The organism is Stenotrophomonas sp. BR163, from assembly GCF_047520985.2.
GTDB lineage: Bacteria > Pseudomonadota > Gammaproteobacteria > Xanthomonadales > Xanthomonadaceae > Stenotrophomonas > Stenotrophomonas sepilia.
On sequence record NZ_JAXBRE020000020.1, the window covers coordinates 1 to 56,510 of the forward strand.

Genomic DNA, 56,510 nt, shown 5'->3' on the forward strand with positions numbered 1-56,510 from the left:
GGGGGGGGTTTTTTTTTGTTTATTTTTCTTTCCGCCATAAAATAAATTAAACGCCCATGAACAGTGAAGCACCTTCAGCACGTGCCACGTGCAAAAACGTCTCAGCCCTTCTGACTCACCGCCACGCTACCCAGAATCAACGCACCGGCAATCAGCATCTGCAGCGTCACCGGCTCATCCAGGAACAACCACGCAAACGCCGCACCGAACAACGGAATCAGGTAGGTCACCGTCGACGCACGCGACGGGCCGATACGGCCAATCAGGCGGTAAAACATCAGGAACGCCAAGCCGGTACAGGCCACGCCCAGCGCGATCGCAGCGCCCCAGGCCTTCAACGGAATCGCCGCCTGCGGCCAATGGCTGACCGCCATCGGCAGCATCCACAGCGAGGCACACGACAGCGTTGCCGCCGCGGCGGCGGCCGACGGCAGCCCGGTCATGTGCCGCTTCACCAGGTTCACGCCCAGGCCGTACAGCAGCGATGCCGCCGCACCGGCCAGCACTGCGGTGCCGATGCTCAGGCCGGAGACCTTGGCCGTGGCCAGCACCACCACGCCGGCGAAGCCGACCAGCAGCGCCCCGGCACGACGCATGCCGATCTTCTCGCCGAAGAACAGGAACGCGATCAGCGCAGCGAACAGCACCGTCATCGCATTGCAGATCGCACCGATCGCGGCCGGCGCCTGCTCGGCGGCGTAGGCAAACAGCACGAACGGCAGCGCTGAGTTGATCAGGCCGATCGGTGCCAACCACAGCCAGCGGCGCGGCGGGAACTGCGCGCGAGCGCGCCACAGGAACGGCAGCAGCACCAGCGCGCCCAGCACCAGCCGTACCTCGACCAGCGCGAATGGGCCGAACGACGGCACCGCCACCCGCATGAACAGGAACGAGCAGCCCCAGATCGCGCCCAGCAGGGTCAATTCCAGCGGCGTGCGCCAGTCGCGCTCGGCCGCCTGTGGGATCGCATTCATGTCCTGCCTCCGTCCATCGTCTGTTCCTCGCCAAGGCAGACAGGATCAGGCGCAGACGCCCGCCGCACAAGCGCGTAGTATCGCTGTCAGCCACAAATATGGTTTGAGGCTCGACATGCTGCTCCGTCCTTCCCTGCTCCCCGCACTGGCCGTGTTCGCGGTCGCCGCACGCCACCAGAATTTCGCCCAGGCCGCGCAGGAGCTGCACCTGACCGCCAGCGCGGTCAGTCACCACGTGCGCCGCCTGGAAGAAGTACTTGAAGTTCGCCTGTTCCTGCGCCACGCCCGCGGCGTGCGCCTGACCGCCGAGGGCCGGCAGCTGGCCGACGCCGCCAGCGCCGCCTTCACCGATGTCGCGGCGGTGGCCCATCACCTGCAACCGGATGCCGACAGCGTGCCGCTGCGGATCACCACGCTGCGCTCGCTCTCGTACTGCTGGCTGCTGCCGCGACTGCCACGCTTCACCCAGGCCTATCCACACATCCGCATCGAGCTGCACACCGGCAGCGGGCTGGATCGCTACGACGACAACGGACCGGAAGTCGGCATCCGCTACGGGCTGGGCCAATGGCCGGGCCTGCGTGCACAGCACCTGATGGATGACTTCCTGTTCCCGGTGGCCTCACCGGCGCTGGCCGGGGTCGAAGCACTGGTTGATCCGGCGCGCATCGCCGACCTGCCGCTGCTGACCGACCTGTCGCCGCAGGGCTGGCGTGACTGGTTCCGCCACGCCGGCGTGCGCCCACCGTCGCCCCTGCCCCCGATGCACACGTTCGCCGACAGCACCGACGCGATGCGTGCGGCGGTGTATGGCATGGGCGCGGTGCTGGCGCGCACCCACATCGCCCAGCCCTACCTGCAGCGCTACGAGGTGGTGCGCCTGCCCGGTCCGGCATTGAAGGCACGCTATGCCTACCACGTGGTGCACGCAGAAGGGCAACCGCCGAGCCCGGCCGCGCGCCTGTTCATCGACTGGTTGCTGGAACAGGCGCAGGACGAGCGCACGCCGATCCCGGCATTGCCGGACAGCCTGCTCGGGCGGCCGGCGACGCACGCCTGACTGCGCCCTCACCCGTTCTTTGCCTCACGCTGGCTAGGCTGCTGGCGAACCCACAACGTACCTATGCCATGGCCATGCTGCGACTGCGCATCACCGGAACCGAAGACGACGCCCGCGCCATCAGCGACCTGCTGCTCGGCCTGGACGGCATCGAACATGTCGAGGAAACCGACGACCTGATGCCGCACATGGACGACGACGATTCCAGTTCGGCCGGGCTGTCCGATGACATCGGCCCGGGCATCCACGAGCTGGAAGTGGAAGTCGGCAATGAAAGCACCGCGCAGAAGGTGCGCGATGCGGTGCAGGAACTGGCGCTGGAGCTGGATGTGTTCGTCGAGTACGAGACCGACGAGGGCTGATGCCGGCTGACGGTCGGCATCAGCCTTCACCTCAGCGGTTGGGCGGTAGCTTGCGGCGGCGACGCCACCATGCCCGCACACCCCAGGCCGCGATCAAGGCCAGCACCGCCACCGGCAGCAGTGCGGCAGCAGCGCGGATCAGGAACGCGATGCTGGTGCTGAGGATGCTGCCCGACTCGCTCAGCGCCTCGCCGATCTCGCTGCGGCTGCGCTGGCCAGAGGTGGTGTCGAAGTGGATCGCCACCAGCTGGGTATCGATGCGCCGACGCTGCTGCGCGGCGTCCTTGTTGGCCTGCTCGACACCCGCCTCGATCTCCGACAGGCGCGTGGTGATCGCCATCAGGTCTTCGATCTTCAGGTCCTTGCGGTCCTGGTAGGACAGCAGGCGGGCGTGCTCCTTTTCAAGCCGTGCCTTGGTCAATGCCGTGTCGGCCACCGCCTGCGCGAGATCCTCGGCGCGCGTATTGCGCGACTGCAGCTTGCCGCCTTCACCAGCCATCGCGATCAGCGGCTCGGTACCCTTCGGGGCGATGCGCACCTTCACTTCACCGCTGGGCTGCTCGCCGCCGTGCTGCTCGACCTGCAACACTGCACAGTCGCCGAACTTCGCGCTCTGGCAGGCCTGAGCGATCTGCTGGATGCGCGGTGCGATCTGCGCCGCCTCCAGCTGCACCTGCACGTCATGTTCGTAGGCCAGGAATGCGCCTTCCGGCGAAGCGATGGCAGCCTCGGCGGCCGTGGCGCCCGCATCCCCCACCATGTCGCCCTGCTTGGCGCAGGCGCCCAGCGCCAGCAGCAGTACCGGCAGCGCCGCCCTGCGCGTCCACGCTCGCACCGGCCTCACAGTGCCGCTCCGTCGTAGGAGGTCACCGAAAGGCCCGCCAGATCCACCTGCGGCACGCAGCGCACGTTCACCGCCACCATCGGTGTGCCGGTGCGAGGGTCGACCGCTTCGCTGTAGGGAGCGATACCGCATTCGCGGCAGTGGTGGTGGTCGATGTGGGCCTTGTTGAAGTGGTAGGTGGCCACGTCAGCCGGATCGGTGGCCAGCTTGAACGCCGCACGCGGAGCGAACCACAGCAGGCTGCCGCGACGCCGGCACATCGAACAGTTGCAGTCGATGACGTCGCTGATCGGCGCCTCGGCCTGCACGGTGAATGCGATCCTGCCGCAATGGCAGCTTCCCTGGTATTCCATGTCCTGCGCTCCTTTGGAGGGTCCTTGAATCCGCCCATGGTAATCCTATGGCACGGGGACAAAGCAGCAACGGGGCCCTATGCTCAGGGTTTGACCCCGTACAGGAATGCCGATGCGCCCGCATCTTCTTGCCCTCGCCCTGGTCGCCGCCCTGGCCGGTTGCCAGCCGGCCGACGCCCCGACCACCGCTTCCACCCCGGCCGCCAGCCAGCAGGCCGGTGACGCGGCGGTCGATGCCGCCTTCGCCGATCTGTCCAAGCGCGCCCTGGACACCTGGATGCAGCTGTCGCCGGTCAGCGCCACCCAGATCGGTGACCACCGCTACGACAGCGAGCTGGACGACCTGAGCGCCGCCGGCCAGCAGAAGACCGTGGCCGCCTACAAGGCGCTGCTGGGCGAGCTGGACAAGATCGAAGTGGCCAAGCTGGGCCGCGAGAACCAGGTGGACGCGGCGATCCTGCGCAACCAGCTGCAGTCGGAAATCTGGAACGCTGAAGTGCTGCAGTCCGGCAAGTGGGACCCGCAGCTGTACAACGGCATCGCCGGCAGCGCGATCTACGGCCTGATGGCGCGCGAGTTCGCACCGCTGCCGGAGCGCCTGAAGGCGGCCACCGCGCGCATGGAAAAGCTGCCGGCGATCTTCGCCCAGGCGCGCGAGAACCTGGATCCGGCCCGCGTGCCGAAGATCCATGCCGAGACCGTTGCCAAGCAGAACAAGGGCATCCTCAGCATCGTCGATACCTTCATCACCCCGCATATCGGCGAACTGCCGCAGGCCGACCAGCAGCGCCTGCAAGCGGCCATCGACGGCCTGAAGAAGGCCGTGGACGAGCAGCAGACCTGGCTGGACAAGACCCTGGTGCCGAACGCCAAGGGCGACTTCCGCATCGGTGCGGAGAAGTACGACCAGAAGCTGAAATTCGCGCTGAGCTCCTCGCTGTCGCGCCAGGAGATCGGTGAGCGTGCGCGCGCCGAACTCAAGCGCGTGCGCGAGGACATGTACGGCATCGCGCAGACGGTGCTGAAGGACAAGCCGGGTGCACCGGAGATGCCGGCCCAGCCGACCGACGAGCAGCAGCAGAAGGCGATCGAGGCCGCGCTGGAACTGGCCTACGCCGACAAGCCGGCACGCGACAAGGTGGTTGACGATGCCAAGGCCGCGCTGGAGCAGTCCACTGCGTTCGTGCGCGAGCACGATCTGATGACGCTGCCCGATGCGCCGGTGGACATCATCCTGATGCCGGAATTCCAGCGTGGCGTGGCCGTGGCCTACTGCGATTCGCCGGGCCCGCTGGACAAGAACCTGAAGACCTTCTACGCCGTGTCGCCGATTCCGGACGACTGGAACGAGAAGCAGGTCGACTCGTTCCTGCGTGAGTACAACTCGCGCATGATCCACCTGCTCAGCATCCATGAAGGCACCCCGGGCCACTACCTGGAAGGCTGGCACTCGGCCAAGTTCCCCTCGACCCTACGTGCGGTGCTGCGTTCGGGCCTGTTCGCCGAAGGCTGGGCGGTCTACACCGAGCGCATGATGCAGGAGCAGGGTTATCTCAACAACGATCCGCTGTTCCACCTGGTGCAGCTGAAGTTCTACCTGCGCACGATCTCCAACGCGATCCTCGACCAGGGCGTGCACGTGGACAACTGGGATCGCGAAAAGGCGATGCACCTGATGACCCACGACGCGTTCCAGCAGGAAAGCGAAGCGGCCGGCAAGTGGGTGCGCGCGCAGCTGACGTCGGCACAGCTGCCGACCTACTTCGTCGGTGCGCAGGAACACTTCGACACCCGCAAGGCAGTGCAGGAGAAGCTGGGCGACAAGTTCAACCTGAAGGCGTACCACGACCAGGTGCTGTCCTACGGCGCGCCGCCGGTGCGTTTCGCCCGCCAGCTGATGCTGGACCAGCCGATCGAGTGATCGGGACGGTGTGAGACGAAGCGGAGCGGCCCGGGGAAACCCGGGCCGCTTTCTTTGTTCGCCCCTGCTTGGGCTGCTGCCGGATCAGAGCAGATGGATGTACATTTTCTTTGAGCCCAGCCGCAGATCCATAAAGTACTCGGCACCACAACCACGACAGGCTGCAGGGCAATCTTCATCGCTGCCCCGCTCGTTTTCCAATGAGCCAGCCACGACCGGGTATCCGCACTCGAAACAGTTGAAAGCCACATGGTTGCCATGCGGATCAGCAGGGATCTGGTCACCCTCACCGTCCATCACCAGGAAATCCGTGATTCTCATTTCCACTCCCTCCCGCTGAATTGAGGACGAAAGACGAGCCGAACATCTAGCGTCAGTTGTGCGAAAGCAACGCGCGGATTGCACCACAGCGTGGCGCTTTACGTCCGCATCAGATCTCGATGCGTCGAAGCAATTGCCTGGGCTCCGCCTCCGTGCCCCGTTCAAAAAGCCTTGAAGCAATCACTGCTCCGCGGCCACGAAACCACCGGTCTGTCGCGCCCACAGCCGCGCGTACAGGCCACCGGCCGCAATCAGTTCGGCATGGCTGCCGGTCTCGACGATGCAGCCCTGGTCCATCACCACCAGCCGGTCCATGCGCGCGATGGTCGACAGCCGGTGCGCGATCGCGATTACCGTCTTGCCGCCCATCAGCTCATCCAGGCTGTCCTGGATCGCCGCTTCCACTTCCGAGTCCAGCGCCGAGGTCGCTTCATCCAGCACCAGGATCGGCGCATCCTTCAGCAGTACGCGGGCAATGGCGATGCGCTGGCGCTGGCCACCGGACAGCTTCACGCCGCGCTCGCCGACATGCGCGTCGTAGCCACGACGCCCCTGCCCGTCCACCAGCGTATCGATGAAGGCTTCGGCGCGTGCCTTGGCCACGGCCGCGCGCAGCTGCGCATCGGTCGCGTCGGGACGACCGTACAGCAGGTTGTCGCGGATCGAGCGATGCAGCAGCGAGGTGTCCTGGGTGACCACGCCGATCTGCTGGCGCAGGCTTTCCTGGGTTACGTACGCAATGTCCTGGCCGTCGATCAGGATGCGGCCGCTTTCCAGGTCGTACAGGCGCAGCAGCACGTTCACCAGGGTCGACTTGCCCGCACCGGAAGGACCGACCAGGCCGATCTTCTCGCCCGGCTTCACCACCAGGTCGAGGCCGGCGATCACGCCGCCCTTCTTGCCGTAATGGAAGTGGATGTCCTGGAACTGCACGCCACCACGGGTCACCTGCAGCGGCACCGCGTCCCCGCGGTCCTGCACGGTCAGCGGCTGGGCGATGGTGGTGATGCCATCCTGCACCGTGCCGATGTCCTCGAAGATGCCGTTGATGGTCCACATGATCCAGCCGGACATGTTGTGGATGCGGATCACCAGGCCGGTCGCCAGCGTGATCGCGCCCACGGTGATATGGCCGCCATTCCACAGCCACAGCGCGAGCCCACAGGTGCCGGCAATCAGGAAACCGTTGACGATGGCGATGGTCAGGTCCATGCCGGTGGTTACCCGGGTCTGCGCGCGGTGCTTGACCGCCAGTTCCTGGATCGACTCGGCCACGTAGGCCTGTTCGCGCCCGCCATGGGCGAACAGTTTCAGCGTGGGAATGTTGGTGTAGCCATCGACGATGCGGCCCATCGCCTTGGAGCGCGCTTCGGACGCAATCCAGGCCCGTTCCTTCGCGCGCGGCACGAAGTAGACCATGATCACCACGTAGACCAGCAGCCACAGGATCAGCGGCACCATCAAACGCCAGTCGGCCTGCGCGAACAGGTACAGCGCCGTGCCGGTATAGACCACGATGTACCAGAGCGAATCGACCATCTGTACCGCCGACTCGCGCAGCGAGGTACCGGTCTGCATGACCCGGTTGGCGACGCTGCCGGCGAAGTCGTTCTGGAAGAAGCTCAGGCTCTGCCGAACCACGTAGTTGTGCATCAGCCAGCGCGAGCGGTTGCTCAGGCCAGGCACGATCGCCTGGTTGACCAGCAGGTTGTGCAGGCCCACCAGGATCGGCCGCGCGATGACCGTGATGAACAGCATCCAGCCCAGTTCATTGGCATGGCGCTTGAAGAAATCGGCACCGGGCTGCTCGGCGACCATGTCGACGATGCGGCCCAGGTAGTCGAACATGGCCACTTCCACCAGCGCCAGCAGCAGGCCGGCAATCAGGGTCGCCAGCAGCACCGGCCAGACCGGGCGCAGGTAGTGCAGGTAGAACGGCAGCACCTTGCGCGGTGGCATGCGCCCATCCACGGGCGGGAAAACCGGGATCAGGGATTCAAACCAACGGAACATCGCATTCCCTCGCCATCAATAGCCGGCGGAGTATCCCACGCCGGATGTGTACGCCGGCCGACGATGCCGTGGCACCGGTAGTGCCGGCCGCTGGCCGGCAACCTCGCGACGTTTCCAGGGATCATGAGGTTGCCGGCCAGCGGCCGGCGCTACCCTCATTCTTTGACCGGGGTGAACAGCAGGTCCTGAAAATCGAAACTGAAATCGGTCAGGTCGGAAATCGGCTGCATGCGCACCTCACGCACTTTGCCATCCGGGTCCAGGCTGAAGTTCACGAACGCATCGGCGTTGAGCGAACGGTCGTCCCAGCGCACGATGAAGGTGTCGTGCTGCCAGTGCTCCAGGCGCCCGCTCAGCTGCGCGGTCTTCGCAAAGCGCAGGCGCAGGCCCTTGCCTTCGGCGCTGATCTGCATGTCGCCATACCAAAGGTCGCGGAAGCTGCCGGTGTAGCCGGCCAGCGCCAGCGATGGCCTGCTGCCCTTGTCGCGTGCGCTCTGGTGCTTGGCCCAGGCCTCGTCGGCCTTGTCCTGACCCTTGGCCACGGCCTTGGCATAGGCGTCCACCCAATCGTGCTTTTCTCCGCCCAGGTAAGCGTCAAGCACGCTCAGGGTGATCGCATTGAACGCCGCGCCCACTTCCTGGTTGGTCAGCACCACCACGCCCAGCTTCTCGCCTGGCACCAGGGTCAACCGCGAGACCATGCCCGGCCAGCCACCGGTATGCCAGACCAGCTTCTGACCACGGTAGTCGCTCAGGCTCCAGCCTTCGCCATAGCCGGCGAAGTTGGCCCGCGCCGGTGCCAGCTCCGGCACGCTCGGCGCCGGGATCGACTGCGGGGTAATCATCCGCCACATCTGCTGCTGGCTCTTCTCGCTGAACAACGGCGTGCCGTCAGCCAGCTTGCCTTCGGCCAGCTGCACCTGCATCCAGCGCGCCATGTCGTGCGCGCTGGAATAGATGCCACCGGCGCCGGCATTGTTCGACCAGGTCAGCGGTGCAACGGTGCGCAGGTCCTTGAAATCGTACTTGGCGTGGCCGACCGCCGCCTTGTCACCTGGCTTCAGGTGGTCGGCGTTGTAGCGCGTGCCGGCCATCCCCACCTTGTCGAAGATGCGCGTCTGCAGGAACTGCTGGTAGCTCATGCCGGACACGCGCTCGATCACCTGTTGGGCCACCGCGTACAGGATGTTGTCGTAGGCATAGCTTTCGCGGAAGCCGCCCTTCAGCGGCACCCTGCCCAGTCGCTCCACCACTTCGGCGTTGCTGTAGGAGGTGGCCGGCCAGAACAGCAGGTCACCGGCGCCCAGGCTCAGCCCGCTGCGATGCGACAGCAGGTCGCGGATCGTCATCTGCCCGGTCACGAACGGATCGGACATGCGGAACGACGGCAGGTGGTCGATCACCTTGTCATCCATCTTCAGCTTGCCGTCCTCGGCCAGCAGGTTCAGCGAGGTGGCGGTGAACGCCTTGGTGTTGGAAGCGATGGCAAACAGGGTGTCGGCCTGCACCGGTTCCGGCTTGCCCTGCTCGCGCACGCCCCAGCCACGTTCCAGCACCACCTGGCCATCCTTGACCACGGCCACGGCGATGCCGGGCACGTCGAACTGCGTGCGCACGCGCTCGACGGTCGCATCCAGGTCCTGCAGCTGCTGCGGGGTCGCCGCATTGGCCATGGTCGTGCACGCCAGCAGCACGGCTCCTCCGATCCAGGTTTTCATCCAGCACCATCTCCGAACAGGGGTAGCGGCCATGTGCAGGCCGTCACCGGGGTTTCGCAGGATGGTAACGGTCGCCGATGCACCCTGCCCCGTGCCATAGGAGGGGTGTCATGGGCGCGAATGGCCAACCAAGCAACGGCTCCACCATCATTCCGTGCCTGCGCTACCGCGACGCGCTGGCCGCCATCGACTGGCTGCAGCGGGCCTTCGGCTTCCATGCCCAGGCCGTGTATGCCGATGGCGATACGGTTTTCCATGCCCAGCTCACCTTCGGCAACGGCATGATCATGCTCGGCTCGGCCAACAACCAGAGCGCGTGGAGTGAACACGCGGTCCTGCCCGGAGAAGTCGGCGGCCGCCAGACCCAGAGCGCCTGCGTGATCGTCACCGATGTCGATGCGCACTATGCGCGGGCCAAGGCGGCTGGGGCACGCATCGTCATCGACATTGCCGACCAGGACTACGGCGGCCGCGGCTATGCCTGTGCCGATCCTGAAGGCTACCTGTGGTGGTTCGGCAACTACGACCCCTGGCGCGAGGACCACAGCCAGTGAACGCTGCCGCCGCCGGCCAGATGGCGATCCGCTGCGGTATTGGCGGCTGGGTGTTTCCCGAGTGGCGCGGCGGCATGTTCTATCCGGTGGGACTGCCGCAGCGCGAGGAACTGGCCCATGCCAGCCGCGCCCTGCGCTGCATCGAGATCAACGGCACCTTCTACCGCACACCGACTGCGGCCCAGTGCGCGCAGTGGGCCGCGCAGACGCCGGAAGGCTTCCGTTTCTCGATGAAGGCGCCACGCTACCTGGTGCAGCGCCGCGACCTGGCCAGCACCGTGGAAGCGGCCACGCCATTCCTGCAGGCGGCACTTGCGCTCGGTGACCGGCTCGGCCCGCTGCTGTGGCAGTTCGATCCGCACCATCCGGCCGACGCCGATGCATTGGAAGCGCTGATGGCGCAGCTGCCGAAGCAGCTCGAGGGCGCGCCGTTGCAGCACGCTCTGGAAGTGCGCAACGCCGAGGCACATGGACCGGCTCTGGTCGCCGCCGCGCGCCGCCACGGCGTGGCGCTGGTGATCGAGGACAGCGACGAGGCGCCATTGCATGGCGATGTCAGTGCGGGCTTCGTCTACGCGCGGATCAAGCGCAGCCAGGCCCGCTTGAACGAGGGCCTGCCTGCGTCCGTGCAGCAGCGCTGGGCTGAACGCGCACGACGCTGGTCACGCGGCGAGCCGGTGGACGACCTGCCCTGCCTGGCCGGGCCCGCCCCGGAAACCCCGCGCGAGGTCTACCTGCTGTGCATCGGTGCCGGCAAGGCCCGCAACCCGGCCGCAGCGATGGCCCTGCAGCGCCTCATCGACGGCGCCAGCGGTCCAGCCCCCACAGCAGGGTCCAGCCCACCACGAACACGCCCGCAACGCGCAGCACGTTGAGCAGGAAGGCCGCCAGCCCCAGGCGTTGCAGTTCGAGGAATGGATACGGCGCCTGTCCGGTCATTGCAGCGACCAGCATCGCCCAGCCAAGGTAGGCCAGCGGTACCAGCAGCACACCGCCCAGCGCGCGCCAGCGCAGCGCCCCATGCGGCAGCAGCCACCACCACCCGAGCAGGTACAGCGCCGGCACAGCGTAGTGCAGGCCGGCATCGACCCACCATTGCAGCCCGGTGGGCTGCCACAGCCCCTGCAACGCCAGCATGTAGATGCACGCGGTCACCCCGATGCACAACGCGATCACCGCGGCGACAGTCGTGTCCAGCACACCCGCACGGATCAGCCTGACGCATCCCAGGCACACCGCCAGGTTGCTGAGAATCGTGAAGTAGCCAACGAAGCGCAGTGTCGCCATGCCGACCCCGGCAGCCGCCCCGGGGCCGCGTAGCAGCAACAGGTATTGCAGCAGCAACGCGGTGGCGGCCACCAGTGCAGTCAGTGCTGCCCATGCACGCAGGGCGGAGCGGTTGGCAGCCATTGCAGGTTTCCCCTGAGGAGTTTCCGCGAGCATGCCACAGGCGTCGCCGGCGACCGTACGATTGCCTCACAATAGGCCGATGAGCACACCCGACACCCGCAAAGCGCTGTGGCAGATCCATTTCTGTGTCCTGCTGTGGGGCGTCACCGCCATCCTCGGCAAGCTGATCACCCTGCCCGCACTGCCGCTGGTGTGGTGGCGCATGCTGCTGGTGACGGCGATGCTGGCCCTGCTGCCGCGGGTCTGGCGCGGGTTGCGCACCCTGCCCCCGCGGCTGGTCGCCGGCTACGCCGGTATCGGCGCGCTGGTCGCCCTGCACTGGCTGACGTTCTACGGCGCGGTGAAGCTGGCCAATGCCTCGGTGGCTGCCACCTGCATCGCACTGGCACCGGTGTTCACCTCGATCATCGAGCCGTGGGTGGCCAAGCGGCCGTTCCAGCTGCGTGAGCTGGCGTTTGGCCTGGCGGTGCTGCCGGGTGTTGCGCTGGTGGTCGGTGGCGTGCCCGATGGCATGCGCCTGGGTGTGTTGATCGGCGCGATCTCGGCGCTGCTGGTGGCGGTGTTCGGTTCGCTCAACAAGCGCATGGTCAGCCATGCCGATCCGCTCACGGTCACCGCGCTGGAGCTGGGTGCCGGCACCCTCACACTGACCCTGCTGGCGCCGCTGATGCCCTATCTGCTGCCGGCGCTGGCCAGCCCGCTGTGGGTGGTCCCGAATCTGCACGACGGGATCCTGCTGCTGGTGCTGGCCGGATTCTGCACGCTGCTGCCGTTCGCCCTGGCCTTGGTCGCGCTGCGCCACCTGAGTGCCTACACGGTGCAGCTGGTGACCAACCTGGAGCCGGTCTATGCGGTGGTACTGGCGGTGGTGCTGCTGCGCGAGCAGCACGAAGTCACCCCGTGGTTCTACCTGGGCGTGGCGATCATCGTCGGCGCGGTGTTCCTGCATCCACTGCTGAACCGCCGCAAGCCGGTGCAGCATCCGGAAATCCTCGGCACGGCCGAAGCGCGCAACATCGCCGATTGAGTGCATCCACGCATGGCGTGGATGGCCGCATCAACGCTGCGGCCAATGCCAGGCCGGCGCATCCAGCAGGCCCTGCCCGCTCAACAGCGTGCGGCCCTGTTCCTTGTACAGATGCAGCGAATGGCACCCTGGCGCCTGTTCCAGCGCCGCGATCAGCCGGCTGGCGTGCGACACCACCCATACCTGGCTGCGCGCACTGGCTGCGATGATGAGCCGCGCCAGCGCCGGCAGCAGGTCCGGGTGCAGGCTGGTCTCCGGTTCGTTGAGCACCATCAGCGGCGGTGGGCGTGGTGTGTGCAGCGCCGCCGCCAGCAGCAGGAAGCGCAGCGTGCCGTCGGAGAGCTCGGCCATCGACAATGGCCGCAGCAACCCAGGTTGGTGGAAGCGCAGCGCCAAGCGTCCATCCAGCGCCTCGAAATCGACCGTGGCGCCCGGGAACGCGTCATCGACGCTGCGTGCCAACGCAACCGGGTCGCCGATCTCGAGGATGGTCACCCAGGCCGCCGCCAGGTCCCGGCCATCGTGATGCAGCACCGGCGTGCGCGTGGCCATCGCCGGTTGCCGCGCCGGGGCATCGCCATCGCTGCGGAAATGGTCATAGAAGCGCCAGCAACGGATGTACTCACGCAGGGTAATTGTTTCGGGCATGCGCTGCGGATCGCCGACCTGGGTGAACAGGCTGTCGAACAGCGACAACCGGTCATCCACCAGATCCCAACCGCGCGCATGGCGCTGCCGCACCATCGCCCCGCGACGATCGACCAGCTGGTTGGCGCTGCGCAGGAACGGCCCCGCCCAGATCGCCTCGGCCTTGATCTGCGGGTCCAGCGCAAACGCCGAACGGCTGGGCGGCGGGTAGCCGAGATCGATGGCGTAGCCGAATTCGTCGGTGGTGAAGCCGAGCTTCAATCCCACCGATTCCTGGCGTGGGCCGCCCTGCAAGGGGATTTCGCCGGCAGCAACCCGACGGTCTACTTTTTCCGGGCCCGCCCACAGCGCCGAACCCAGCCCACCTTCGCGGGCCAGCACCGCCGCGACGCCACCCTGCGCGGTCTCGGCCAGCAGGCGCAGCGCGCGGTACAGGCTGGACTTGCCACTGCCATTGTCACCGGTCACCACATTCAACTGCTGCAGCGGCAATACCAGCCCGTGCAGCGAGCGATAGTGGGCGATGGCCAGGGTCTGCAACATGGTCGGCGTCCGGGAAAACAGGGCGTCATGCTGCCCGCTCTTGATCGCAGGCGCTGCGACGCGATGTGAATCGGGAAGAGCATCCACGCATGGCGTGGATCTACCGGGCGGGGCGCTTCAGCCCGCCACTTCCACCCGGTTGCGGCCATTGCCCTTGGCCCGGTACAGCGCCTTGTCGGCACGTGCCAGCGTGTCGTCCACGCTTTCACCGGGCTGGTGCTGGGCGATGCCGATACTGATCGTGACCGGGAAGCCCAGTGGCAGGTCGGCCACGGCCAGGCGCAGGAACTCGCACAGAAGTTCGGCGGTGCGCAGGTCGGTTGCGGGCATCACTGCCACGAACTCCTCGCCGCCATAGCGCGCCGCCATGCCACGGCCGGCAAAGTGCGACCGCAGCAGCGCGCCCAGTTCAGCCAGCACGCGGTCGCCGGTGGCGTGGCCCTGGAAGTCGTTGATGTGCTTGAAATGATCAATGTCCAGCAGCGCGACGCAGGCCTCAGCGGGCTGCTCCCCGGTCATCGCCACGGCCTCGTCCAGCGCCGCTGCCATCGCGCGGCGGTTCGGCAGGCCGGTCAGCGCATCAGTGCGGCTCTGCTCGGCCAGGTCGGCGTTCTGCGCCAGCAGCACGTCGTGGTACTCCGACAGCAGGCGCTCATAATCATCGCGTTCCAGCATGTGGTTCTGGATGTCGAGCGCGAAACGGCGCAACTCCATCACCAGCATCACCTGCCGCGACAGTGCGGCCAGCGCCTCGGCCTTGTCGCTGGCCAGGTGTTGCGGCTGTGCGTCGAACACGCACAGCGTACCCAGCGGCAAGCCGTCGGAGCTGATCAGCGGCGCGCCGGCATAGAAGCGGATGTGCGGATCGCCGACCACCACCGGATTGTCGTGGAAGCGCACATCCTGCAGCGCATCCTCGACCACCATGATCTGCTGCGGCTGCAGGATTGCATGGCCACACATCGATTCGCTGCGCAGGTTTTCCGCCGCATCGATGCCCTGGATCGACTTGAACCATTGCCGTTCGACATCGATCAGGGTCACCGCCGCCATCGAGGTGCCGCAGACCGCCTTGGCGATAACCACCAGGTCGTCGAAGGATTTTTCACGCTCCGAATCGAGGATGCGGTAGCGGTACAGCGCCTCGAGCCGAAGGGCTTCGTTGGCGGGCTTGTCGGGCTTGATCATGCAACGTCACGTTCCGGCAGGTCACCGCGAAGTCTAGCGGATGCCGGTGAGCAATCCGCATGGCGGGCCGTGCCGGCCGTTGGCCGGCATCCCGGATACCTCGCGCGCCCATTGCAGCCGGCCAGCGGCGGGCACTACCAGTCCAGCTGCTTCGGCAGCAGGCCCTGCAGCTCCTGCTCGGTCAGGTTGCGCCACTGGCCCGGCTTCAGCGCGCCAATCTTGATGTTGTCGATGCGCACGCGGCGCAGCTGGGTCACGCGATAGCCGAACTCGGCGGCCATCAGGCGGATCTGCCGGTTCAGGCCCTGCTGCAGGGTGATGCGGAAACCGAACTTGGCGATGCGCGAAGTCTTGCATGGCAGCGTCATCTGGTCGTGGATGCGCACACCACGCGCCATGCCGCGCAGGAACTCATCGGTGACCGGCTTGTTGACCGCCACCAGATACTCCTTCTGGTGGCCATTCTCGGCACGCAGGATCTGGTTGACGATGTCGCCGTTGCTGGTCATCAGGATCAGGCCTTCGGAGTCCTTGTCGAGGCGGCCGATCGGGAAGATGCGCTGTTCATGGCCGACGAAGTCGACGATGTTGCCCTTGACCGACGTCTCGGTGGTGCAGGTGACGCCGACCGGCTTGTTCAGCGCGATGTAGACGTGGCGACGGGCGCCGGGCTTGCGGGCCACGCGCGCGCGCAGCGGCTGGCCGTCCACCAGCACCTGGTCTTCCTCGCCCACCACCGCGCCGGTGCCGGCCGGATGGCCGTTGACGGTAACCCGGCGGGCGGCGATCAGGCGATCGGCCTCGCGGCGGGAGCAGAAGCCGGTGTCGGCGATGTGTTTGTTGAGTCGGGTGGTCATCGCTCTATTATCCGGCATCGCCGCCCGCCGCGCTTCATGCCAGGCCGGGTGGATCGAGTTCTTCGCCGTCGAACACCCGGTTGCGGCCGGCACGCTTGGCCACGTACATGGCATGGTCGGCCCGGCGCAGCAGCGCGGCGAGATCGTCCTCGCCCGGCCGCCACTGCGCCAGGCCGATGCTGGCGGTGACCTCCAGGCCGGGCACCTGCAGCGCCCGGGCCGCCTCCGTGATGTGCCGGCGCAGGCGATCCAGGCGCGCCGACGCCGCCTCCCGCGGCATGCCCGGCATCAGCAGCAGGAACTCTTCGCCGCCCATCCGCACTACCTGGTCCTGGCTGCGTACCGCGGCACGCAATGCACGCGCCACCGCCACCAGCACCAGGTCACCCACGGCGTGGCCATGGCGGTCATTGATGTCCTTGAACAGATCGATATCGAGGAAGCCGATCACCAGCGGGCCACGCTCGCGGTCAACCCGCTCCAAGTGGCGGGCCAGCTGCTGCAGGCCGGCACGGCGGTTGGGCAGGCCGGTCAGGCCATCAGTCTCGGCCAGCTGGCGCAGTTCATCGCGCTGCTGGCGCAGGCGACCCAGCCGCTGGTTCAGTGCGTAGGCGGCCATCATCAGCAGCCAGGTCACCGCCAGCTGCAGGGCCTCCACGCGGTATTCCAGCAACCACGCCGCGCGGCAGGCGTCGGCCAGGATCAACACCAGCATCGGCGCCAGCGCCGCCAGCCCCGCCTGCGCCCAGCGGTCACCGCGCAGCCGTGCCCACACCCCGGCCATCAACGCCAGGCCACAGCCCAGCAGATAGGACACCTGCAGGCCCTGCGCCACCCAGGCCAGGCTGTCCCATGGCAGCCAGGGCACCAGTGCAGCCAACACCAGCAATCCCCAAAGCGCCAGCAGCTGGAACGGACGCGAACGCGGCAACAGGCGATCACCGCCATTCAGCCGCCACAGCGCCGGCAACACCAGGGCCTGCGTGGCCGCAGTCAACACCAGCAGCCACCAGGCACCGCGCTCGCCCACCGGCAACCAGGGTTCCGGATAGCCGCTGAGGCCACCGAGGATGGCCTGCCAAAGCACCAGCACGGTGGTACCGGCGATGTAGACCAGGAAACTGCGGTCGCGGGTGGTGAGGAAGGCCATCAGTGCCGACAACGCCAGTGCGATCGCCACGGCGATGCAGGCCGCGCGCACCAGCAGGCGGGCGGTATCGTTCTGCTGCACGGGACTGGGCGCGCCCAGCCGAAGGGTGGGTACCCAACGCGCCTTCAACGGCGTCTGCCACGACACCAGGAATGGATCGTGACTGCCCGCTGACGGCACCGCCACCAGCCCGATGCCTGCGCGGAAGCGTGAGTCTCGGGTACGGGCATCGTGCATGTTGCCGCAGATCTCGCGATCGCCATACTGCACGCGGACTTCGCCAGCGAACACATTGAACACGTCCAGGGCCTGCGGTTGCCCCGACCAGCCGCCCGGCGGCGCAGGCACCTGCACCTGCTGCCGGTGACCGGCCAGCATGCCCGGCGTGCATGCGCGATGTGGAGTGGGTTCATCGGTGGCTGCGCCGACCAGCAGGTAATCGCGGCCGGCTTCGGCGGCTGCGGCCCACAGTGGCCACGACGTCGCCAACCACACCAGCAGCACGACCAAAACCGCCCCTGTTCCGTACTGCCACTGCCTGCCGCCCACGCCACGTCCTGTTCCTGCTTACGCCCGCGCCCACTGCGCGTCGCCCCTGGCGGGCATTATCGCAGCCGCAGCTGCAACGCATGTGTAGACCAAAGTCGCCGCAGAGCATTCAGCCTGCGGCGGGAGGACCTTTCACGGCCACCAGGCGTACCGGCCGCAGGTCGGCCAGGGTCATCCGTTCCAGTGGCTGCGGTCGCTCGACCGCATAGCCCTGCAGGCCCTGCACCCCAAGCCGGGTCAGCGCGGCGGCGACTTCGGCGGTCTCTACCCATTCGGCCACCACCTCCATCTGCAGCTCGCGCCCCAGTTCACTGATCGCGCGCACGGTGGCGTGGCTGACTGGATCGGTATCCATGTCGCGCACGAAGGCCCCGTCGATCTTCAGGATGTCGGCCGGCAGCTGGCGCAGGTAGCCGAACGAGGACAGCCCGGAGCCGAAATCGTCCAGCGCCATCCGGCAGCCGCGCGCCTTCACCGCATCGATGAACGCGCGCGCCTGGCTGAGGTTGCTGATTGCGGCGGTCTCGGTGATCTCGAAGCACAGCTTGGAGGCCAGCGCGCGATTGCGCTCCAGCAGGTCGCAGACGAAGGCGAGGAAGCCGGGTTCGGCGATCGACTGCGCCGACACGTTGACGTTGCACAGTCCCAGCTGCCGCACATGCGCCGGGCACACCTGCAGGTGCCGGAACAGCAGGCCGAGCACGTGCCGGTCCAGCGCCACGGCCATGCCATAGCGCTCCACCGCCGGCATGAACTGGCCCGGCAGGTGCAGGCTGCCATCGTTGCCGCGCATGCGTACCAGCACCTCGTAGTGCAGGTAGGTGGGATCGCCCACGCGGGCGATGCGCTGCGCATACAGCACCATGCGGTTCTCGGCCATGGCCAGGCTGACGCCCTGCAGGCGCTCGGCTTCCCGGCGCCGTTCCTCCAGCGCCATGCGGTTCTCGTTGAAGCAGTGCACGCGGTTGCGCCCGGCCTGCTTGGCCGCATAGCAGGCACTGTCGGCGGCGCTCATCAACCAGTTCACATCCGGTGCATCGGCGCTGACCTCGACCACGCCGATGCTGCAGCTCAACTGCGGGCTGCCCTCGCTCACCGGGAACGTCGCCTGCCCCAGATTGCGGATCACGCGCTGCAGCACGCGCTTGGCCTCGTCCTGCCCGGCATGGGCGAGGAACACCGCGAACTCGTCCGCACCCAGCCGGCCCACCCAGTCACCATCGCGCACCGCCGCCACCAGGTAATCGGCGAAGCTGCGCAGCATCTGGTCGCCGGCGGCATGGCCGAAGCTGTCATTGACCAGCTTGAAATGGTCCAGGTTGATGTAGCACAGCGCGTGCGTACCACCTTCGCTGCGCACCTGCAGCAGTGCGCGTTCCAGCAGGCGCTCGATCTCGCGCCGGTTGATCAGGCCGGTCAGCGGGTCATGGCTGGCGTGGTGCTCGATCTCGCGCGCCAGTGCATGGTTCTGGCTGACGTCTTCGATGATCGCGAACACCGACAGGCCACCGCCGGCGCTGCGCACACCGGTGCCGCTCCAGCGGCCCCAGACCAGGCTGCCATCACGACGGCGGAAGCGCAGTTCGCTCGGCCGCAGCTGGCGGTCCCAATCGATGCGCCCCACCCCGTCAATGACCAGCTCGCCGTCCATCAGCAGGTCAGCCAGCGACAGCTGCAGCAGCACGTCGCGGCGATGATCGAGGATGTCGGCCATCGCCTGGTTGGCCTCGATCACCTTGCCTTCGGTATCGAGCTTGAGCATGCCGACGTTGGCCTGGTAGAACGCTGCGCGGAAGCGGCTCTCGTGTTCGGTCAGGTCCTTGCCGACGCGGCGCGCCAGGGCCACCGCCATCAGGCTGATCGCCAGCACCGACAGGCCCGCGACCATCAACGTCGCCAGCCTCACCAGCGTCGCCATCCGCAGCAGCGCCTGCGAGAACGCCTGGCTCTGCACCTTCATCCGGCGGTCGAGATCACGCAGTTGCTGCAGGTACTGGTCACGCGTGGCTGTCAGTAAGGGGCCACCCTCGTGCCGCCGCTGCAACTCATCGACCAGGCGCTGCAGCGCCATCAGGTCCCCGTCGGTCTGCCGCCATAACGCGGTCGCTTCGCGGAAGGCACCGATATCGCGCGCGTAGCGGAACGAAAACACCAGGCGCGGAATGTCGGCGTGCGCGTTGCCCCCCTGCAGGAAGCCCTGCCGGGCCTTCTCTTCGTCAGGCTCCGCCTGTTCCAGCGCCAAGCGCGCCTGCAGATCGCCCAACGGCACCTGCAGGGCCTGGCGTGCATCGTCCAGGTCTTGGGCATCACCGCGCGCCAGGTAGCGACTGAGCGCGGCGGTCGCATCCTGCTGACCGCGCGACCAGTATCCCTGGCCGGCGATCCAGGCGGTGGAGGCCGCCTGCAGTTCCTGGATCAACGCCGACAGTGCGACCAGTCCGATCGCCATGCCGGTCAACAACGCAAATCGCAGTCCCAGCCCCCGGGTCATCGGCACCCGCCGGCTCTGTTGGTCCGTGCCACTCCTACCCATCCCGGATCCCCCCGAATGTGCTGCGGTGACAACCTCCTTTGGAACCGGACCAGCCTATGACCGGCAATGTGTTGACCGTGCGAAAAAGGGGACGGAGGGGATTAAGTCGTTTTCGGCATAGGCGCATGGCCTGCCATAGACGACTTAATCCCCTCCGTCCCCTTTTCCTGTACGCCGGCCCGGGGGCCGGCGTCGCTCTGGACGGCTGTGGGTGCGGCTTAGAAGCTGCGCGGGCCGCGCGGCTTGAAGCCATCACGACGTGGCGGGCGGCTGTCGCGGTCACCGCCGCGGTCGCCGCCATGGCCACCCGGACCACCCGGACCACCACGACGCGGGCCACCGGCGCCGCCCGGACCACGCTTGTCGAAGCGCGGCTTGAACGGACGCGGGGCCGGGTTGATCTCTTCACCGGCCGCCAGCGGACGCATCTGCAGCTGCTGGCCGGACACCCACACCTTCTGCAGGTGCGACAGCACGTCCGGCGGCATCTGTGCCGGCAGGTCCAGCAGCGAGAAGTCGTCGTGGATGTCGATGCGGCCGATGAAACGGCTTTCCAGGCCGGCTTCGTTGGCGATGGCGCCGACGATGTTGGCCGGCTTCACGCCGTGCTGGTGGCCGACCGAAATACGGTAGGTCTCCATGCCCTGCTCCGGCGCACCACGCGGCGGAACCTCGCGGCGCGGACGCGGCTCGAAACAACCTTCGGCGTCGTCGCGACGCGGGCCACGCTCGAAGCGCGGACCCCGCTCGTTGCGGTCGAAGCGATCGCCACGCTCCGGGCGGTCGCCACGGTCGAAGCGCTCGCGCGGCGCGCGCTCTTCACGCGGGGCACGCACCGGCGGCTGCAGCAGGAACGGGGTATCGCCCTGCAGCATCCTGGCCAGCGCGGCGGCGATCTCGATGGCCGGCACGTTCTGCTCGTTCTCGAAGCGCTCCAGCAGCTGGCGGTAGAAGTCCAGGCCGCCGGCGCCGAGCGTTTCGCTGATACGCGAGGTGAACTTGTTGATGCGGGTGTCGTTGACCGCTTCCACGCTCGGCAGCTGCATCTCTTCGATCGGCTGGCGGGTGGCACGCTCGATCTGGCGCAGCATGCCCTTCTCGCGCGGGGTGGCGAACAGGATCGCCTCGCCGCTGCGGCCGGCACGGCCGGTACGGCCGATGCGGTGCACGTAGCTCTCGGTGTCGTACGGGATGTCGTAGTTCAGCACATGGCTGATGCGATCCACGTCCAGGCCGCGGGCGGCCACGTCGGTGGCGACCAGGATGTCCAGCTTGCCTTCCTTCAGCATGGCAATGGTGCGCTCGCGCTGGGCCTGCTGCATGTCACCGTTGATGGCGGCAGCGGCCAGGCCACGCGCCTGCAGCTTGCTGGCCAGTTCTTCGGTGCCGGCCTTGGTGCGCGCGAAGATGATCATCGCGTCGAACGGCTCGACTTCCAGGATGCGGGTCAGCGCGTCCAGCTTGTGCATGCCGCTCACCCACCAGTAGCGCTGGCGGATGTTGGCCGAGGTGGTGGTCTTGGCCGCGATGGTCACTTCCACCGGGTCCTGCAGGTAGGTCTGCGCGATGCGGCGGATCTGCGGCGGCATGGTGGCCGAGAACAGGGCCACCTGGCGCTGCTCCGGCAGCTTCTTCAGCACGGCTTCCACATCGTCGATGAAGCCCATGCGCAGCATTTCATCGGCTTCGTCCAGCACCAGGGTCTTCAGCTCGGACAGGTCCAGGGTGCTGCGGTCCAGGTGATCGATCACGCGGCCGGGAGTACCGACCACGATGTGCACGCCACGGCGCAGGGCCGACAGCTGCTGGCCGTACGGCTGGCCGCCGTACACCGGCAGCACGCGGAAGCCCGGGATCTTCGACGAATAGGACTGGAATGCCTCGGCAACCTGTATGGCCAGCTCGCGGGTCGGCGCCAGGATCAGGGCCTGGGGCTTGATCTGCTGCAGGTCGATGTTGGACAGTACCGGCAGTGCGAACGCAGCGGTCTTGCCGGTACCAGTCTGGGCCTGGCCCAGCACGTCGCGGCCTTCCAGCATCGCCGGGATGGTGGCGGCCTGGATCGGCGACGGGGTTTCGTAGCCGATGGCGGTGACCGCCTGCATCACGGGCTCGGACAGGCCGAGCTGCGCGAACTGCAGCGGCGCTTGGGAATCTTGGGACATGGGGAACTCCGAAGGCACTGCCGTCTTCCTGGCAGTGCGATAAAAAGGGTGATGGTCCGCGCTTTGGGCGCCCTTCTTATCGCGTGCCCTGGCGCTGCTCGGTCGGAGGAGATTTCACTCGCTCAGAGCGGAATGATACCGCATTGATCCTGAACGAGGCGTACAGCTTTCCATACGCGTGCCGTCGTGCCCCGTGCTGGCGCACAATACGCGCCCTCTCCCCGGCCCGGCCGCTGGCCTGCGCCCTCTTTCCAGGACCCCTCGCTCCATGCAGATTCTCGAATTCGACCTCGACGGCGACTACGTCGAACTCAAGCAGCTGTTGAAGCTGGCCGACCTGGTCACCAGCGGCGGCGAGGCCAAGATGGTCATCAGCGAGGGCCAGGTGCGGGTCGACGGTGAGGTCGAACTGCGCAAGGCCTGCAAGATCCGCGCAGGCCAGGTGGTCGAGTTCGCCGACAGCCAGATCCGCGTGCTGGCCGCTGGCTGATCCGAGGGTGTTCAGGCCACGCGCTGGGTCAGGTGCGAGGCGATCAGCTGCCTGAACGGCGCCACGCCCTGCGCCAGGCGCAGGCCCGCGGCCCGCAGCAGGCGTGCCGGGCGACGATCGTCGGTGTACAGGCTGGCGATCGCGTTGGTGGCCTCGTACAGCGGCCGCGACGCCAACCGATGACCGCGTTGGTAGCTGGCCAGCATGCCGGCGGCGGCAATGTCGGCACCGCGCCGCTGCTGCGCGACGATGCCCTGTGCCAGCCGCTGTGCGCTGGCCAGTCCCAGATTGAAGCCGTGCGCGGTGACCGGGTGCATGCCCACCGCGGCATCGCCGATCAGCGCGGAACGCTCGCCGACGAAACGGTGCGCGTACACACCTACCAGCGGATACGCCTGCGGCGTGGCCACCGGCTGCATGCGGCCCAGCCGATGCTCAAAGCAGGCACTGATGGCATCGCCGAAGGCCACCTCGTCCATCGCCAGCAGTTCTTCGATCTGCCGCGGCGGCAGCGTGATCACCGCCGATGCCTGGCCCTCGTTGAGCGGCAGCAGCGCCATGGTGCGGCCGTAGCCGAACCACTCCCAGGCCGTGTGGTGATGGTCGCGCTCGACCTGCATGCGGCATACCAGCATCGACTTGCCGAAGTCGCGCATCTGCGCACCGATGCCGAGCATGCGGCGGGTGGCGGAGAAGCGGCTGTCAGCCGCGGCCAGCAGTCGCGCGTGCAGTTGACTGCCGTCATCGAGTCTGACCACGTGGCCCTGCGCATCGGCCTGCACGCCCAGCACCTTGCGCCCATCGAACAGCTCCAGCGCATCCTGGCCCTGCACCGCATCCCATGCGGCACGGCGGATCAGATGGTTGGGTACCAGCCAGCCCAGCGGCTGGCCGTCGACCTGGCTGCTGGCGAAGGTCAGCGCGAACGGCGAGCCGCCGTTCATCACCCTGGCATCGCGCAGTTCAGCGACTTCGGCCTGCGGCAGGCGCTGCCACAGCCCCAGTTGCTCCATGCTCTGCCGCGAGGCATGGGTCAACGCGATCTCGCGGCCATCAAAGGCGGCGTCGGCCAGGGCCTGGCGCGGCTGCACTTCGACCAGCCCGACCTGCAGGCCACTGCCGGCCAGCGCACGCGCGAAGCACAGGCCCGCCGGTCCGGCGCCGACCACCACCACGTCCATCCTGCGCATGCGCGCCTCCTGCCGTTGATTCAGTCCGGGCCAGCATAGCGCCGCGCGCCTGAGCGGCCTTGATCTGGATCAGGCCGACTTACAGAAGTGCGAACACCAGCGCCAGGATCGACAGCAGCGATACGAGCCAGACCAGGCTGCGCACGTAGGGCACGCCCGCGGCATACAGCGGCAGGTAGACCACACGCGCCCAGACGTAGGCCTGCGCAGCCAGCGCCGTGGTGTCGTTGCTGCGCCCGGCCACGACCACTGCAATGGCGGCAGCGGCAAAGAACGGGAAGGTTTCCAGGAAGTTGGACTGCGCACGCTGCAGGCGGCCGGCCAGCGGGCTGAGCGGCTTTGCATCGCCATCCCGTGCCGAGGCATTCCACTTCATCCCGCGCTCGCGGGTGACCACGGTGGAGGTGGCGAAGATGTAGACGAAGCCCAGCAGCGCCGACCAGGCCAGCATTGTCAGCTCAGTTGCCATCGTTCATCTCCTCAGGGTGCCGACGCGCGCAGGCTGTAACCGGCCAGGCGCCAGACCTGGTCTTCGTCGAAGCGGAACGAGACCAGCTCGCGCACCGGCTGTGCGCTGTTGGCGAAACGGGTCGGGAAGCTGACGTTGATGTACAACCCTTCCGGCACTGCGGCGCCGGGGCTGTACTTGACCCGGGTGATGGTCGGCTGGCCACGCCCGGCCAGCGCACCGAGGCGCGTGCGCTCGGCGGCCAACTGGCTGACGAAGGTGGCCTTCGGCACCGCACGGCGCGCGACGGCCGAAGCGCCATCCCACAATTCGCTGGCGCGGTTGGCATCGACCAGTTGCGCCGCCTTCAACGCAGCCGCGCCCATTTCCGCGTCCTGCTTCTGCACCTGGGCCTGCTGCGCAGCGGTCAACGCCGGGGCACCGGCAGTGGCGGGCTTCGCGGCCGCCGGCGATGCCGGGGCCGGGCGCGCGGGTGCCGGTGCCGGCGTGGCCGGCGCAGGTACCTGCGCCAACGCAGTCAGGGGCAGCAGGGACAGCAGCAGGAGCACGCGCTTCATGGACACCGCCGGTTCTGGAGGAAAGGACCGCAGTCTACGCCAGCGCAGTGAGCGGTTCGTCAGCGCGCGTGGGCATTGCCTTCCACCGCCGCCGCATCGGCCTGCGCGGCCGGCGTGCCGGTCTCTGCTGGCGCCTGTTCGGCCACCGGCGGCGGCTCCGGCGGCGCTGGTGGCAGCGTCGCCACATCGATCTCCGACAGCGGGCTTTCGTCGGGGCAGACCGCGTCCGGGAAGCCGAAGCGCTGCTTCAACGCCTGGCCGCAGCTGTTGATCGACTCCATGTCGGCGCCTTCGCGCTTGCACTGCTGGTCGAAGGCGACCAGGAACGCGTCCTTGCGCTGCACGAAATCGTCGCCGCAGGCACGCATCTGCTTGATCCGTTCCAGATCGTCCTGCACCGCATTGGTGCCATCCAGACCGTACTGGCGCAGTTCGTCCGGAGTCAGCAGGCGCAGGCTGCGGTTGGGCACGGTCATCATCAGATCGGCCACACCGACCGCCACGCCGTTGCGTTGCAGGTAGTCCTTCACGTTGTCGTAGACCTCGTGCAGCTCGCGGTTGAGCTCGGCGCGCGAGGTGGCCTTGGAACTGATGCGCATCATGCGGTGGATGCCGACCTTGCCCGACAGCAGGCGGTTGTCGCCGGCGGCCAGCACGAACACGCAGGCGCTGTGGCAGATCGAGCCTTCGCGCACCCAGATGGTCCAGCCCGATTCACCGATGCTGTCACCGCCGACAATCGCCGACTCCACCTGCCCCCCGCTGGAATCCAGATCGAGGATGCGCTTGTGGATCTTCTGCTCGTCAGCGACCACGGCCAGTCGCCACATCATCTCGGCGAAGCCCGGATTGATCTTGCCGGCGTAACGCACGCGCATCAGGCCGCGCTCGGCGCACGGCGCCAGCGCCTGGGTGATCTGCTCGCGCTGCAGGCCTTCCAGCTCGACACCGTCGCCAGCTTCGCCGGCGTACTCGGTGCTGCAACTGATCCAGGCACGTCCATTCTCCAGCTGCGCCTGCGGCCACGGCCGGTCCTCCCGGCTGCGCGGCGGTGCCGGCGGCGGCGGTGCGTCAGCCGCATTGATTGACACCATGTTCTCGCCATCGCTGGACGGCGCCCGCGCGGCCTTGTCGGCGGCAGTCACATTGCCCGGATTCTCCAGCTGGCTGCAGCCCGCCAGGGCCAGGCACAACAGGGGCAACCAGCGGAGTTTGGCGGACATCGGGCAACCGGTCTTCACGTGAGCAAGAGCCACAGTCTACCCGTCCAGGCCGCGCATTCAGTGCGTGGTGATGAACCCCTTCTGACCCTTGGGAAAGCGTGTCGACCAAGGTCGACACCTACCAGAGCGGGATGCCCTTCCGACAGATCGCAGGAACCTGTCGAAGGCGGGGTGGGTCCGGTTGCGGGAGTGTCCGCGGCATGGATGCCGCGGCCAAGCCCCCAAGGACGGGTTTACGGCGTCTCCCGCAACCGGGCCCACCCCGCCTCCCCACAGAAAACCAGCTTCTGCCGTTGCCGTTGCCGTTGCCGGCCAGCGGCCGGCACTACCGCGGGTGCCGGGCGCAGCCCAGCCTGACCCCCTTCAGCATCCATGTCCGAATGTGGCGAGTATCGCCGCCCGCACGGGCCTAGACTGGCGCCATGGACACCGCCCTCGCCCTCGACACCGCCGCCTGCGACCGCGCCCGCCTGGCCCGCGACGCACGCTTCGACGGCGTGTTCTTCACCGCCGTGCGCAGCACCGGCATCTATTGCCGCCCGGTATGCCCGGCACCGCCACCGAAGCCGCGCAACATTACCTACTTTCCGACCGCCGCGGCCGCCGCGGCCGCTGGGTACCGTCCCTGCCTGCGCTGCCGCCCGGAATTGGCACCGCAGGCCCAGCAGGCCCTGGCCGGACAGACCGTGCAGCGGGCACTGGCGCTGATCTACGGCGGCTTCCTGCAGGAGCAGCCGGTGGCCGATCTTGCAACGAAGCTCGGCCTCAGCGCGCGCCAACTGCAGCGCCTGTTCGTCGAACATCTCGGCGCGACGCCCGGGCAGATCCACGCAACCCATCGCCTGTTGCTGGCCAAACAGTTGCTGACCGAAACCACGCTGGCGGTGACCGACGTCGCGCTGGCTGCCGGCTACAACAGCCTGCGCCGCTTCAATACCGCGTTCCTGCAGGGCTGTGGGATGGCGCCGACCGCCCTGCGTCGCCAGCATCAACCGTTGGCTGCAGATGATGGCGGCCTGGTGCTGCGCCTGGGCTACCGTCCACCACTGGACTTCCCACGCATGCTGGCCTTCCTGCGCAAACGCAGCCTGCCCGGCATCGAACTGATCGGCGAAGACAGCTACCAGCGCGTACTGGGCACGCCGGAGCGCCCCACCCTGCTGCGCGTCACCGCCGATTCGAAGCGGCCGGAACTGCGCCTGCAATTGGGCGCGGTGGATCCGCGCCTGATCCCCGACATCGTGCGCCGCGTGCGTCGGGTGTTTGATCTGGATGCCGACCTGCAGCAGGTCCATGCCGCGCTGGGCGAAGAACCGCTGCTCGCGCGTGGCATCGCCGAACGCCCCGGACTGCGCGTGCCCGGCGGCTGGGATGGCTTCGAGGTGGGCGTACGCGCGGTACTCGGGCAGCAGGTCAGCGTGGCCGCGGCCACCACCTTCGCGCGGCGCCTGGTCGATGCATACGGCTCACACCTGCCGGGCATGCCATCGGAATTCGATCGCCAGTTCCCCGCGCCCGAGGTACTGGCCGAGGCACCATTGGAATCCATCGGCCTGCCGCGCAGCCGCGCGGCCACCGTGCGCGCCCTGGCCGCCGCCTGCGCCAGCGGCCGGCTCGACTTCGGGCCCGGCCAGGCCTTGGAGGAATTCGTGGCCCGCTGCGTTGCACTGCCCGGCATCGGCCCCTGGACCGCTCAGTACATTGCCCTGCGCGGACTCGGCCAGCCCGATGCCTTCCCGGCCGGCGATCTTGTACTGCAGCAGGTGCTCGGCCACGCCCAGGGCCAGCGCCTGAGCGAACGCGCGACCGAAGCGCGCTCGCAACCGTGGCGCCCGTGGCGCGCCTACGCGGTGCTGCACCTGTGGCACCTGTCCGGCACGTTCGTTGGAGAACCGACATGACCCTGTTGTTCGATCGTTTCGACAGCCCGATCGGCGTATTGACCATCGCCGGTGACGAGCGTGGTCTTGCTCACGTGCTGTTCCCGGAGAACCGCCACCCCGCACGCGGGCACGACGGCTGGCATCACGCGCCGGGCGCATTGCCGGAAGCGCGCGAACAGCTGCTGCAGTTCCTGCACGGTGAACGCAGCCGGTTCGACCTGCAGCTTGCACCACGAGGCACGCCTTTCCAGCTGCGCGTGTGGCAGGCGCTGGCGTTGATTCCGTTCGGCCAGACCTGGAGCTATCTGCAGTTGGCGCAGCACCTGGGCCAGCCCAGCGCGACCCGCGCGGTGGGCGCGGCCAATGGCCGCAATCCATTGCCGATCATCCTGCCCTGCCACCGCGTGATCGGCAGCAACGGTGCACTGACCGGCTTCGGTGGCGGCCTGGAAACCAAGGCCGCGCTGCTGCGGCTGGAACAACGCCAGGCCCCGCTGTTCGCCTGAGAGGGCCGGCCGGACTGCGCCCGGCACCCGCAGAGGCTAGAGCAACAGCAACTGCAACAGCGGGCTTGTTGCGGGGAGGCGGGGCGGGTCCGGTTGCAGGGGACGCTGCAAGTCCCCCTCCGGGGCCCGGCCCAGCCGCTGGCGGCTGGGCGTTCGGGCGCTTGCGAAGCAGTGCTTCGCAAACAAAGCGCCCTCACCCTTGTAAGCTCGGTCGCGCCATCCATGGCGCTCACGCCCCTGCAACCGGACCCACCCCGCCTTCGACTGATTCCTGCGATCTGCCGGGACGGCGTACTGCGCGGCGGCTGGTAGGTGTCGACCTTGGTCGACACGGTAGATCCACGCCATGCGTGGATGGAGGCATCTGGAATCTGTCTGGAGAAAAGCCCCCTTCTTGTTGAAGGGCGCGCGCCGACAAGCGCGGGGATAAGGAAAAATGCGCGGACACGGCGCGCGATAGCGCGCCGTGTCTTGGGCGCGTCATTGCACCGGCTTATCATGCGCGGATGACTTCCGTACGCCTGACCTGCGCGCTGGCGCTGCTGCTGCCCCTGGCTGCCTGCACCACCTCGCCCACTCCCTCCGCCTCCGTTCCCACACCCGTCGCTGCGGCGGCACCGCCGAAGCTGCTGTTGATCTCCATCGACGGCCTGCGCGCCGATGCGCTGGACCGCGGCCTGACCCCGAATCTGCAACGCCTGATCGACGGCGGCGTGCGTGCACGCTGGATGACCCCGTCCTATCCGTCACTGACCTTCCCCAACCACTACACCATCGTCACCGGCCTGCGCCCGGACCACCACGGCATCGTCAACAACAGCATGGACGATGCAACCCTGGGCCGGTTCGAGCTGAGCAATCGCGAAGCGGTGACCACCAGTGGCTGGTGGGGCGGTGAACCGATCTGGGTCGGCGCCGAGAACGCTGGCGTGCGTTCGGCCACCACGTCATGGCCGGGCAGCGAATCGGAGATCCGTGGCGTACGCCCCAGCCAGTGGCGCATCTACGACGGCAAGGAACCGCTGGAGCAGCGCGCCGGCATCGTGCTCGACTGGCTTGCACAGACCGACGCCGATGCACCCCGCCTGACCACGCTGTACATGGAACACGTGGACAAGGCCGGCCACAACTACGGCCCCGAGTCGAAGCAGTACGCCGACGCCATCGTGCGCGCCGACCAGATCGTCGGCCAGGTGCTCGATGGGCTGCAGCAGCGCGGCCTGGCCTCGACCACCAACGTGATCGTGGTCTCTGACCATGGCATGGCCAGCGTGCCGGTCGGCCAGGTGATCGCCACCGAATCGATGGTCGACCCTGCGATTGCGCGCAATGTCAGCCAGGGCCAGTCGGTCGGCTTCGCACCGGTGGTCGGCCATGAAGCCGCCGCCGAACGCGCCCTGCTCGGTCGCCACGCGCACTACGAATGCTGGAAGAAAGAAAAACTGCCGGCGCGCCTGCACTACGGCAACCATCCGCGCATTCCCGCCATTGTCTGCATGATGGATGAAGGCTGGGATGCCCTGCATCAGGAAAAGATCGCCAAGCGCGAACAGCAGGACCGCGGCTCGCACGGCTACGACAACGCGCTGCCGTCCATGCGTGCAGTGTTCGTGGCCAGCGGTCCGTCGTTCCGCCAGGGCCTGGTGATCGATGGCTTCGACAACGTCGATGTCTATCCACTGCTGGCGCACCTGCTGCAGGTGCCGGCCGCGCCGAACGACGGCAACCCGGAAACGCTGAAGCAGACGCTGCGCTGATCCGGTTGTAGCGCCGAGCCCACGCTCGGCTGCATTGCGCCAGCCGGGCATGGGCTCGGCTCTGCAAAATCGTGCATAAAAAACGCGGCGCCAGGCGCCGCGTTTTCTTTGGACCGGTCGTTCGGCCGGATCAGGCCTTGGCGACGGCCTTCTTCGCCACGGCCTTCTTCGCCGGAGCCTTGGCCACGGTCTTCTTGGCAACCGGGGCGGCGGCGCCTACGGCGACCTTGCTCGCGGTATGCGAACGGGCGTTGCCGTAGCTGGCGTTGTAGCGCTTGCCCTTGGCGGTCTTGCGGTCACCCTTACCCATGTCTTCAACTCCTCAAGTGTGAAATCTGGTTACCCCGTACTGACACGGGTTCGGCGGGGCCGCCTTGCTGGGCGCCCCCGCGCACGATCGAAAATCCTATCACGGAGCGCCTAGTGCGCGCAGCTGGCGTCGTGTACGTGGCCGTGGTTCAGGCGCAGGTTGACCAGATGGGCAACGCCCACCAGCAGGCCGCCGATGGTCATCACCACCGCATGCGGCACGGCGTTGTGATGCAGCGGCTCGTACAGCACGCCGGCCCACAGCGCGACCAGGCCGGGGATCAGGAAGCCCAGCGCACGCAGCGCGCCATGGCGGCGGTAACCCCAGACCAGGCTGAACAGCCCAAGCAGGGTCACGAACAGCACCAGCGCCTGTTCAACGCCGTCGCTCAGCCAGAACGACAGGCCCAGCGAGGGCGCTGCCGCCAGCAGCACCGGGATGACTGCGCAATGCACCGCGCACAGCATCGAACCGGTGGCACCGAAACGGTCGAGCAGGTGGCGCAGGCGTGAGGACAAGGACATGACTTCCAGCAGGGCGGCGAATCGTTATGGAATAATATAACATCCCTCTCCGACCCGCACGCTTTCCCTCCCCCTGTCCCATCGACGGGATTCGTGCGCCCCGCGATTGATACAGTGTAACAAAGGACCCATCCATGCCCGCCCACACCGCACGGCTCAAGCCGCATTCCCTGGCTCTGGCCCTCGCCGCCCTGCTGCCGTCCGGCGCCTTTGCAGCCGGTCAGGACGCCGCCCATCGTGACCGCCACCTGACCGAGCTGTCCTCGGTGCAGGTCACCGCATCGCCGCTGCAGGGCGATGCCGAATCCCTTGCGCGCCCGGTGGAGGTGCTGGCCGGTGAGCGCCTGGACGAACAGAAGGCCGGCACCCTCGGCGATACCGTGGCCAAGCTGCCCGGCGTGCAGAGCACCTTCTTCGGGCCCGGCGTCGGGCGCCCGATCATCCGCGGCCAGGAAGGCCCGCGCGTGGCCGTGCTGTCCAACGGCATGGGCAACATGGATGCCTCCACCGTCAGTGCCGACCATGCCACCAGCATCGAGCCGTTCCTGGCTGACCAGATCGAAGTGCTGAAGGGCCCGGCCACGCTGCTGTTCGGCAGCGGTGCCATCGGTGGTGCGGTCAATGTGGTCGACGGCCGCATCGCGCGCGAGCTGCCCGAGCGCCCGCTCAGCGGCCGCGCCGAGCTGCGTGGCAATTCGGTGAACAACGAGCGCAGCGGCATGTTCCGCCTCGATGGCGTCAGCGGCAACGTCGTGCTTCATGTGGATGGCCTGGTGCGCAATGGCGACGACTACCGCATTCCCGGCTACGCAGTGATCGACAGCCTGGAAGACCACCACGACGACCACGACCATGATCACGCGGGCGAGGAAGGCGAAGAGCCGCGTCGCGGCCGCCTCGACAACAGCTCCATCCGTACCCGCGCCGGTGGCGTCGGCGCAACCTGGCTGGGCGACGGCGGCTATTTCGGCGTATCGGCCAGCACCTACCGTACCAACTACGGCATTCCCAATGGCGCGCACGTGCATGCCGACGGCGATGACCACGACCATGACCACGGCCACGATCATGGCGATGAAGAGGAAGGCGGTGACGAGCACGACGTGCGCATCGACATGGTGCAGAACCGCTTCGAGACCAAGGCCGGCATCTACAACCCGGTCTCGTTCCTGAAGAACATCAACGCGCGCGTGGCCTACACGGACTACGAGCACGTGGAGCTGGAGGCCGGCACGCCGTCGACCCGCTTCACCAACCGGGGCATCGAGGCACGCCTGGAAGCCGTGCAGCAGCAGATCGGCGGCTGGGATGGTGCCTTCGGCCTGCAGTTCGGCAACAGTGATTTCGGCGCCAAGGGCGAAGAGGCGTTCGTACCGGATACCGGCACGAAGAACATCGGCCTGTTCGTGCTGCAGGAAAAGCAGTTCGGCCCGTTCAAGCTGGAACTGGGCGGCCGCCATGATCAGGTCAAGCTGGACCCGAGCGGTGACTATCGCCGCCGCACGTTCGGCGCCACCAACCTGTCTGCCGCTGGCATCTGGAAGCTCAACGATGCGGTTGACCTCCGCATCGGCGTGGACAGCTCCGAGCGTGCACCGACCAACGAAGAGCTGTATGCCGCCGGCGCGCACATCGCCACCCGCTCGCTGGAAATCGGCGATGCCAACCTGAAGACCGAGCGCGGCCAGCGCGTGGAACTGGGTATCCACACCCACAGCGAACGCCTGGACTTCTCCGCCTCGGTCTACCAGACGAAGTTCAAGGACTTCATCTACCTGGCCGACACCGGTGTTACCGAAGGCCTGCCGGTCCGCGCCTGGACCCAGCAGGACGCGGTGTTCCGCGGTGCCGAGGCCGAAGCGCTGGTGCACCTGTTCGAGGGCGGCGCCGGTGACTGGGACCTGCGCCTGTTCGGTGACTACGTGAAGGCCAAGCTGGACGGCAGCGGCAGCCGCAACCTGGACATCGCCGTGCCGCACGGCGACCACAACCACAATTACAGCGTGGAACTGGCCAACACCGGCTACCTGCCGCGCATCGCCCCGGCCCGCGTCGGCGCCGACCTGCGCTGGTCGAAGGACGGCTGGCGCGCCTCGGTCGGTGCGGTGCGCTACAGCCGCCAGAAGGACGTCGCGCAGAACGAAGCACCGAGCGATGGCTACACCCTGGTCGATGCGCACCTGGCCTACCGCTGGGACCGCAACGCCAGCAACAGCTACGAAGTCTTCCTGGATGGCAGCAACCTGACCAACCGTGAAGTGCGCCCGCATACCTCGCTGCTGCGCGACTACTCGCCGCTGCCGGGCCGTGGCGTCGCATTCGGTATCCGCGCGTTCTTCTGATCGGATGCAGGGGGGCGGATCCCTTTCCGCGGGAAAGGGCTCTGCCCCCACTCGCCCTTCAACGCATGGCGGGGCCGCACCACGAATACCACTCTCTCTCCCCGGGGGGCCGTCTGGCCCCCCGTTCCTTTGTGCGTGAGCGAGGTCGCGGCGCCCCCGCTCACACACCCGTCACAAAGATGTGCGTACCACAACAAGCGGACAATCCCGTCACCCAATGTCTCGCCAATCGGACACTTTTGTCCGAAAATAATTCCATGACTGCCCAACGTGCCGATGCCGCTGCCCGCCGTGCCCTCATCCTCGACGCCGCCGATCATGTGTTCGGCCAACACGGTGTCACTGCCCCACTGGACCTGGTGGTCGAACGCGCCCAGGTGGGCCGCGCTACCCTGTACCGCAACTTCCCCGACCGCACCGCGCTGATCCAGGCGCTGCTGCAGCGCACGGTTGATCGCATCCGGCGCCAGGTCGAACAGCTCGGTGACCGCGACGACGCCCTGTTCGAGGTGTTCGAGGGCATGGCCCAGCGCATCATCGATTCGCCCGCACTGGCCGATTACTGGCGTGCGGTCGATTCGGACGTGCCCTCCATGCGCGCCGCGCGCGAGACCGTGCGCGACCTGCTGGAGGAACCTATCGCGCGCGCCAAGGCCGCGGGGCTGTGCCGTGCCGACCTGGAAAAGACGGATATTTCACTGATCTCGGGCATGCTGGGTGCGGCCCTGCGCGGCAAGACCCGCGACGAGCGCGCCCAGTTGGCCGGGCGCGCCCTGCAGCTGCTGCGTGGGGGTCTCCAGGGAGCAACCAGCGAGGCCCGCTGATGGTCCAGCCGTATCTGAAGCCGGTTCCGGATTGGGAGGAGCACGAGAAGCCGACCATGCCCGGTTCGGCGTCGATGCCCTGGCACCCGCCGTACCGGCGTGCGGCCTATGCGCTGGTATCGTTGCTGGTGGCGATCACCGGCGGCCTCGGCAATGCGCTGGTCACCGCCAACCTGCCGTTCCTGCAGGGCCAGCTGGCGCTGACCCCGACCCAGGGCAGCTGGCTGGTGGCGGCCTATGCCATGGTCAACGTCACCGCCAACCTGCTGGCCTTCAAGTTCCGCCAGCAGTACGGCATCCGCCTGTTCGCCGAGATCGGGCTGGGCCTGTATGCGGCGCTGGCGGTGCTGCACCTGTTCGTCGGCAGCTTCGAGACCACGATGCTGACCCGTGCCGCCAGCGGCTTCGCCGGCGCGGCCTGTTCGACACTGGGCACGCTGTACATGCTGCAGGCGCTGCCGCGGCGCTTCACCGGCAATCTGCTGGTGGTCGGCGTCGGCCTTTCGCAGCTGGCGGTGCCGATCGCCTGGATCGTTTCACCAGGCTTGGTGGATACCGGCCAATGGCACCAGCTCTATTCGTTTGAAGCCGGGCTGGCGCTGTGTGCGTTCGCCGCCGTGGTGGTGTTGAAGCTGCCGCCGGGCATCCAGGTGAAGGCGTTCGAGCCACTGGACTTCCTCACGTTCACGCTGCTCGCCCCGGCCGTCGCCCTGCTGGTGATCGTGCTGGCGCAGGGCTACACGCGCTGGTGGCTCAACACAGCGTGGCTGGGCTGGGCGCTGATCGCCTCGATCGTGCTGTCCACCACCGCCTTGATCATCGAGCACTACCGGCGCAATCCACTGCTGCAGATCCGCTGGCTGTCGACGCTGCCGGTGCTGCATTTCATCGTCGGCGCCTTCCTGATCCGCTTCCTGACCACCGAGCAGTCCTATGGCGTGGTCAACCTGATGCGCACGCTCGGCATGGGGCCTGACCAGATGCGGCCGCTGTTCGTGGTAATCCTGGCCGGGGTGATCGTGGGCATCGCCGGTGCCTCGCTGACCTTCGGCCCGAGGCGGCTGATCGCCCAGCTGCTGATGGCGATCCTGCTGCTGGGCGCTGCCGCCTTCTTCGACCAGCACCGCACCAGCATGGATCGGCCGCACGACTTCTACGCCAGCCAGTTCCTGGCCTCGGTCGGCGCCGGCATGTTCATGGGCCCGTTGATCATGCTCGGCATTTCGGCGGCGTTGAAGCAGGGGGTGGACCACATCGTCACCTTCCTGGTGACGCTGTCGATCACGCAGACGCTGGGCGGCCTGGCCGGCTCGGCGGTGCTGGGCACCTTCCAGCTGCATCGCGAGCAACTGTACTCCAGCGCGCTGACCAGCCAGCTCGACCCCGCCGATCCGGTGGTGGCACAACGCCTGCGCATCCAGCAACAGCTGTACAGCGCACAGATCACCGACCCGGTGCTGCGCAGCGCGCAGGGCAGCGCGCAGCTGGCGCAGACCACGCGCCGCGAAGCCAATGTGCGCGGCTTCAATGATGTGTTCACCCTGAGCGGTTGGCTGGCGATCGGTTTCCTGTGCTGGTTGCTGCTGCTGTCGCTGCGCACCGCCGTGCTCAAGCAATGGCGCAAGCGCCACCCCACTTCACCCGTTGCGGCCACCCCGGCCGCGCACCGCTGAGTCCTCCGCCATGCCCCCCGTTCCGCCCCGATCCGACGACGCCGACAATGTGACGCCACCGCCGCCGACCGACGCGGCACCAGCGCCCACGCCCGTTGAACCGGCAGTCGCGCCGAAGTATCTCAAGCCCAGCGCGCGCAGCGTGGTGGTGATGGTGGTGGTGGCCCTGCTGGGCATTGCGCTGATCCTGCGCGCCTGGCATCTGTGGCCGTTCACCAGCAGCGTGATGGTGACCGACAACGCCTATGTGCGCGGCCAGATCACCGTGATGGCGCCACAGGTCAACGGCTATGTGACCGAAGTGCTGGTGAAGGATTTCCAGCATGTGAGGCAGGGCGAGCCGCTGCTGCGCATCGATGACCGCATCTATGCCCAACGCGTCGCCCAGGCGCAGGCGACGCTCGACAGTGCGCGCGCGGCGCTGGCCAACTCCGACCAGTCGCAGGCGCAGAACCGTGCGCAGATCGCCTCGGCGCGCGCCACGCTCTCGGCCGGGCAGGCCGAACTGCAGCGCTCGCGCAACGAGCTGAAGCGCTACGAGGAACTGGCCGCGCAGCAGCTGGTGTCGATCAATGACCGCGACAAGTTCCGCACCAGCCAAGCCTCGGCGCAGGCCAGCGTGCAGCAGTCGCAGGCGCAGATCCGCATCGCCGAGGAAACACTGGTGTCGACCCAGGTCGCGCGCAAGAGCCTGGAGGCCCAGGTGGAAAGCGCACAGGCGCAGCTGGAACTGGCCCGCATCGACCTGGCCAACACGGTGATCCACGCACCGCGCGACGGCCAGATCAGTGAAGCCAGCGTGCGCGTGGGCCAGTATGTCGCCGCCGGTTCGCAGCTGCTGTTCCTGGTACCTGACACACTGTGGGTGGTGGCCAACTACAAGGAAGGCCAGACCTGGGGAATGGCGATCGGCCAGCCGGCCACGTTCTCGGTCGACGCGTTCCAGGGCCAGGTGCTGAGGGGCCGCGTGCAGGAGATCGCGCCCGCCACCGGATCGGAGTTCAGCGTGTTGCGCCCGGACAATGCCAGCGGCAACTTCACCAAGGTGGTGCAGCGGCTGCCGGTGCGGATATCGATCGATGAAGGCCAGAAGCTGGCCGCGCAGCTGCGGCCCGGCATGTCGGTGATCGTGCGGGTGGATACCGCAGGCAAACCGAAGGACTAGCCCTTGTCATGAAACGGGGTCAGGTCCCTTTTGCCAATGGCAAAGGGATCTGACCCCAATCTCAAATCTCAGCATGCCGGCCAGCGGCCGGCACTACCATTGCGTTACCCCGCGCAGCGCGCGCAGAGACCGTGCACTTCCAGCGTCTGTGCCTGCGGCTGGAAGCCCAGTTCCTTGGCCCGCTTCTCCAGCTGGCTGACGATCTCGCGGTCTTCCAGCTCCACTGCGCTGTGGCAGCTGTTGCAGATCAGGAATGGCACCGAATGCGCAGCGCTGCTTGGATGATGGCAGGCCACGAAGGCATTCACCGACTCCAGCTTGTGCACGAAGCCATTGGCCATCAGGAAGTCCAGCGCGCGGTACACGGTGGGCGGGGCATCAGCGCCCACGCCCTTGCCGTTGCGCACCCATTCCAGCAGCTCGTAGGCCTTGACCGGCTTGCCGGCCTCGGCGATCAGCTTCAGCACATTGGCGCGGATCGGGGTCAGGCGCAGCCCGCGTTCGCGCGAGACACGCTCGACCACCGCCACGAAATCCGATGCGTCGTGGACGTGGTGGTGCGGGGCGGTACAGGCAGTGGCGGTCTTGGCGGGCATGCGTGTTCTCCGGTTCGGGCCTGGCAAGGATGCCTCAGGCCGTTGCTACCTTGGTGATGGCCACATCAATGCGTTTCAAGGCCTGCTCGCGGCCGGCCAGGTAAACGGTATGGGAAATGTCAGGACTGACCTGGGTGCCGGTGATGGCCACGCGCAGCGGCTGGGCGACCTTGCCCATGCCGATTCCCAGCGCTGCGGCCGCGTCGTGCAGGGCGACGCCCACCGACTCGGCGGTCCATTCCGGCAGCGCGGCCAGCAGCTCGCGGGCCTTGCCCAGCGCCACCTCGGCACCGGCCTTGAAGTGCTTGGCCACCGCCGCTTCATCGTATTCGGTCAGCGGCTGGTACCAGACCACGGCCTTCTCGGCCATTTCCTTCAGGGTCTGCACGCGTTCACGCAGGGCGATCACCACATCCTCCGGAGCCGGGCCGGCGGCCACGTCCAGCCCCAGCTTCTGCAGCTGGTAGACCAGGTGCGGCACGATCGCGGCCACCTCCTCGGTCTTCAGGAAGTGCTGGTTGACCCAGCCCAGCTTGGCCATGTCCAGTCGCGAGGCCTTGGAGTTGCAGTCCTTCACGTCGAACAGGTCGATCAGTTCCTGGCGGCTGAACAGCTCCTGGTCACCATGCGACCAGCCCAGGCGGGCCAGATAGCTCAGCAGTGCATCGGGCAGGTAGCCGGCGTCCTTGTACTGCATCACGTCAGCCGCACCGGTGCGTTTGGACAGCTTGGCGCCCTGCTCGTCCAGGATCATCGGCATGTGGCCGAACTTGGGCACCGGCGCGCCGATGCCTTCATACAGGTTGATCTGGCGCGGGGTGTTGTTGATGTGGTCGTCGCCGCGGATGACCTCGGTGATGCCCATGTCCCAGTCGTCCACCACCACCGCGAAGTTGTAGGTGGGGTAGCCGTCCGGGCGGAAGATGACCATGTCATCCAGCTCGCTGTTGGCGATCTCGATGCGGCCCTTGATCAGGTCATCGAACACCACCGTGCCTTCCAGCGGGTTCTTGAAGCGGATGACGCGGTTCGGGTCGTCCCGGTAGGGCAGGCCCAGATCGCGCGCAGCGCCGTTGTAGCGCGGCTTTTCCTGCCTGGCCATGGCGGCCTCGCGCATGGCATCCAGCTCCTCGCGGGTCTCGTAGGCGTAGTACGCCTTGCCCTCGGCGATCAGTTGCTCGGCCACTTCCCGGTAACGGGCGACGCGGTCGGTCTGGTAGATCGGGCCTTCGTCGTAGTCCAGGCCCAGCCACTCCATCGCCTCCAGGATGGCGTCGATTGCGCCCTGGGTGCTGCGTTCGCGGTCGGTGTCCTCGATGCGCAGCACGAACTCGCCGCCGCGGTGACGGGCCTCCAGCCAGCAGTACAGCGCGGTGCGGGCACCACCGATGTGCAGGTAGCCAGTGGGACTGGGGGCGAAGCGGGTGCGGCAGGTCATGGACGGCTCGAGGAACGGGAATCCCCCGATTTTACCAGCCCACCGCCCCCGACGGAAAAAGGCGACGGAGGGGATTAAGTCGCGATTGCCCAGCCCTGGGATGCTGCAACCGGGAAGCGGAGGGGGAGATACGACTTGATCCCCTCCGTCTCCTTTTACGGTTCTGCCTTTCGCGGGAAGGACGACTCGCGCATTGCGGCGTTGTAGGCGAACGAAGCGACGATGGCCGCGGCCTGCTTCAGGTCTTCCGGCTCGGCGTGGTCCCAGGTGTCCAGGTGGCTGTGGTGCACGTTGGTGAAGTAGTCCAGCCGGTCCTGGATGAACTGGAAGCCCGGCAGGCCGATGCGGTCGAAGCTGATGTGGTCGGTGCTGCCAGTGTTGCGGGAGGCCACGGTGGTGGCGCCCACGTCATGGAACGGCGCCAGCCAGGCTTCGAAGATCGGCATCGCCGCCAGGTTTTCCTGCGCGTAGATGCCACGGAAGCGGCCCGAGCCGTTGTCCATGTTGAAGTAGACCTGGAACTTGCTGTAATCGCGGGTCTTCTGCAGTGCACCGGTCGGCTCGCGCAGCGACGCCGGCAGCGCTTTCTGGGCCGCGTCAGTGGGTTCGGGGAAGCGACCGAAATGCTTGGCCACATAGGCCTGCGAGCCGATCAGGCCCTGCTCCTCGCCGCTCCACAGCGCCACGCGAATGGTGCGCCTGGGCTTGGCGCCGGTGGCCTTGAGGATGCGCATCGCCTCCATCATCACCGCCACGCCGGCGGCGTTGTCGGCCGCACCGGTGCCGCTGTGCCAGGAATCCAGGTGCGCGCCGATCATCACCACTTCATCGGGCTTGCTGCTGCCACGGATCTCGGCCAGCGTGTTGTAGCCGGGCTGGTCGGCCTCGTCGGTGAAGCGTGCTGCCACATCCACGCGCAGGCGCACCGTCTGCTTGGCCTCCAGCGCGCGCACCAGCGGATTGAAGTGCTCGCTGATCATCGCCAGCTCGGGGATGCCCACCGGCTCACCGGCCTTGCGCGAACCACCACCGGCAACGCGGATGATGCCGTTGTCCCAGCTGCTGATGCTGATCGAGGCCAGCGCGCCTTCTTCGACGAAGAACGCATTGACCTTGGCCGCCAGCTGCTGGCGCTCCTGATACTCCTTGACCCGCTTGGCGCGCTCGGCGGTGGCGTCCTTGTCCTTGGGCAGGGTGAATTCCTGCAGGCCTTCCAGCGAGGTGGCGTCGTGGCGGTGCGAATCGGGCTCGGTGCCCCGCTTGTATTCGCGTGCCTCGCCCAGCAGGAGGATCTTGCCGCGCAGCTTGCCGCGGTACTTCTCGATGTCTTCGGGCTTCTTGATGTCGACCTGCACCAGCTCGCCTTCGACCGGGCCCTTCGTACCGGGGGTCCAGGCCTTGGGCAGCGCATGCAGCGGCTGCACGCGGTCACCCAGCATTTCCACGCTCGCCGAGGTGAATTCCCAGCCGCGGCCGAAATCATCGAAGGCTTCGTCGTGGACGTTGTCCAGCTTCCATTCGTTGAACTTGCCGCGGGTCCACGCATTGGCGCGGCCCATCGCCGGCGAGTTGGTCAGGCGCGGGCCGATGCGCTCGGTGAGATAGCTGAAGGTGTCCATCACCTGCGAACGGTGGAACGCCTCCTGGCGGATGCGGCTGACCATGTCCAGGTCCACCGTCTCGCGCTGCTGCGCCCCTGCATTGCCACCCATCACCAGCGCTGCGGCCAGCACGCCCCACTTCAACACATCCCACCCCTGCCCTTCGGCTCGATCATCAACCCATCGAGTCTAGCCAGCCGGGGCGCGGCGATACCGTCCCATCGGTCATGGGCGGCGCGGAAGCGTGCGAACCAAGGTTCGCACCCACAGGAGAGTGATTGGGTCGTACCCACAAAGCCGAATCACCCGCTCCATCCCAGCCACAACTGCGCCCGCTCCGGCAGCAACAGCAACCAGTGCCGCCGGTCGATGCTGCTGCAGCCGTACACCGCCGCGTGTGCCGGCCAGTCATCCGGAAGGCCGCCGATGCCGATCTCGGCCAATGCCTCTGCGCCGGCTTTCCATGGCCGGTAGCGCGGCACCCGGCCGGCCACCACGCCGCGTCCCTGCCGCGCACCCTGCAGCCAACGCAATCCCTGCCCCTGCAATCCTTCGCAGGTCACCGCCGCCAGCTGGAAGCGGACCAGGCCGGGGGCGATCCGCGCCCCCGGCAGGGCCGCCAGCACGCCATGTGCCTGCAGCAGTGCATCCACTTCCAGCAGGGCCGGAATGCCCTGCTGTGCCCGTTGCCGCAATCCCTGGCGCCAGCCCATGGCGTGCTCCTTACTTCAGGTCCGCGCCGAGCGCGTACCAGTCGACCCGGCGGGTCACCCACATTGCCAGCGCCAGGATCACGAACAGCAGCAGCGACCCCATCAGCAGTGCGTTGTTCTCCGACACCAGCAGGCCATACAACGCGCCGTACAGCACGGTCAGCAGGGCCGCGAAGCCGAGGCCGCGCTTCCAATGGCCGAGCACGTTGGCCAGGTACACCGCCTGCAGGCCGATACAGGCCACCGCCGAAACCAGGTAGGCCTTCCAGAACGCGATGTGTTCGGACAGGCTGATCAGCAGCAGGAAGAAGATTGCCAGCGCCAGACCGACCATCAGGTACTGCAGCGGGTGGATGCGCAGCGACTTGATCAGCTCGAACAGGATGAAGCCGACGAAGGTCAGCAGCACGAACAGCACGCCGTACTTGGACGCACGGTCGGCCTGGGTGTAGGTATCGACCGGATCGACCAGCGACACCGTAACCGCCTGCGAGTCGACCGAACCTTCATTGCGCAGCTGCCGCTGTGCGTCGGAGGCCAGCGAGGACACCGCCCAGCGCGCGTCGAATCCCTGTGCATCAACGCGCCGCTCGTTGGGCAGGAACGCACCGCTGAACGACGGATGCGGCCAGCTCGAACGCAGCGCGATGTGGGTGTCATCGCCTACCGGCACCACCGACAGCATGCGGCTGCCATCCAGGCGCAGCTCCAGTTCAACGGTGCTGGCCGCCAGCGTGCCGCCCTGATCCGCAGCGAAACCGGCCACCGGCGCATGCAGGCCACGGCCGACTTCGCTGGCCACGCCGACGCCCGGCAGCAGGCGCAGCTGCTTGCCATCCACGCGCAGGTTCGGTGTACCGACCAGGCCGCGCACATCGGAAATTCCCACCGCCACATACGGCTGGCCATAGGTGCGCCCTGCCTTCACCGGATAGTCGTCAGCGGCGAAGCTCGCCTTCATCTGGCCGTTCCAGCTGTACACCGGCACCTTGAACAGGCCGACTTCGCGCTGGCTCGGCAGCATCTCACCGCCCACCTCCAGCGACGCCGGCATCTGCAGCCAGTGCCCCTCGGTGACCTGCACCTCGGTCTTCTTGACGCCCAGCGGGTCAACCAGTTCAACCTGCTTGCGTTCCACCCACGGCACCACCCGCACAGGGCCCACCAGCTGCTGCGTGCCCGCACGGCTGTCGGCCACCCGCGCAAAGGCCTCGTCGCGGTACTGGCTGCGTTCGGTGATCACCCCGCGGATCATCATCAGCGGCACCAGCAACAACAGGATCAGCCCGCCGACAATGGCGAACCGCAGCAGCATCTTCAGGGATTTCATGGTCCATCCTCGTTGGAGAGGGCTGCAGGATGGACCGCTGCGGTGAGCAGGGTTTGTGGCGAATTTGAAGCGAGTGTGAAGTCAGCGGCGCGGGCGCTGGCCCGCTGCACCCAACGGCAGCCACAGGCTTGCCACCGTGCCACCGCCATCGCGGGCGTCGAGGCTGGCGCGTCCGTCATGCAGGCGAGCCACTTCCTGCACGAACGGCAGGCCCAGGCCGGAACTGCGCCGACCGCTGCCGGGGCGGGCCAGCGAATAGAAGCGTTCGAACACCCGTTCGCGCGCGTAGTCGGGAATGCCGGCACCGCGATCCGCTACCTGCAGGCGCACGCCCGGCCCGTCCACCTCGGCCTGCAGCGCGATGTCCGCGCCGGGCGGTGAGAAGGCAATGGCGTTGTCGATCAGGTTGTGCAACGCCTGCCGCAGCAGATAGGCATCACCCTGCACGCGCATGTCGGGCACGCTGCCGATGCGCACCTGCACGCCGGCCGCCTGCGCGCGCACCTGCGCGGCCGCCGCTGCGTCGGCCAGCAGCGTGGGCAGCGCGATCGGATCGCGGGTCTGCAGCCAGCCGTGCTGTTCCACTTCGGCCAGCGCCAGCAGTTTGTCGATCGTTTCGGTCAGCCGCTCCTGTTGATCAACGATGCTGCGTGCGAAATGCACGCGATCGGCTTCCGGCAGCGGCTCCTGCAGCAGCTCGGCGGCACCGCGGATCGCCGCCAACGGACTCTTCATTTCATGCGTCAGCGACTGCACGTACTGCTCGACGTAGGCCTTGCCCTCCAGCTTGCGGCGCATCGTTTCCAGTGCCTGCCCCAGGTCGCCGATCTCGTCGCGGCGACGCCGCGGCGGTGGCACCGGTTCGCCGGCGCTGACCGCCCGTGCATAGCGGCTGAGCTGGCCAAGGCCCGTGGTGAGCCACATCGTCACCAGCACGCCGACCAGCGCCGACAATCCGATCAGCCAGGCGCCGCGCTCGATGATGGCGCGCTGGCTGGCCGCAATGAACGGATCGATGCTGCGGTTGGGCTGGGCCAGGCTGAGCACGCCGATCAGGGTGCGGCCATCGGCCGGGTCGTATACCGGCGCCGCCACATGCATCACCGTATCGCCTTCTTCGCCTGGCACTTCCGGGCTGGAGCGGGCACCGTACTCGCCACGCAGGGTGCGGTAGACATCGTTCCAGCGCGAATTGTCACGCCCCAGGTCGCGGCCCAGCGAGTCGTAAATGACGATGCCCTTGGCATCGGTGATGGTCACCCGGTAGTCCAGTGAGCGCTTGGGAAAGCGCCAGACCATCGCCTTCAGGTCACGCTGCCGCGCCTTGGCCAGGTTGCGGGTGAAGCTGCCGCTGCGGATGGTGCCGTCCTTGACATCGGCCGCCGCCATCTCGGCCAGCACGTTGGCGGCATCGACCAGGGTCGATTCCATCGCCTGGCGCACACCCGGCTTCACTTCGTTGACGAACACGCGCATCACGAAGAACGCGGCGATGCCGGTGATCAGGAAGAAGCCGAGGAACAGCTTCAGGACCAGGCGCATCGGCTAGACCTCCAGCGCGTAGCCGAGGCCACGGTGGGTGCGGATCGGGTCGTCGCTGGCACCGGCTGCGCGCAGCTTGGCGCGCAACGTCTTTACATGGGTGTCGACGGTGCGGTCGGCACTGTCGGCGCTGCTGTCCCAGCCGCGATCCATCAACTGGGCGCGACTGAGAATGGCGCCCGGCCGCTGCAGCAGCGCTTCCAGCAACGCGTACTCGTAGCGGGTCAGGTCCAGCGCGTGGCCGCGGAAGCGGATGCGCCGGCCTTCGCGGTCGATGGCGAAGGCACCATGTTCCTGCCAGCCCGCATCGGCGCCGGGGGCTGCCGCGACCGGTGCGGCGCGACGCAGGCGCGCACGCACCCGCGCCACCAGCTCACGCGGCGAGAACGGCTTGGTCATGTAATCGTCGGCGCCCAGTTCCAGGCCCAGCACGCGGTCCACTTCATCGTTGCGGGCGGTCAGGAAGATCACCGGCAGCTGGGCCGCCGGCCCGGGCTGCGCGCGCAGCCGCCGGCACACCTCGAAACCGCCCAGGTCGGGCAGGCCCACGTCCAGCACCACCACGTCGATATCCCCGGCCTGCAGGCGCTTCAGGGCCTCGCCACCGAGCAGGCAGTGGCTGGCGGCATAGCCCTCGCTGCGAAGCGCATAAAGCACGGTTTCGGCGATGGCGGCTTCGTCCTCGACGACCAGGACATGGGCAACAGGAGCTGTCATGGCGCGCAGCATAGCCGCTGCGGCCGCCGCCCCGTACACTGCCGCCCATGAACTATCGCCACGCCTTCCATGCCGGCAACCACGCCGATGTGCTCAAGCACATCGTGCAGCTGGCCCTGATCGACAGCTTCAAGCGCAAGGACAGCCCGTTCTTCGTGCTCGACACCCACGGCGGTGCCGGCCGCTACCTGCTGGCCAGCGAAGAGAGCCGCAAGACCCTGGAGGCCGAGTCCGGGATCATGCGGCTGATGGCCCAGCCCAGGCTGCCGGAGGTGGTCGAACGCTACCTGAAGGCGGTGCAGGCCGACAATCCGGTGGGCGCACTGACCAACTACCCGGGCTCGCCGCTGCTGAGCGCACAGGCCATGCGTGCGCAGGACCGCATGGCGGTCTGCGAGCTGCAGGAAGCCGAAGCGGCCACGTTGAAGGCCCTGTTTGCCCATGACAGCCGCGTCGACGTGCGCCCCGGCGATGGTTACGCCCTGCTGCGCTCGCTGCTGCCGCCCAGGTTCAACGGCAGCAAGATCGGCCGCGGCCTGGTGCTGATCGACCCCCCGTACGAGGCCCAGGACGCCGAATACCAGAACATCCTGGCCGCCCTGGCCGAGACCCTGGCACGCTGGCCGCAGGCCACCTGCGCGGTCTGGTTCCCGATCAAGCAGCGCCGCACCATCCTGCACTTCCTGCGCAAGGCCACCGCCCTGCCGGTGAAATCGGCGATGACGATCGAGTTCCTGGTGCGCCCGGACGACTCACCGCTGCGCCTCAACGGCAGCGGCATGCTGCTGCTCAACCCGCCGTGGCAGTTCGACCGCGTGGTCGGCCCGGCCCTGCCGGCGCTGCGCCAGCACCTGGGCGAACCCGGGGCCAGCACCCGCCTGGACTGGCTCAAAGCCCCCGAATAACGGCCTTCACGAGGCTGTACCGCCGTGAGCCTTTCGTTCACGGAACGCAGCCCCGGTGATGCCACAATCGATGGACCACCAAGGAATCACCCGGTATGGCCACTCGCAACCGCATGCCGCCCTGGCATGAGATCTTCAAGGCTCCCAGCGGCCACGAGCTGCTGATCCGCCCCATCCGCCCGGAAGATGGCGCACCGCTGCAAGCGGCATTCAGCCTGTTCGGGCCGGAAGAAATCCGTGATCGTTTCCTGCAGGCGGTGACCGAGCTGTCGCCGGAAACCACCCAGCGCCTGACCCACCCCAACCCCAAGACCGAGATCACCCTGGTCGCAGCCGAGTCCCTGCCCGCTGGCGAAGCGGTGGTCGGCGCGGTCGCCCGGGCCTCGATCATCCCCGGCACCCGTGAAGCCGAGTACGCGATCCTGATCAGCCGCTTCCTGATCGGGCAAGGCCTGGGACGGCAGCTGATGCGCAAGCTGGTGAAGTGGGGCCGTGGCAAGTACCTGGACCGCCTGTACGGCGACGTAGCCGCCGAGAACGAACCGATGAAGCAGCTGGCCGCGTCGCTGGGCTTCAAGCCGGTGCCGCACCCGACCGGCGCCGAAGGCCTGGTCCGGATGGTGCTGGAGCTGGACAACTGACGGATGCGCCGGGCCCTGCCCGGCCACGTCTCCCGGTAGTGCCAGCCGCTGGCCGGCATTCCGCTCCGCCAACGGCACATGAGGCTGCCGGCATCCGGCCGGCACGACGCACAGGAGCCGGATCGGGCTTCTGCTAAAATCCGGGGTCCATGTCGCGTACCTCATACCCCGCCCCGCCGCTGCCGCGCGCCGGCCAGCTCCGCGCCTGGTGGCGCGCCCCCGCCTCGCCCACCGCACTGGCCTGGTACCTGGCCCAGGCAGCGCGCGTGCACGACGCTCCGCTGCTGGTGATCGCCCGTGACAACCACGGCGCCAACCAGCTCGAAGCCGACCTGCAGACCCTGCTCGGTGGCGACCCGGCCCTGCCGGTGGTCGCCTTCCCGGACTGGGAAACCCTGCCCTACGACCGCTTCAGCCCGCATCCGGACATCATCTCGCAGCGCCTGGCTGCCCTGCACCGCCTGCCCACGCTGAAGCGTGGCCTGGTGATCGTGCCGGTGCAGACCCTGCTGCAGCAGCTGGCCCCGCGCAGCTACGTCATTGGTGGCAGCTTCGACCTGAAGGTCGGCCAGCGCCTGGATCTGGAAGCCGAGAAGCGCCGCCTGGAAAGCGCCGGCTACCGCAACGTGCCGCAGGTGATGGACCCGGGTGACTTCGCCGTGCGTGGTGGCCTGCTCGACGTGTTCCCGATGGGCGCCGACGAGCCGCTGCGGGTGGAACTGCTGGACGAGGACATCGATTCGATCCGTGCCTTCGATCCGGAAAGCCAGCGTTCGCTGGACAGGGTCGAGGCCGTGCACATGCTGCCGGGCCGCGAAGTGCCCATGGACGAGGCCAGCATCGCCCGCGTGCTGGCCACGCTGCGCGAGCGCTTCGATGTCGATACCCGGCGCAGCGCGCTGTACCAGGATCTGAAATCCGGGCTGGCGCCGGCCGGCGTCGAGTACTACCTGCCGCTGTTCTTCGAGCGCACCGCAACCCTGTTCGACTACCTGCCCAGCGGCAGCCTGCCGGTGGTCTGTGCCGGTGCCGGCGAAGCCGCCGAGGCGTTCTGGGCGCAGACCAGCGAGCGTTATGAGCAGCGCCGCCACGACGTGGAACGGCCGCTGCTGCCGCCGTCGGCGCTGTACCTGTCGCCGGAGCTGCTGCGCGAGCGCCTGAACGATGCCCCGCGCATCGAGGTATGGGCCGCCGACCACGCACGCATCGCCGACGCGCACGCGCTGGGCGACCAGCCGCTGCCCCCGCTGCCGGTGGCCGCACGCGAAGCCCCCGCCGGCGATGCGCTGAAATCCTTCCTCGGCCATTATCCGGGCCGGGTACTGATCGCCGCCGATTCGCCCGGCCGCCGCGAGGCACTGCTGGAAGTGCTGCAGGCCGCCCAGCTGAAGCCGCCGGTGGTGGCCGACCTGCCCGGTTTCCTCGCTAGCGATGCGCGCTTCGCGATCGCAGTGACGCCGCTGGAAGATGGCTTCGCGCTGGACGATCCGCGCATCGCGGTGCTGACCGAGCGCCAGCTGTTCCCCGAGCGCGCCGGCAGCACCCGCCGCACGCGCCGTGCCGGCCGCGAGCCGGAGGCGATCATCCGCGACCTCGGCGAGCTGACCGAGGGCGCGCCGATCGTGCACGAGGACCATGGCGTCGGCCGCTACCGTGGCCTGATCGCGATGGACGTCGGTGGCATGCCCGGCGAGTTCCTCGAAATCGAATACGCCAAGGGCGACCGCCTGTATGTACCGGTCGCCCAGCTGCACCTGATCAGCCGCTACTCCGGCGCTTCGGCGGAAACCGCACCGCTGCATTCGCTCGGTGGCGAGCAATGGAGCAAGGCCAAGCGCAAGGCCGCCGAAAAGGTGCGCGACGTTGCTGCCGAGCTGCTGGAGATCCAGGCCCGCCGCCAGGCGCGTGCCGGCCTGGCACTGCAGGTCGACCGCGCGATGTACGAGCCGTTCGCAGCCGGTTTCCCGTTCGAGGAGACCCCGGACCAGCTGGCCGCGATCGATGCGACCCTGCGCGACCTGGCCAGCAGCCAGCCGATGGACCGCGTGGTCTGCGGCGACGTCGGCTTCGGCAAGACCGAGGTGGCGGTGCGCGCCGCGTTCGCCGCCGCCAGTGCCGGCAAGCAGGTGGCCGTGCTGGTGCCGACCACGCTGCTGGCCGAACAGCACTACCGCAACTTCCGCGACCGCTTCGCCGATTACCCGCTGAAGGTCGAGGTGCTGTCGCGCTTCAAGACCAGCAAGGAAATCAAGGCCGAACTGGAAAAGGTCGCTGCCGGCACCATCGACGTCATCGTCGGCACCCATCGCCTGCTGCAGCCGGACGTGAAGTTCAAGGACCTGGGCATGGTCATCGTCGACGAGGAGCAGCGATTCGGCGTGCGCCAGAAGGAGGCGCTGAAGGCGCTGCGCGCCAACGTGCACCTGCTGACGCTGACCGCCACGCCGATCCCGCGTACCTTGAACATGGCCATGGCCGGCCTGCGTGACCTGTCGATCATCGCCACGCCACCGCCGAACCGGCTGGCGGTGCAGACCTTCATCACCCAGTGGGACAACGCGCTGCTGCGCGAAGCCTTCCAGCGCGAGCTGGCGCGCGGTGGCCAGCTGTACTTCCTGCACAACGACGTGGAGAGCATCGGCCGCATGCAGCGCGAGCTGTCCGAGCTGGTGCCGGAGGCACGCATCGGCATCGCCCACGGGCAGATGCCCGAGCGCGAACTGGAAAAGGTGATGCTGGATTTCCAGAAGCAGCGCTTCAACGTGCTGCTGTCGACCACGATCATCGAATCGGGCATCGACATCCCCAACGCCAACACCATCATCATCAACCGTGCCGACCGTTTCGGCCTGGCCCAGCTGCACCAGCTGCGTGGCCGCGTGGGCCGTTCGCACCACCGCGCCTACGCCTACCTGATCACCCCTGACCGCCGCGCGATCACTCCCGACGCCGAGAAGCGCCTGGAAGCGATCGCCTCAATGGACGAGCTGGGCGCCGGCTTCACCCTGGCCACCCACGATCTGGAAATCCGCGGCGCCGGTGAACTGCTTGGCGAGGACCAGAGCGGGCAGATGGCCGAGGTCGGCTTCAGCCTGTATACCGAGCTGCTGGAACGCGCGGTACGCAGCATCAAGCAGGGCAAGCTGCCCGACCTGGATGCCGGTGAGGAAGTGCGCGGCGCCGAGGTCGAGCTGCATGTGCCGGCGCTGATCCCGGAAGACTACCTGCCGGACGTGTACACCCGCCTCACCCTGTACAAGCGTATTTCCAGCGCGCGCGACAGCGATGCGCTGCGCGAGCTGCAGGTGGAGATGATCGACCGCTTCGGCCTGCTGCCGGATGCAGCCAAGCACCTGTTCGCCATCGCCGAGCTGAAGCTGAAAGCCAATACGCTGGGCATCCGCAAGCTCGACCTGGGCGAGAACGGCGGCCGCATCGTGTTCGAGTCCAAGCCGAACATCGATCCGATGGCGGTGATCCAGCTGATCCAGAAACAACCGAACCTCTATGCCATGGAAGGGCCCGACAAGCTGCGTATCAAGCACCCGCTGCCGTTGCCGGAAGACCGCTTCAATGCGGCCCGCGCCCTTCTGACCACACTTGCCCCGGGTTGATCGCCCCCCGAACACCCCGCACCGGTCCCCACCCGGTGCGGGCGGATGACCATGTTCCCTGACGCCGTACCCGCCCCCGACCTGCTGCACGCGCAGGCCTGCCTGATCGATGCCCTCTCGATGTCGCTGCAGATGCGCGACGCCTACACCCGCCACCACTGCGACCGCGTTGGCCTGCTCGCGCAGCGCCTGGCCACGCACTGCGATCTTGATGACGAGGCCCGTGCGCAGATCGGCCTGGCCGCGCGCTTCCATGACATCGGCAAGATCGGCATACCCGATGACGTGCTGCTGGCACCCCGCCGGCATACCGACGAGGAGCGCGCGATCATGCGCGAGCATCCGGTACGCGGCGAACACATCTTCCTGGCCACCGGCCGCAGCGACGCCTTGCCGGTGGCGCGGCTGATCCGCGCCCATCACGAGGCCTTCGATGGCAGCGGCTACCCCGATGGGCTGCGCGGCGAATCCATCCCGCTGGGTGCGCGCATCGTCACCATCGCCGATGCCTACGATGCGATGACCAGCGTGCGCCCGTATCGCGACGCGATGGAGCATGAGGCCGCATTGCGGATCATCGACGAGCAGGCCGGCGGGCTGGTGGATCCGTACGTGCTGCAACGCTTCCATCGCATGCTGGAGCGGGAACCGGCGCTGGCCTGAGATCAGCCGGGCAAACGAAAGGCCCGGCGTTCGCCGGGCCTTTCGCTCCACGCGTCACGGGTGATCGATCACCAGATCACCACACGCTTGTCGTCGGCGCGCACCATCGCATCACCCGCCTTGCACTGGAATGCAGCAGCGAACGAGGGCATGTTCGACGGCGCACCGTTGGCACGGAAATTGGCCGGCGCGTGCGGATCGGTGTTCAGGCGCACGCGCAGCTCGCCATCGGTGAAGTTGCGGCGCCACACGGTGGCCCAGTTCATGAAGAAGCGCTGGTCCTGGCTGTGGCCGTCAACCTCGACATTCGCCTTCGGGTCTTCCTTCAGCGCCATCTGCAGCGCGTCATAGGCCACGGTCAGGCCGCCCAGGTCGCCGATGTTCTCGCCCAGGGTCAGCTTGCCCTTCACGAACACGCCCGGCACCGACTCGTAGCCGTCGAACTGGGCGACCAGCTGATCGGTACGCTCGGTGAAGGCCTTGCGGTCGGCGTCCGTCCACCAGTTGTCGAAGTTGCCGTTGGCGGCGAACTGGCTGCCCGAGTCGTCGTAGCCGTGCATCATCTCATGGCCGATGACTGCACCGATGCCGCCGTAGTTCAGCGCCGGATCGGCCTTGGCGTCGAAGAACGGCGCCTGCAGGATCGCTGCCGGGAACACGATCTCGTTCTTGGTGGCGTTGTAGTACGCGTTGACGGTCTGCGGGGTCATGCCCCATTCGGTCTTGTCCACCGGCTTGCCGATCTTGTCCAGCATGTAGCGGTAGTTGAACGCACGCGCCGCCTGCATGTTGCCCAGGTAGCTGTCGCCGTTGGTCTGCAGGCCCGACCAGTCACGCCACTTGTCCGGGTAGCCGATCTTCGGGGTGAAGCTGGCCCACTTTTCCAGTGCCTTCTTCTTCGTTTCCTCGCCCATCCACGGCAGCTGCTCCAGCCGCGCCTTCAATGCCTGCGACAGGTTCTCCACCAGGTGCTGCATGGCCACCTTCGACTCGGCCGGGAACACGGCGTCGACGTACAGCTGGCCCAGGGCTTCACCCATGCCACCATTGACCGACTCCAGCACGCGCTTCCAGCGCGGCTGCATTTCCTTCTGGCCACGCAGGGTCGTGCCGTAGAAATCGAAGTTGGCCTTCTCGAACTGGCTGCTCAGGTATGGCGCGGCATCGTCGATGGTGTGGAAGCGCAGGTAGGCCTGCCAGGTGCTGGCGGGCACATCGGCCAGCATCTTGTCCATTTCACCGAAGAAGCCCGGCTGCGCCAGCGAGAACTTCTGCGCGGCCGGTACCTTCAGGGTGTCGAACAGCGCGGTCCAGCTGAAGTTCGGGGTCAGTTTGTCCGCGTCGGCGGCACTGAGCGGGTTGTAGCGCTTGGCCGGGTCACGCATTTCGATGCGTGACATCGAGGCCTTGGCCAGGCGGGTTTCGAAGGCCATCACGGCCTTGGCCTGCTCGGCGGCCTGCGCCGCGTCCACGCCGGACAGGGTCAGCACCTGTGCGATGTAGGCCACGTAGGCGTCGCGGATCTTGGCCTGCGCATCGTCGAAGTAATAGCCCTTCTCCGGCAGGCCGAGGCCGCCCTGGCCGACATAGGCGATGACGTTGGCCGAATCCTTGTAGTCGGCATTGGCGAACAGCGAGAACAACACGCCCTTGCCTTCGGCCTGGCTGTCGCGCAGGTACTGGGTGATGGCGGCGGTGTCGTTCAGCGCGGTGATCTTGTCCAGCTGCGGCTGCAGCGGCGCCAGGCCGGCGGCTTCGATCTTGGCCTCGTCGTTGCCGGTCTTCCAGATGTCACCGATCTTGGCTTCCACCGAGCCGGCCTTGGCCTGGCTGGCGGCGGCCTGCTGCACCAGCGCGTGCTGCACTTCCAGCGAGCGCTCGCGCAGGATCTCGAAGCTGCCCCAGGTGGTCTGGTCGCCCGGCACCGGGTTGGCCTTCAGCCACTTGCTGTTGACGAAGCCATTGAGGTCGGTACAGGCCGAAATGGCCGGATCGAGGTCGGCGCTGTTGAGCGAGATCAGCGGCGTCTTGATCTGCGACAGGTCGAAGGCCGGCTTGGCGTCGGCACTGGCCGCCGGCGCGGTTTCGTTCTTGCCACAGGCGGCCAGCGAGGCAGCGATGGCGATGGTCAGGCCCAGCGGGACCAGGTTGCGGACGTTCATGAGGCTCTCCTGCGGGTAATTTCACAGGGTAGCCGGGGGCGTGAGGTTGGGGACCGGCCAAAGGTCACAGAGCGTCCTTCTGTAGAGTCGAGCCATGCTCGACTGCTCTCCGTTCCGGGTTCATGCTTCCTGCGGCAAAGGCCCAAAGCAGCCGAGCGTGGGCTCGGCTCTACAAAAAGAAGGGCCGGCTTGCGCCGGCCTTCTGTTTCTTATTTCGCCTTGCCCTGGTTGGCTACGGCTTCGGCGGCCTTGCGCGCCGCTTCCGGGTCGCCCAGGTAGCGGAACGACTGCACGGTCAGGTCATCGTTCAGTTCGAACAGCAGCGGGATGCCGGTCGGGATGTTCAGCTCGAGGATTTCCTCGCGCGAGACGTTGTTGAGGTACTTGTACAACGCACGCAGCGAGTTGCCGTGGGCGGTGACCAGCACGGTCTTGCCGTCCTTCAGCTGCGGCGCGATGGCGTCGTGCCAGTACGGCAGCACGCGGTCCAGGGTGGTGGCCAGCGATTCGGTGCCCGGCAACGCGTTACGGTCCAGCCCGGCGTAACGGCGGTCATGGATCGGGTGGCCCGGATCTTCCAGGTCCATCGGCGGCGGCGGGATGTCGTACGAACGACGCCACACCTTGACCTGCTCTTCGCCGTGCTTGGCAGCGGTCTCGGCCTTGTCCAGGCCCTGCAGGCCGCCGTAGTGGCGCTCGTTGAGGCGCCAGGACTTGTTCACCGGCAGCCAGTCCTGCTCCAGCTCGGCCAGCGCACCCTGCAGGGTGTGGATGGCGCGCTTCAGCACGGAGGTATGGGCGACGTCGAACTGCAGGCCTTCCTCGCGCATCAGGCGGCCGGCGGCGGCCGCTTCCCGGCGCCCCTGCTCGGTCAGGTCGACATCGACCCAGCCGGTGAAGCGGTTGTCCAGGTTCCACTGGCTCTGGCCATGGCGCAACAGTACGAGTCTACGGGTCACTGCAGGGTCTCCAACGCGAGGAAAGGCAGGCCGCCATTGTAGCCCCGGCGGCCGCTCACCGTGCCGTGGCGCCACGCATGCGATGCTGCAGCCAATGTATACGGTGATCGACCCCGGGCGCTGGGAAGGCAGCGTCACCGCTGCCCGCGCGCAACAGCTGCAACTGGCCGGCCGCGTGGAACGCCAGGACCGCCTGCCACGCAAGGTGCGCTGGCTGGCCGGGCTGGATGTCGGATTCGAGGACAACGGTGCCATTACCCGCGCCGCGGCGGTGCTGCTGGATGCAAGGACGCTGCAGCCCGTGGCGCAGGAGATCGCGCGCATCCCCACGGTGATGCCCTATATCCCCGGCCTGCTCAGCTTCCGCGAGCTGCCGGCACTGCTGGCCGCACTGGCACTGCTGCCACGAACGCCGGACCTGGTGTTCGTCGATGGCCACGGCATCAGCCATCCACGCCGGCTGGGCGTCGCCGCGCATCTGGGCGTGGTCACCGATCTGCCGAGCATCGGCGTGGCGAAATCGAAACTGGTGGGAAGGTTCGTCGAACCGGGCGCCGAAGCTGGTGCGCATACACCGCTGCTGGATGGCGACGAGCAACTGGGCTGGGTGCTGCGCAGCAAGGTGCGCTGCAAGCCGCTGTTCGTGGCCGGTGGCCATCGGGTCAGTGCCGATACCGCGCTGGGCTGGGTGCAGCACACCCTGCGTGGCTATCGGCTGCCGGAGCCAACCCGGCTGGCGGATCGGCTGGCCTCGCGGCGGGACGAATAGCTGCGCCGGGCGTCTCCCGGCGCGCGCGTCATCTTCGATCAACGATGCACGTGGCCACGATGGCCCTGCGCGTCCTCGCCGTGGTCGTGGCCTTCATGGCCCTCGTGTCCGCCGCCCTTGGCCGGCGCCGGCCCGCCACAGGCTTCGCCGCAGTGGTCCGCTTCGATCTGCAGTGTCACGTGCTCGATACCGAAGTCATCATGCAGGCGTCCGCCCAGCTCACGGCGCAGCACATCGGCGTCGGTGCCGTCGCGCATCACAATGTGCGCGGTCAGCGCCGGCGTGCTGGAAGCCAGCGCCCACACGTGCAGGTCATGCACGTCCAGGACTGCGGCGTGGCCGGACAGGCTGTCGCGCACCCTGTCCACGTCCATGCCCTTGGGCACGCCTTCCAGCAGCACGTTGATCGCTTCACGCATCAGCACGTAGGTACGCGGCAGCACCCACAGGCCGATCAGCACGGCCAGGATCGGGTCGATCGGTTTCCATCCGGTCCACTTGATCAACAATGCGCCCGCAATCACTGCCACCGAGCCGAGCATGTCGGCCCACACTTCCAGGTAGGCGCCCTTCACGTTGAGGCTCTCGCCACTGCCCGCCTGCAGCAGGCGCATCGAGATCAGGTTGATGACCAGGCCCGCAGCCGCGATCACCAGCATGCCGGAGGAGGCGATCTCCTGCGGCTGGCGGAAGCGGCCGATCGCCTCCCACAGGATGTAGGCGGCGACCACGAACAGCATGGCACCGTTGATCATCGCGCCCAACGCTTCCAGCCGTGCATAGCCGTAGGTGCGGCGCGCATCCGGCGGGCGCCGGCTCAACCGTACCGCGACCAGCGCGATCATCAGCGCCAGCGCATCGGTGGCCATGTGCGCGGCGTCGGACAACAGCGCCAGGCTGTTGGTCCAGAACGCGCCCACCACTTCGACGACGAGGAAGGTGGTGGTCAGGCCGAGTGCCCACCACAAGGGCTTCTCGTGGCGGATCTGGGATGGCAGGTGATCGTGGTCGTGGCCCATGGCAACAGCTCCTTTGCGATGCGGTGCAGGCTACGCGGTGCCGGCGGGGGAGACTATTACGATGTTTATAACATTGCAGGCCACACGAGCCCTCGCCGGGCATGGCCCGGCGAGGGCTGCAGACCGACGACTGCCTGCGGTCAGAAGCCGAAGCGCAGGCTGGCCCAGTACGCGCGGCCCGGTTCGTTGTAGGTCGCCGCACCGGCATCGCTGCTGTTGGCCTCGCGGAACAGGCGCTTGTCGGCCAGGTTGTTCACGCCGAAGCCGAAGCTGACCGTCTCGGTCACCTTGTAGCGCGCGCTCACGCCCCAGATGTTGTACGCGCCACGATCCTGCAGCGCGATCGATGCATCGCAGCTGCCGGTGCAGCGCGGGTCGTTGTTGATGTTGGTCGTGGCCGGTTCCTGCTTGCCGTAGAAGGTGCCGGTCAGCAGCACGGACAGCCTGTCGGTGGCCTGCCAGTCCAGCATGGTGTTGATCGTGTACTTCGGGATCACCGACAACGGCTGGTGCGTGGTCTTGTTCTCGTTTTCCACCATGTAGGTGAAGTTGTTGCTCCACTTCAGGCGGTTGCCCTGCTCGCCCAGCAGCGGAATGACCAGGTTGCCTTCCAGCCCCTGCACGATCGCCTTCGGCGCGTTCTCCCAGCGGAAGATGCGGCCCTTGGTGTCGGCGGTCAGCCCGATCTGGGTGTAGCCGGCCTGGATCTTGTCCTTGTAATCGTTGTGGAAGTAGGTC

General features: G+C 67.4%; 49 protein-coding genes (1 of these 49 running past the window's edge). 19 read left to right on the forward strand and 30 right to left on the reverse strand.

Features of this window, described 5'->3' with window-relative positions:
- Positions 1-101: 101 nt before the first annotated feature.
- Positions 102-974 carry a DMT family transporter gene (locus ACM0PY_RS15495; protein ID WP_065177444.1) on the reverse strand — a complete coding sequence of 291 codons (873 nt, stop codon included), beginning with the start codon at positions 972-974 and terminating at the stop codon, positions 102-104.
- Positions 975-1,089: 115 nt separating this feature from the next.
- Between ACM0PY_RS15495 and ACM0PY_RS15500 the strand changes: the two genes are divergently transcribed.
- Positions 1,090-2,034, forward strand: coding sequence for a LysR substrate-binding domain-containing protein (locus tag ACM0PY_RS15500; RefSeq protein WP_180884647.1), 945 nt, complete (start codon positions 1,090-1,092; stop codon positions 2,032-2,034).
- Between the two features lie 68 nt (positions 2,035-2,102).
- Positions 2,103-2,396: a hypothetical protein gene (locus ACM0PY_RS15505; RefSeq protein ID WP_005415831.1), complete on the forward strand. Its 294-nt coding sequence runs from the start codon at positions 2,103-2,105 to the stop codon at positions 2,394-2,396.
- A gap of 31 nt (positions 2,397-2,427) precedes the next feature.
- Here the strand turns inward: ACM0PY_RS15505 and ACM0PY_RS15510 are convergent, their stop codons facing one another.
- Together ACM0PY_RS15510 and ACM0PY_RS15515 are read right to left on the reverse strand one after the other, a co-directional pair.
- Positions 2,428-3,240 carry a DUF4349 domain-containing protein gene (locus ACM0PY_RS15510; RefSeq protein WP_134972706.1) on the reverse strand — a complete coding sequence of 271 codons (813 nt, stop codon included), beginning with the start codon at positions 3,238-3,240 and terminating at the stop codon, positions 2,428-2,430.
- A complete protein-coding gene (locus tag ACM0PY_RS15515; protein WP_111201429.1) occupies positions 3,237-3,593 on the reverse strand; it encodes a GFA family protein in 357 nt (118 codons plus the stop codon). Before ACM0PY_RS15515 ends, ACM0PY_RS15510 begins: the two co-directional genes overlap by 4 nt.
- A 112-nt stretch (positions 3,594-3,705) precedes the next feature.
- On the opposite strand from ACM0PY_RS15515, the gene ACM0PY_RS15520 reads away from it, so the two are divergent.
- Positions 3,706-5,514 carry a DUF885 domain-containing protein gene (locus ACM0PY_RS15520; RefSeq protein WP_134968627.1) on the forward strand — a complete coding sequence of 603 codons (1,809 nt, stop codon included), beginning with the start codon at positions 3,706-3,708 and terminating at the stop codon, positions 5,512-5,514.
- An 84-nt stretch (positions 5,515-5,598) separates the two neighbouring features.
- Here the strand turns inward: ACM0PY_RS15520 and ACM0PY_RS15525 are convergent, their stop codons facing one another.
- The 3 genes from ACM0PY_RS15525 to ACM0PY_RS15535 form a co-directional block, all read right to left on the reverse strand.
- Complete coding sequence (locus tag ACM0PY_RS15525; protein WP_111201431.1) at positions 5,599-5,835, reverse strand: hypothetical protein; 237 nt, start codon at positions 5,833-5,835, stop codon at positions 5,599-5,601.
- Positions 5,836-6,015: 180 nt separating this feature from the next.
- Positions 6,016-7,848 (reverse strand): multidrug efflux ABC transporter SmrA, encoded by a 1,833-nt coding sequence (gene smrA / locus ACM0PY_RS15530; RefSeq protein ID WP_180884649.1) that lies wholly within the window; start codon positions 7,846-7,848, stop codon positions 6,016-6,018.
- 155 nt (positions 7,849-8,003) lie between these two features.
- Positions 8,004-9,566: a serine hydrolase gene (locus ACM0PY_RS15535; protein ID WP_414609404.1), complete on the reverse strand. Its 1,563-nt coding sequence runs from the start codon at positions 9,564-9,566 to the stop codon at positions 8,004-8,006.
- Between the two features lie 110 nt (positions 9,567-9,676).
- Between ACM0PY_RS15535 and ACM0PY_RS15540 the strand changes: the two genes are divergently transcribed.
- Together ACM0PY_RS15540 and ACM0PY_RS15545 are read left to right on the forward strand one after the other, a co-directional pair.
- Positions 9,677-10,120: a VOC family protein gene (locus ACM0PY_RS15540; RefSeq protein WP_111201434.1), complete on the forward strand. Its 444-nt coding sequence runs from the start codon at positions 9,677-9,679 to the stop codon at positions 10,118-10,120.
- Between the two features lie 20 nt (positions 10,121-10,140).
- The gene (locus ACM0PY_RS15545; protein ID WP_111201465.1) at positions 10,141-10,995 is read left to right on the forward strand and encodes a DUF72 domain-containing protein; all 855 of its coding nucleotides are present in this window, start codon (positions 10,141-10,143) and stop codon (positions 10,993-10,995) included.
- Here ACM0PY_RS15545 and ACM0PY_RS15550 read toward each other — a convergent pair.
- Positions 10,916-11,530 (reverse strand): Pr6Pr family membrane protein, encoded by a 615-nt coding sequence (locus tag ACM0PY_RS15550; RefSeq protein ID WP_111201435.1) that lies wholly within the window; start codon positions 11,528-11,530, stop codon positions 10,916-10,918. The two genes, ACM0PY_RS15545 and ACM0PY_RS15550, sit on opposite strands and share 80 nt — an antisense overlap.
- 79 nt (positions 11,531-11,609) lie before the next feature.
- Here ACM0PY_RS15550 and ACM0PY_RS15555 point away from each other — a divergent pair, with 79 nt between their 5' ends.
- Positions 11,610-12,557, forward strand: coding sequence for a DMT family transporter (locus ACM0PY_RS15555; protein ID WP_111201436.1), 948 nt, complete (start codon positions 11,610-11,612; stop codon positions 12,555-12,557).
- A gap of 30 nt (positions 12,558-12,587) precedes the next feature.
- On the opposite strand, the gene ACM0PY_RS15560 is transcribed toward ACM0PY_RS15555, so the two are convergent.
- From ACM0PY_RS15560 to ACM0PY_RS15585, 6 genes are all read right to left on the reverse strand, one after another.
- Positions 12,588-13,748 (reverse strand): AAA family ATPase, encoded by a 1,161-nt coding sequence (locus tag ACM0PY_RS15560; protein WP_111201437.1) that lies wholly within the window; start codon positions 13,746-13,748, stop codon positions 12,588-12,590.
- Between the two features lie 117 nt (positions 13,749-13,865).
- Positions 13,866-14,936 carry a sensor domain-containing diguanylate cyclase gene (locus tag ACM0PY_RS15565; RefSeq protein ID WP_111201438.1) on the reverse strand — a complete coding sequence of 357 codons (1,071 nt, stop codon included), beginning with the start codon at positions 14,934-14,936 and terminating at the stop codon, positions 13,866-13,868.
- 134 nt (positions 14,937-15,070) lie between these two features.
- Positions 15,071-15,793, reverse strand: a complete 723-nt coding sequence (locus tag ACM0PY_RS15570) for a pseudouridine synthase (RefSeq protein ID WP_019659152.1) — start codon at positions 15,791-15,793, stop codon at positions 15,071-15,073.
- A gap of 34 nt (positions 15,794-15,827) precedes the next feature.
- Positions 15,828-17,492, reverse strand: coding sequence for a diguanylate cyclase (locus ACM0PY_RS15575; RefSeq protein ID WP_180884651.1), 1,665 nt, complete (start codon positions 17,490-17,492; stop codon positions 15,828-15,830).
- A gap of 109 nt (positions 17,493-17,601) precedes the next feature.
- Entirely contained in the window at positions 17,602-20,025 is a 2,424-nt protein-coding gene (locus ACM0PY_RS15580) for a putative bifunctional diguanylate cyclase/phosphodiesterase (RefSeq protein WP_180884653.1), read from the reverse strand.
- 218 nt (positions 20,026-20,243) lie between these two features.
- Entirely contained in the window at positions 20,244-22,190 is a 1,947-nt protein-coding gene (locus tag ACM0PY_RS15585; RefSeq protein ID WP_180884655.1) for a DEAD/DEAH box helicase, read from the reverse strand.
- 268 nt (positions 22,191-22,458) lie between these two features.
- Between ACM0PY_RS15585 and ACM0PY_RS15590 the strand changes: the two genes are divergently transcribed.
- A complete protein-coding gene (locus tag ACM0PY_RS15590) occupies positions 22,459-22,680 on the forward strand; it encodes an RNA-binding S4 domain-containing protein (protein ID WP_014036469.1) in 222 nt (73 codons plus the stop codon).
- Between the two features lie 11 nt (positions 22,681-22,691).
- Here the strand turns inward: ACM0PY_RS15590 and ubiM are convergent, their stop codons facing one another.
- From ubiM to ACM0PY_RS15610, 4 genes are all read right to left on the reverse strand, one after another.
- Complete coding sequence (gene ubiM, locus ACM0PY_RS15595; RefSeq protein WP_134972572.1) at positions 22,692-23,870, reverse strand: 5-demethoxyubiquinol-8 5-hydroxylase UbiM; 1,179 nt, start codon at positions 23,868-23,870, stop codon at positions 22,692-22,694.
- 79 nt (positions 23,871-23,949) lie between these two features.
- Positions 23,950-24,339, reverse strand: a complete 390-nt coding sequence (locus ACM0PY_RS15600) for an MAPEG family protein (protein WP_180884657.1) — start codon at positions 24,337-24,339, stop codon at positions 23,950-23,952.
- A gap of 11 nt (positions 24,340-24,350) precedes the next feature.
- Positions 24,351-24,896: a DUF4019 domain-containing protein gene (locus tag ACM0PY_RS15605; RefSeq protein ID WP_180884659.1), complete on the reverse strand. Its 546-nt coding sequence runs from the start codon at positions 24,894-24,896 to the stop codon at positions 24,351-24,353.
- Between the two features lie 59 nt (positions 24,897-24,955).
- Entirely contained in the window at positions 24,956-26,119 is a 1,164-nt protein-coding gene (locus tag ACM0PY_RS15610; RefSeq protein ID WP_134972910.1) for a COG3904 family protein, read from the reverse strand.
- Between the two features lie 422 nt (positions 26,120-26,541).
- Between ACM0PY_RS15610 and ACM0PY_RS15615 the strand changes: the two genes are divergently transcribed.
- The 3 genes from ACM0PY_RS15615 to ACM0PY_RS15625 all read left to right on the forward strand — a co-directional run bounded on the left by ACM0PY_RS15615 (position 26,542) and on the right by ACM0PY_RS15625 (position 30,265).
- A complete protein-coding gene (locus tag ACM0PY_RS15615) occupies positions 26,542-28,020 on the forward strand; it encodes a DNA-3-methyladenine glycosylase 2 family protein (protein ID WP_180884661.1) in 1,479 nt (492 codons plus the stop codon).
- The gene (locus tag ACM0PY_RS15620; protein WP_134972146.1) at positions 28,017-28,508 is read left to right on the forward strand and encodes a methylated-DNA--[protein]-cysteine S-methyltransferase; all 492 of its coding nucleotides are present in this window, start codon (positions 28,017-28,019) and stop codon (positions 28,506-28,508) included. Before ACM0PY_RS15615 ends, ACM0PY_RS15620 begins: the two co-directional genes overlap by 4 nt.
- 506 nt (positions 28,509-29,014) lie before the next feature.
- The gene (locus ACM0PY_RS15625; RefSeq protein WP_180884664.1) at positions 29,015-30,265 is read left to right on the forward strand and encodes an alkaline phosphatase family protein; all 1,251 of its coding nucleotides are present in this window, start codon (positions 29,015-29,017) and stop codon (positions 30,263-30,265) included.
- 130 nt (positions 30,266-30,395) lie between these two features.
- Here the strand turns inward: ACM0PY_RS15625 and ACM0PY_RS15630 are convergent, their stop codons facing one another.
- Together ACM0PY_RS15630 and ACM0PY_RS15635 are read right to left on the reverse strand one after the other, a co-directional pair.
- Positions 30,396-30,575, reverse strand: coding sequence for a 30S ribosomal protein THX (locus tag ACM0PY_RS15630; RefSeq protein WP_004150462.1), 180 nt, complete (start codon positions 30,573-30,575; stop codon positions 30,396-30,398).
- A gap of 110 nt (positions 30,576-30,685) precedes the next feature.
- Positions 30,686-31,099, reverse strand: coding sequence for a MerC domain-containing protein (locus tag ACM0PY_RS15635; RefSeq protein ID WP_005415804.1), 414 nt, complete (start codon positions 31,097-31,099; stop codon positions 30,686-30,688).
- Positions 31,100-31,233: 134 nt separating this feature from the next.
- Here ACM0PY_RS15635 and ACM0PY_RS15640 point away from each other — a divergent pair, with 134 nt between their 5' ends.
- From ACM0PY_RS15640 to ACM0PY_RS15655, 4 genes are all read left to right on the forward strand, one after another.
- Positions 31,234-33,441: a TonB-dependent receptor gene (locus ACM0PY_RS15640; protein WP_180884666.1), complete on the forward strand. Its 2,208-nt coding sequence runs from the start codon at positions 31,234-31,236 to the stop codon at positions 33,439-33,441.
- Between the two features lie 257 nt (positions 33,442-33,698).
- Positions 33,699-34,265 (forward strand): TetR/AcrR family transcriptional regulator, encoded by a 567-nt coding sequence (locus ACM0PY_RS15645; protein WP_005408692.1) that lies wholly within the window; start codon positions 33,699-33,701, stop codon positions 34,263-34,265.
- On the forward strand, positions 34,265-35,938 hold the full coding sequence (locus tag ACM0PY_RS15650) for an MFS transporter (RefSeq protein ID WP_180884668.1): 1,674 nt from the start codon (positions 34,265-34,267) through the stop codon (positions 35,936-35,938). Before ACM0PY_RS15645 ends, ACM0PY_RS15650 begins: the two co-directional genes overlap by 1 nt.
- 10 nt (positions 35,939-35,948) lie before the next feature.
- Positions 35,949-37,103 (forward strand): HlyD family secretion protein, encoded by a 1,155-nt coding sequence (locus tag ACM0PY_RS15655; RefSeq protein WP_061479520.1) that lies wholly within the window; start codon positions 35,949-35,951, stop codon positions 37,101-37,103.
- 104 nt (positions 37,104-37,207) lie between these two features.
- Here the strand turns inward: ACM0PY_RS15655 and ACM0PY_RS15660 are convergent, their stop codons facing one another.
- From ACM0PY_RS15660 to creB, 7 genes are all read right to left on the reverse strand, one after another.
- Positions 37,208-37,699 carry a Fur family transcriptional regulator gene (locus ACM0PY_RS15660; RefSeq protein ID WP_005415799.1) on the reverse strand — a complete coding sequence of 164 codons (492 nt, stop codon included), beginning with the start codon at positions 37,697-37,699 and terminating at the stop codon, positions 37,208-37,210.
- Between the two features lie 34 nt (positions 37,700-37,733).
- A complete protein-coding gene (gene gltX / locus ACM0PY_RS15665) occupies positions 37,734-39,137 on the reverse strand; it encodes a glutamate--tRNA ligase (RefSeq protein WP_072166846.1) in 1,404 nt (467 codons plus the stop codon).
- 155 nt (positions 39,138-39,292) lie between these two features.
- Entirely contained in the window at positions 39,293-40,885 is a 1,593-nt protein-coding gene (locus ACM0PY_RS15670; protein ID WP_134972149.1) for a M20/M25/M40 family metallo-hydrolase, read from the reverse strand.
- Between the two features lie 155 nt (positions 40,886-41,040).
- The gene (locus tag ACM0PY_RS15675) at positions 41,041-41,451 is read right to left on the reverse strand and encodes a hypothetical protein (RefSeq protein ID WP_072166848.1); all 411 of its coding nucleotides are present in this window, start codon (positions 41,449-41,451) and stop codon (positions 41,041-41,043) included.
- 10 nt (positions 41,452-41,461) lie between these two features.
- On the reverse strand, positions 41,462-42,781 hold the full coding sequence (creD, locus tag ACM0PY_RS15680) for a cell envelope integrity protein CreD (RefSeq protein ID WP_049413546.1): 1,320 nt from the start codon (positions 42,779-42,781) through the stop codon (positions 41,462-41,464).
- A gap of 81 nt (positions 42,782-42,862) precedes the next feature.
- Complete coding sequence (gene creC, locus ACM0PY_RS15685) at positions 42,863-44,323, reverse strand: two-component system sensor histidine kinase CreC (RefSeq protein ID WP_005415794.1); 1,461 nt, start codon at positions 44,321-44,323, stop codon at positions 42,863-42,865.
- 3 nt (positions 44,324-44,326) lie between these two features.
- On the reverse strand, positions 44,327-45,052 hold the full coding sequence (creB, locus tag ACM0PY_RS15690; RefSeq protein WP_072166850.1) for a two-component system response regulator CreB: 726 nt from the start codon (positions 45,050-45,052) through the stop codon (positions 44,327-44,329).
- 35 nt (positions 45,053-45,087) lie between these two features.
- Here creB and ACM0PY_RS15695 point away from each other — a divergent pair, with 35 nt between their 5' ends.
- The 4 genes from ACM0PY_RS15695 to ACM0PY_RS15710 all read left to right on the forward strand — a co-directional run bounded on the left by ACM0PY_RS15695 (position 45,088) and on the right by ACM0PY_RS15710 (position 50,863).
- The gene (locus tag ACM0PY_RS15695) at positions 45,088-45,945 is read left to right on the forward strand and encodes a 23S rRNA (adenine(2030)-N(6))-methyltransferase RlmJ (RefSeq protein WP_111201451.1); all 858 of its coding nucleotides are present in this window, start codon (positions 45,088-45,090) and stop codon (positions 45,943-45,945) included.
- Between the two features lie 95 nt (positions 45,946-46,040).
- Positions 46,041-46,586, forward strand: a complete 546-nt coding sequence (locus ACM0PY_RS15700) for a GNAT family N-acetyltransferase (protein WP_004150340.1) — start codon at positions 46,041-46,043, stop codon at positions 46,584-46,586.
- A 149-nt stretch (positions 46,587-46,735) separates the two neighbouring features.
- On the forward strand, positions 46,736-50,200 hold the full coding sequence (mfd, locus tag ACM0PY_RS15705) for a transcription-repair coupling factor (RefSeq protein ID WP_180895424.1): 3,465 nt from the start codon (positions 46,736-46,738) through the stop codon (positions 50,198-50,200).
- A 45-nt stretch (positions 50,201-50,245) separates the two neighbouring features.
- Positions 50,246-50,863 carry an HD-GYP domain-containing protein gene (locus ACM0PY_RS15710; RefSeq protein WP_061479525.1) on the forward strand — a complete coding sequence of 206 codons (618 nt, stop codon included), beginning with the start codon at positions 50,246-50,248 and terminating at the stop codon, positions 50,861-50,863.
- Positions 50,864-50,931: 68 nt separating this feature from the next.
- Here ACM0PY_RS15710 and ACM0PY_RS15715 read toward each other — a convergent pair whose 3' ends face one another.
- Together ACM0PY_RS15715 and gpmA are read right to left on the reverse strand one after the other, a co-directional pair.
- Positions 50,932-53,025 (reverse strand): M13 family metallopeptidase, encoded by a 2,094-nt coding sequence (locus tag ACM0PY_RS15715; protein ID WP_069140081.1) that lies wholly within the window; start codon positions 53,023-53,025, stop codon positions 50,932-50,934.
- A gap of 209 nt (positions 53,026-53,234) precedes the next feature.
- A complete protein-coding gene (gpmA, locus tag ACM0PY_RS15720) occupies positions 53,235-53,984 on the reverse strand; it encodes a 2,3-diphosphoglycerate-dependent phosphoglycerate mutase (RefSeq protein ID WP_005415787.1) in 750 nt (249 codons plus the stop codon).
- Positions 53,985-54,078: 94 nt separating this feature from the next.
- On the opposite strand from gpmA, the gene nfi reads away from it, so the two are divergent.
- Complete coding sequence (nfi, locus tag ACM0PY_RS15725) at positions 54,079-54,753, forward strand: deoxyribonuclease V (RefSeq protein WP_180884672.1); 675 nt, start codon at positions 54,079-54,081, stop codon at positions 54,751-54,753.
- Positions 54,754-54,791: 38 nt separating this feature from the next.
- Here nfi and ACM0PY_RS15730 read toward each other — a convergent pair whose 3' ends face one another.
- Together ACM0PY_RS15730 and ACM0PY_RS15735 are read right to left on the reverse strand one after the other, a co-directional pair.
- Positions 54,792-55,772, reverse strand: coding sequence for a cation diffusion facilitator family transporter (locus ACM0PY_RS15730; protein ID WP_180884674.1), 981 nt, complete (start codon positions 55,770-55,772; stop codon positions 54,792-54,794).
- A gap of 140 nt (positions 55,773-55,912) precedes the next feature.
- Positions 55,913-56,510, reverse strand: partial view of a TonB-dependent siderophore receptor gene (locus ACM0PY_RS15735; RefSeq protein ID WP_180884676.1) — the end only. Its footprint extends 1,652 nt past the window's final position; 598 of the gene's 2,250 nt are visible here — the last part of the coding sequence; its start codon lies beyond the right edge, outside the window — the gene reads right to left on this strand; it ends in the stop codon at positions 55,913-55,915.

What these genes read in the sequence shown, in the direction of transcription:
- ACM0PY_RS15660 (WP_005415799.1), bottom strand. Translation starts at nt 37,699, where the DNA reads ATGCCCGCCAAGACCGCCACTGCCTGTACCGCCCCGCACCACCACGTC.
- ACM0PY_RS15540 (WP_111201434.1), top strand. Translation starts at nt 9,677, where the DNA reads ATGGGCGCGAATGGCCAACCAAGCAACGGCTCCACCATCATTCCGTGC.
- ACM0PY_RS15525 (WP_111201431.1), bottom strand. Translation starts at nt 5,835, where the DNA reads ATGAGAATCACGGATTTCCTGGTGATGGACGGTGAGGGTGACCAGATC.
- ACM0PY_RS15520 (WP_134968627.1), top strand. Translation starts at nt 3,706, where the DNA reads ATGCGCCCGCATCTTCTTGCCCTCGCCCTGGTCGCCGCCCTGGCCGGT.
- ACM0PY_RS15630 (WP_004150462.1), bottom strand. Translation starts at nt 30,575, where the DNA reads ATGGGTAAGGGTGACCGCAAGACCGCCAAGGGCAAGCGCTACAACGCC.
- creD (WP_049413546.1), bottom strand. Translation starts at nt 42,781, where the DNA reads ATGAAATCCCTGAAGATGCTGCTGCGGTTCGCCATTGTCGGCGGGCTG.
- ACM0PY_RS15715 (WP_069140081.1), bottom strand. Translation starts at nt 53,025, where the DNA reads ATGAACGTCCGCAACCTGGTCCCGCTGGGCCTGACCATCGCCATCGCT.
- ACM0PY_RS15600 (WP_180884657.1), bottom strand. Translation starts at nt 24,339, where the DNA reads ATGGCAACTGAGCTGACAATGCTGGCCTGGTCGGCGCTGCTGGGCTTC.
- ACM0PY_RS15500 (WP_180884647.1), top strand. Translation starts at nt 1,090, where the DNA reads ATGCTGCTCCGTCCTTCCCTGCTCCCCGCACTGGCCGTGTTCGCGGTC.
- ACM0PY_RS15625 (WP_180884664.1), top strand. Translation starts at nt 29,015, where the DNA reads ATGACTTCCGTACGCCTGACCTGCGCGCTGGCGCTGCTGCTGCCCCTG.
- creB (WP_072166850.1), bottom strand. Translation starts at nt 45,052, where the DNA reads ATGCTGCGCGCCATGACAGCTCCTGTTGCCCATGTCCTGGTCGTCGAG.
- ACM0PY_RS15615 (WP_180884661.1), top strand. Translation starts at nt 26,542, where the DNA reads ATGGACACCGCCCTCGCCCTCGACACCGCCGCCTGCGACCGCGCCCGC.
- ACM0PY_RS15580 (WP_180884653.1), bottom strand. Translation starts at nt 20,025, where the DNA reads ATGGGTAGGAGTGGCACGGACCAACAGAGCCGGCGGGTGCCGATGACC.
- ACM0PY_RS15535 (WP_414609404.1), bottom strand. Translation starts at nt 9,566, where the DNA reads ATGAAAACCTGGATCGGAGGAGCCGTGCTGCTGGCGTGCACGACCATG.
- ACM0PY_RS15650 (WP_180884668.1), top strand. Translation starts at nt 34,265, where the DNA reads ATGGTCCAGCCGTATCTGAAGCCGGTTCCGGATTGGGAGGAGCACGAG.
- nfi (WP_180884672.1), top strand. Translation starts at nt 54,079, where the DNA reads ATGTATACGGTGATCGACCCCGGGCGCTGGGAAGGCAGCGTCACCGCT.
- ACM0PY_RS15640 (WP_180884666.1), top strand. Translation starts at nt 31,234, where the DNA reads ATGCCCGCCCACACCGCACGGCTCAAGCCGCATTCCCTGGCTCTGGCC.
- ACM0PY_RS15710 (WP_061479525.1), top strand. Translation starts at nt 50,246, where the DNA reads ATGACCATGTTCCCTGACGCCGTACCCGCCCCCGACCTGCTGCACGCG.
- ACM0PY_RS15590 (WP_014036469.1), top strand. Translation starts at nt 22,459, where the DNA reads ATGCAGATTCTCGAATTCGACCTCGACGGCGACTACGTCGAACTCAAG.
- ACM0PY_RS15610 (WP_134972910.1), bottom strand. Translation starts at nt 26,119, where the DNA reads ATGTCCGCCAAACTCCGCTGGTTGCCCCTGTTGTGCCTGGCCCTGGCG.
- ACM0PY_RS15515 (WP_111201429.1), bottom strand. Translation starts at nt 3,593, where the DNA reads ATGGAATACCAGGGAAGCTGCCATTGCGGCAGGATCGCATTCACCGTG.
- ACM0PY_RS15555 (WP_111201436.1), top strand. Translation starts at nt 11,610, where the DNA reads ATGAGCACACCCGACACCCGCAAAGCGCTGTGGCAGATCCATTTCTGT.
- ACM0PY_RS15700 (WP_004150340.1), top strand. Translation starts at nt 46,041, where the DNA reads ATGGCCACTCGCAACCGCATGCCGCCCTGGCATGAGATCTTCAAGGCT.
- ACM0PY_RS15565 (WP_111201438.1), bottom strand. Translation starts at nt 14,936, where the DNA reads ATGATCAAGCCCGACAAGCCCGCCAACGAAGCCCTTCGGCTCGAGGCG.
- ACM0PY_RS15560 (WP_111201437.1), bottom strand. Translation starts at nt 13,748, where the DNA reads ATGTTGCAGACCCTGGCCATCGCCCACTATCGCTCGCTGCACGGGCTG.
- ACM0PY_RS15730 (WP_180884674.1), bottom strand. Translation starts at nt 55,772, where the DNA reads ATGGGCCACGACCACGATCACCTGCCATCCCAGATCCGCCACGAGAAG.
- ACM0PY_RS15585 (WP_180884655.1), bottom strand. Translation starts at nt 22,190, where the DNA reads ATGTCCCAAGATTCCCAAGCGCCGCTGCAGTTCGCGCAGCTCGGCCTG.
- ACM0PY_RS15495 (WP_065177444.1), bottom strand. Translation starts at nt 974, where the DNA reads ATGAATGCGATCCCACAGGCGGCCGAGCGCGACTGGCGCACGCCGCTG.
- ACM0PY_RS15605 (WP_180884659.1), bottom strand. Translation starts at nt 24,896, where the DNA reads ATGAAGCGCGTGCTCCTGCTGCTGTCCCTGCTGCCCCTGACTGCGTTG.
- creC (WP_005415794.1), bottom strand. Translation starts at nt 44,323, where the DNA reads ATGCGCCTGGTCCTGAAGCTGTTCCTCGGCTTCTTCCTGATCACCGGC.
- ACM0PY_RS15570 (WP_019659152.1), bottom strand. Translation starts at nt 15,793, where the DNA reads ATGACCACCCGACTCAACAAACACATCGCCGACACCGGCTTCTGCTCC.
- ACM0PY_RS15620 (WP_134972146.1), top strand. Translation starts at nt 28,017, where the DNA reads ATGACCCTGTTGTTCGATCGTTTCGACAGCCCGATCGGCGTATTGACC.
- ACM0PY_RS15695 (WP_111201451.1), top strand. Translation starts at nt 45,088, where the DNA reads ATGAACTATCGCCACGCCTTCCATGCCGGCAACCACGCCGATGTGCTC.
- ubiM (WP_134972572.1), bottom strand. Translation starts at nt 23,870, where the DNA reads ATGCGCAGGATGGACGTGGTGGTGGTCGGCGCCGGACCGGCGGGCCTG.
- smrA (WP_180884649.1), bottom strand. Translation starts at nt 7,848, where the DNA reads ATGTTCCGTTGGTTTGAATCCCTGATCCCGGTTTTCCCGCCCGTGGAT.
- ACM0PY_RS15550 (WP_111201435.1), bottom strand. Translation starts at nt 11,530, where the DNA reads ATGGCTGCCAACCGCTCCGCCCTGCGTGCATGGGCAGCACTGACTGCA.
- ACM0PY_RS15545 (WP_111201465.1), top strand. Translation starts at nt 10,141, where the DNA reads ATGGCGATCCGCTGCGGTATTGGCGGCTGGGTGTTTCCCGAGTGGCGC.
- ACM0PY_RS15655 (WP_061479520.1), top strand. Translation starts at nt 35,949, where the DNA reads ATGCCCCCCGTTCCGCCCCGATCCGACGACGCCGACAATGTGACGCCA.
- ACM0PY_RS15675 (WP_072166848.1), bottom strand. Translation starts at nt 41,451, where the DNA reads ATGGGCTGGCGCCAGGGATTGCGGCAACGGGCACAGCAGGGCATTCCG.
- ACM0PY_RS15635 (WP_005415804.1), bottom strand. Translation starts at nt 31,099, where the DNA reads ATGTCCTTGTCCTCACGCCTGCGCCACCTGCTCGACCGTTTCGGTGCC.
- gltX (WP_072166846.1), bottom strand. Translation starts at nt 39,137, where the DNA reads ATGACCTGCCGCACCCGCTTCGCCCCCAGTCCCACTGGCTACCTGCAC.
- ACM0PY_RS15645 (WP_005408692.1), top strand. Translation starts at nt 33,699, where the DNA reads ATGACTGCCCAACGTGCCGATGCCGCTGCCCGCCGTGCCCTCATCCTC.
- mfd (WP_180895424.1), top strand. Translation starts at nt 46,736, where the DNA reads ATGTCGCGTACCTCATACCCCGCCCCGCCGCTGCCGCGCGCCGGCCAG.
- ACM0PY_RS15505 (WP_005415831.1), top strand. Translation starts at nt 2,103, where the DNA reads ATGGCCATGCTGCGACTGCGCATCACCGGAACCGAAGACGACGCCCGC.